This window comes from Sporosarcina sp. NCCP-2331 (genome assembly GCF_023707945.1).
GTDB lineage: Bacteria > Bacillota > Bacilli > Bacillales_A > Planococcaceae > Sporosarcina > Sporosarcina cascadiensis.
The window spans coordinates 1-57,671 of sequence record NZ_BRCD01000011.1 but is presented as its reverse complement, the minus strand read 5'-3'; the positions used below and the strand labels follow the sequence as shown (position 1 = coordinate 57,671).

The following is a 57,671-nucleotide window of genomic DNA, read 5'->3' as shown; positions in this document are numbered from 1 at the left end:
AGACCGACAGGACCTCCCGAGTTGCTGCAACATATCAATGTCTGACGTGCCAAGGTCACCGACTCCGAAGGAGCCTCCACAGTCTTGCCATTGCGACCGTGGAGGTGTAGCTTTCTGCGCAGGTCAACGCATCAGCCTCCTTGACTGGTATTTCGTAGCTCAATCCCTTCAACCAAATGGCTTTCGGCCCGTCATCTAACTGTCTACGCTTAAAGATATCGGTTACCCGATATCCTCCAAGACTCGCTACGAGTGAATGGCTAGTTCTTGCTCGACGGGAATCCCACCCGCTATATGTTGCAACCTAGGCTCGGTCGCTCGACCTGGTACCTCAACTTCCGTATGAATAGAGTTTTAGGTGATTTGTGTGGGGACATGGTACGTTCATTCTAAAAACATTTTGGAATCTGTCTAAATTGCAAATGTACACTCCGATAACCGTCATCCACTGCTTTTGGTTTGTCGTGCATATTAATCCTATCAATAAAATACTCTATCTTCTCGATTGCTTTCAAGATTCCCGCCGTCATCAATAAAGATATCTAAGCTTGAAACATTCATGGTTGTTTAAACATTCACGATTAGTTCTAGCACAGGTACTTTAACTCGGGAAACTTATATATCACAATGAAGCAAGACGAGCAAGCTGTTATGTTTCCAATATGATGTCTCGCACAGAAGAACCCATCGATAAACGAAAACCTGATTCTGTTTCATATTTATCGACCTTGGTTTAATTATTTGGATAGCATTTCCTGTATATAGGAAATAAAATTTATGTTATCATCTCAATGGACCGCGTATTTTCCAAAGGGGAAAATGCCAATGTTATTTATAATCGAAAATCTGGATATTTACGTTTTTGTTATCATTAGTTTCAGAATGATACACTCACCTCGAATTATAAAGAAAGCAATCAAGAAAATTCTCAAAGACTTTTATAACGATTAACAAAATACAATACGCGGCCACTACACCCTCTACCAAGAGGGAAGTAGTGGCTTTTAAATAAGAATATATAATAATTAGTGATAAATACCTGAACGCAAAACTTTCATGATTTTTTAAACATTCAGGTTTGATTCTGGCACAGTTACCTTACTTAATATACTTAATCGAAAATCGATATCTAAACCAATCCAGTACTAAATCGATTAGATCTTGCTTTATCTCCTCAATTGTTGGAGATTTACTTGGTGCTGTTTGTGTCGTTGCACCATGCCTTGCCAACCTTCTTGAACCGGCCATTGTATTCATATAATGTGAATGTCTTTGCATATTAGCTGAAGCAGTTATTAAAGATTCCGAAGGTTTGAATTCGTTTCTTTTTTGATACGTTTTGATATCTGTTTTAATGCTGTCCATAATTTTATAGGCATTAATGAAAAAATATAATAACTGTTCCTCACCAAGTGTAATCCACAATAATATATCTCTCGCAGTAGGATTATCAATACTCTCGTCAATAATGAACTCAGCTAATTTAGGTATGCGGACTGACATTTCACTGCGAATCTTTTGCGTCATAAGCGGATCAAATGGGTCTGTCATTTCTTCTATTAGAATATTCCAATCCTCTTCTATCCACGGCCTTGTATAATGTCCATTTGTAAAATAGAGTACGCTACCATCATTTTCAACCATATTTCCACCGAAAATGATTTTGACAGCACTAGCCATGCGTAGTAATGTTGTAATACGGCCATACGCTCTATACGCCTCATTTTCATCTAACATATTTAAGTGAGGCGAAGAAAAACTAGGATCTATATCGCCACTTTCTTCATCACCGTTCCAGAAATAAAAATGAGGACTTACTTTCCAGTCGATAATCCCAGGATTCGTAAAAACACCGATGGACCATTTGTGACCAAACATCTTAGTCTCTCCTTTCACATACTATAATAAGATTTACAGCCCTAAAGGAATTCTGGACCGCTTGCTGTTAATGAAGTGACCTTTGAGTGATACTTCATCATTGTTTGAAAGTTCACGTTTGTTTCTGGTACAGGTACCTTATTTAATATTTATCAAAATAATAAATGTAGGAGAGCCTCACTTAAAAACATAAGTGAGGCTCCATTTAGTGAACCAATATTTATCGTTATACGTCGTAAAGTTCCCGTGATCTTTGTATTTAAACCCCAAATGAGTACATATATTGTACAATTGCTTTTTAGAACCTAATGAGAGGTACCAGGTCCTGATATAATTCTGAATTGTTCCTAAGTTGTGTGAGGAACTCGTACACTATCTTAAGGATGCAGTGTTAATCAACTTATTTAATAGACGGCGGAATAGCAGCACTTCTTAATAAATAATTCAATGCTGACATGTTCGATAAGTTATTAATAAAATCAAACATCCTGTCATGATCCAAGAAAAAGAACGTATCAACGCCGTAAGAAACCTCACCGTCCTCAAACATGTACAAATAGATAGCAGTAGGTCCCTCCTTCTCTCCGTTAACATTTTCGCCGATAGCCATTAACATAAAAGTAGCTTCCTCCGGGAAAAAATATGTAGCCACTACTTCCTCCCCTTGTAGTTTCGCGTCTTTCAAAAAATCAAAATTTTCCATTATATCCCCCCTCAAAGACTTAATTCGACAGTTTTTTGTTCAATCCTTTAATTCTCTGAAAATAAAGTAACTAACATCACTTTATTGTAACATCTAAAATTATCACATAATCTCCATATGTTTTCCAAATTAACAGTTAAATGTACTTTTATAAGAAACGATTTCAGATACCAAGTCCCGATATGCTTCTGAATTTTTTCTGATTCGTATGAGAAACCTGATACCTTAACTAACTTATTCAATAATCCAATTCGGAATAATTAAACCTAGTATTTTTTGTCGAATTGTCGAATTGTCGAATTTAGTACAATACGGAACATTTTTTTCATATTATCGTTTATAATGAATTGTATCAAATTCTTTTCACGAGGTGCTGATTATATATGGAGGTAAAATTTATAGACCTTTTCGCTGGGATAGGTGGATTTAGACTTGGTCTTGAACAATCGGGATTTAGAAGTGTTTTTTCTTCCGAAATAGATGAAAATTGTAAAGAAACTTATTTTGCTAACTACGGAGAAATGCCAGAAGGAGATATAACAAAAATAGATGCAAAGGATATTGATGATTTTGATATACTTAGTGCTGGATTTCCTTGCCAACCTTTCAGTATTTCTGGTAAGCAATTAGGATTCGAAGATACAAGAGGTACGTTATTTTTTGATATCTTGCGTATAATAAAAACTAAAAAACCTAAAGTGGTATTGCTAGAAAATGTGAAGCATCTAGTACATCATGATAAAGGTAATACCCTAAAAGTTATCCTGATGAGTTTACGCCAATTAGACTATGAGGTTAATTGGAAGGTTTTGAATGCAAGTGATTTTGGAGTTCCACAAAACAGAGAACGTATTATTATTATCGCATCTAGGGGTAAACAATTTGATTTTGATAATCTAAATACCGTTGAAAAACCAATTCTGAGGGACTTTCTTGATACAGAGGGAAACTTTGAATACTTAGACGACACTGAATATAGCCTTCTTATTAACCCTACAGTACAGAGATCAGGCCTTATCTTTGTTGGGTATAGAAATAAAAAAATAAGAGTTGCTGGTGTTAAACCTAATACCGAACATCTTTCTAGGGTTCATAAACAACCCAACCGTATCTATTCTGTTGATGGTGTTCATCCTACTCTTCCTTCACAAGAAACTTCCGGAAGATTCTTCATTCTTGTAGACGGAAGAGTAAGGAAATTAACCATTAATGAGTGCTATAGAATTACTGGCTTTCCAAAATTCTTTAAAAGGATAAATTCACTTGGTGAACAATATAAACAAATCGGAAATTCAGTGTGCGTTCCAATGGTTGCCGAACTTGGTAGAGAAATAAAAAGTCAGTTCTTTAATAATAAAAGGAAGACAGAAATTCAAGAAATACAGTCCAGAGAGGATAAGAAAAGTAATGACGACTCATATTCAAATATTACAATCAACCTATAATGAAGCGCTTGAAGCAGTAGGCAAGGAAGACTTCTCGCTTACTTTTAAACTTTCCGAAGAAGAGATTGATTTATTAGATAAGATAATCAAAAATTCAGAAAGAGCTAAAGGTGTCTTAGCGGTGATTGTTACAAGTTTAACCCATAAAATCATTCATCCTAGCCAAGACGTTAGATACCACCAAGATAACCTTCCTAATGGTTACTCTGGTAGAGGACATGATAAGAGGACGGTTACCCCCTTTATGAAATCCGTTAAATTTCCCGCAATGGCAGAAAGCGGATGGCTTACTCGTTCCCTTGAACAGACCGCTCCTTACTTATTAAATTATGGAGGAAGTATTACACCACTTGAATTAAAGATGGCTTTTTTAAAGATCCTAGATAACATTGAGACTCAAGACAAGGATCCATCTAAGTATCTGCTGTATTTATTTCAGCAGTTAATTATCAAAAGAGATAAACAAACAATTGAACTTGCAAAACCTACTTCATTGACAATCGAGGTAATTATTGATCACCTGCAGAAGCATTTTAATTTTAGATATAGTTCCCGTGGGGCATCCCGCTTACCAGTACTAGCGATTTATTCCGCTTATCAATGCATGATGAAAGAGGTAAAAAGATTTAACGGAAAAACATTAATGCCCTTAGAATCCCATACATCTGCTGATTCCCAATCCGGAAGCGTTGGTGACCTTGAAATTCGTGATGAGAAGGGAAGAGTTTTCGAAGGTGCAGAAATTAAACACGGGCATAAAGTGACCGCACAGATGGTAAGAGATGCTTTTGAAAAGTTTAAAATTCATCCAATCCAGAGATATTATATTCTTTCAACTGTGGGTTATAAAGAGGATGAATATGAAGAAATTCAACAGGAGATAGAAAGAATTCAGTCTTTACACGGTTGCCAAGTAATTGTCAATGGTCTAAACTCCTCTATAAAATACTACCTTCGACTTTTGGATGATACCTTTGAATATGTTAATTATTACGTGGAGAACTTGAAAACGGATGGAGCATTAAAATTTGAGCATAAAGAAAAATGGAATGATATAGTATCGGGTCATTAAAAGAAGTGCGAGCAAATACGCTTGCACTTCCACCTTTTAAATATCCCCCGTAATTGATTTCTTTAACTATTACTCAATTAATCCCTGATACTCCATTAACTTCTCTCGCTTTATCATAGGCATAAATATAAAGCCGCTTAATCCCCCGCTGTATTAAAACATTCATTGAATTTTAAACTATCTGCTCTTTAGCCTTATTCAAATCCTCTATCCTGTCCGCTCCTGTATAAGTACCCTTGTCCATGTCCTTGATCGTATCAATAATGAAACGTTGTTACCAACCTAATTGATAAAATAACTATTATAGTAAAGAATATTATACTATATATATTTGAAATTTTTGGTACATCTAACTTTTGTGTTTTGTCATCACTTTCATCGAAAAATAATTCTGTTAAATAGAATTGTTTTATTTCCAAAAATTCTTTATGATTTTCTTTTATTTCTTTATTAAAAATCAACCATATAATTATCAGTGAAGAAATAAAAATAATTAAAAATAATGAAACCTTTTCGTTAGACGAAAATAATAAAGAGTTCCATACATCTTCACTTCGTATATTCTTTACTTCTTCATATAAAAATAATGCAATTGATGCTCCCCAACCTAAAAACTTTAAATGTAAAGATTGATACGCTTTCTGTCTTTGATTATTCAATCTTAAAAAATCTTCCTTTAACATATTAACATGTTCAAAGTACTTTTCAGTTTCATCATTAATTATTCTATTAAAACAAGATTTTGCACTGTTCAAATCCTTTTCATCCAAATGAAATGTATTTTTAGTTGCTATTAGTTTTCGTATAATATTTAATCTGGTGTGTAAATTCTCTTTACTTTTAGTAATCCATAAATAGATATTTTCTAAATCACAAAAATCATCATCAAAAAATGAAACTTCTTTTTTTATTTCTTTATCTTCAATATTCACTTTAAACATAAAATGATTCTCATCATAATCTGTACTGTTAGAAAGGAACAACAATATATATATATATTGAATAAATGATATTCTTTTACTCATTTCATATTCCATAAAGTGTTTTATTGACATATTTAAATCATCTTTTGATATATTGTTTATATTATTTTCAGATATTACTAATTTAAATATCCTTGCTTCTTGACTATAATCTTCTAACTTGTTGATTTCATTTTCTCTATAAATACAAAGTTTGTCATCGAATTTTTTAATTTTAAATTTATCTAAAATTCTAGAAAAGCTTTTACAATTCTCCATGTATTTTTCTTCTAAAAACAATAAATCCTTTTGATTATATATTACGTCTTCGTCTTCAACCTCTCTATACTTTTCCAAAGTTTTCAAAACCTCTTGTGAAGTACTTTTATCTAATTTAAAAGACGTCATGCTAAACGATCCTTTAATTTTCATTTTTCAATTCCTCTGGTAACTTTTCCATAAAGTCATCATCTACCTTCAGAATTATATTACCATCCTTATATTCTATTCCCTGTTTTCTAATTAATTTTTGGAAGTTATCAGTATATATTTTAGTTTCTGATGAAATGTGAATTGTTTTTTTATAGCCCTCTATTAATGCTTTTTTACTCACTTTAAAATCTGCATCTATTTCTTCAGTATGATATGAAAATACCTCATTCAAGCTTAATTCATCTATCTTATCATCAGCTCTTAGTTTATTTGCAAGCTCATTCTTATCAAAAGAATCTGAACTAAAAAGGTAACTTTCTGTAATTTTTTTAATGTCTAAGTAATTATCTTGATTTTTTATCTTTCCTGAAAATAACTTATCATTTTTTAATAACTCAATTAATTCTACTGTATTATTATATTCATCTTTTATTAAGGATAAATTTAAAAACACTTCTCTCCAATATTTCGAAATAGATTTATTTTTATCAATAATTATTATGTCATTAATATCATTATTAAAAATACAACCTTTATAGTATTCTGTTTCTGTTGAGAATGTTTGTCGCATTTCATAGTCTCTATCCCTATCAATTACCTCTATATTTTCTAATTTTAATAAAATAAGTCGGTCTTGTTCCTTTTTTATAAATAAACTACCAACTTTAATCTGATTATTTCGTGTTCCATCCTGTTTTAATTCAGCTGAATTTAACTTTTCTGCAAATTTTTTTAGGTTAAAAGAATCTATACTTTGGTTATATTCCTTGATAATCGAATCCTTTGCAACACGACAATTAACTTTTAGATGAGAAATGTTTGTACGAGAAAACACTTTGTCAAAAATCTTACCAATATTTTTTATAGCGATTTCATTTAATTCTTCTTCATTTATCTCATCACTAATATTATAAACTTTAATTTCCAAATATACGTCTCTCCCTTTAAAAAAATTAATATCCTAATAACTCTTTACTCGAAAGAAATAAGCAAACAATCTTTAAGGAGAAAAATAACAATTAATTTCCCCCTTGATATTTAGAATATTTATAAAATTATATCCATTTTCGTAACTTCATCGACAATATGTTTACAGATATATACCAGTAGTTTCATTAATTGATAACCCTTGTATTCTAGGCAATTCTTTCAAAATAGAAAATACACTCGTTTGAATGCTCGTCCATTCTCCAAGTTCTAAAATGTGTTTTTTCCTCTACTAATGCTTTGCAATTCTCTGAAGGACAAAATAATTTGCCCTTTAGTTTGCTCTAATAAACTGCTGAAGTGATATCTCTAAGGGTGAATTCTGTTTTAATACCATCGTCAGCAACATAAACAGCGCTTAGTATTCTCAAATCAGTCACTCCCCGCATAATTAATTGCTTTTTCTATCACTCAATCAATTCTTGATACTCCAACAATTTCTCCCGTAACGCTTTATCACTAGCATAGATATAAAGCCCCTTAATCCCTCGCTTCATTAAAACATTCATTGAATTTAAAACGATCTGCTCTTTTGCCTTGTTCAAATCCTCGATGCCGTCCGCTCCAGTATAAGCACCCTTGTCCATGTACTTGCTAGTATCAATAATGATTTCATCCGTCGATGCATCATATTGAACGGACGGACCCAATACGACGCCTACATAGTTCAAATCAAAGCCCTGGACCGTATAAATGGAACCCGCCTCATTGATTGTTTCTGCTTTTTCAGCCCACGTAAATTTAGAACTGGTAGTATTCCATGGCATTTTATATTCACCATTGGATTCCTTTACGTAGTAAATTTTGCCGTCTTTCTTATGCAGGTAATCAAAAGTCGAAACGATGCGGCTTAAGCCAAACTTTTCGTTTTTCTTAATGATTTCTTCGTGCATTTCCTGCAATGTCCCGAACATCTTTAAATCATATCCTTCATCTATCGGAATTGGCGTTAATCTCTTACGTTTGAAATTATTAATCCAATCGATTACCTCATCATTTGCCTGCATACGGAATTGATTGGTTAGTAAATATTCTTCATGGCAGTTGCTTTGCTTTTTAAGCTTTTCCAACATTGCCACTCCCCACAGGCTTTTTAATTTCAAGACTTGATCTTGGTCATAGATAATTACGACCACTTTAGCAAGCTTCAGTAATTCCTCTAACTGATTTTCACCATAAAAATTGTTGTATGTATCTTGTTTCGTCAAAAGCAAATGTGCTTCATCTACAAATATAATGTCTGCTTTCTTATCCTCTTTTTGCAATTTGTTGATCAGTGGAGTTGGTTTCGCAAAATCTTTGGCTTTCAAATGTTTCACACGCTTAGCTATCCCTTTATATGTCTTGAACATTTCTTCATGATTCACGACTAAGTAATTTTCTGTTCCGTAAAATTCAGAGGATTTCTCCGTTGTACGTTCTTGAATAGTATTAAAAATGGAACTTAGCACAACACTTTTACCGACACCCGCTTCACCTTCTACAACTAACAAATTACCGTATTCTGTTGACTTCGACTGCAGTTTTGCGCTGCAGAATTCAAGTACTTTATCTTTTAAATCTATCTGTTCCAGCGTTAACTCCTTATAAGGCGATAATTTAAAAATATCTTTGTTTTCAATTGTATGGAGGTTGTTATTAACCAACTGACGTTCATGTAATTTGCGCCAAAGTTCTTGAAAAATGTACTGGTCATAGTGTGGTTTATTATAGTAGTTATGCGTGAAATTGCTTGCTGTTTTACTTTTGTTTTGAAGAGTATACTTTTCATCACCTAAAAAGTAATTGATTAATTTAGTCTCCAAATGAAATGTGGCAGAGCGATTGAATTCTTCATGTTTAATTAAATTTACTTCATCAACATTTTTTCTGTCTTTCATATGGGTTTTAATTCGAGTCTTAAAATTAACCGTCTCGCCTAAATACGCTTCTCTTTTCCCATTCAAAATATAGATTACCGGATAGTTCAAAAAGTCTTGTCTATTGTCGATTTGATTAATGGCATTTTGTTGAAATGGCCAGGATAAGATTTCTATAGAAGACATTCTTTCACCTGCTTCATAATATATTCTAATTACAATTATAACAATCATTGGAAAATAGTAAAACTATAATCACAGCATTTAAATTAAGTTTAGACAGATTTCGCTTTTTTCGCATGAAACACATAAGTTCATTCGTGCTGGTAGGTTGATCTGGTTCATTTTTTTGTACAGCTTAAATGTTCTTGTATGCATTTACCTGCAATGACTGTGGTCTTTCAGAATAATCTCCGTCTCATAGTCTATCGTCGCGGTGCAACCCGACATATTATTCTTTACTGTTCTTAAGTTCTTTAAGTAATGGTTTGCTCATATTGAACAGTCCTGACTGCTCATTATGAACAGCTGCAGTTGGTCATAATGACAAAGGTACTGATCACCAAAAAGTTGCCGCCCCCCTTCTTCCCCTCTATTCTTCATGCTTTAAGAACATCCACTTGTTTCTCCAGGTGATCTTGCAGGCAAGCAAGCGGGAGAAAGCACTTCTTTTATGCTATATAGAGTGATTTAGCAAAAAAGATACAGGAGAGGTCAAAAGTTTCCGTGGATATACTGTGTATCCTTTACCGGCCCACTGTCTATATAGGGGGAAAGGGAGAGGTTGGCAGCGTCAAAAAAGATACCTGTGCAAAAAAACTTCATGAATGTCTAACCATTCACGTTTGTTTCTCAGACAAGTACACTTTTCAGGTATAAAAAATATTCAATTGAGTAGAATGAGTAACATAAACTTCAGTTTCAGTTACTTGCAGTTTTGTTTTAGTTCGTTTATGCTAGGAGGTAAAGAGGTGATGATCATGTTGACAACATTCGAAAAAAAAGAATTTGTTAAAAGAACACCTGAATTAACACAACGTATTTTTGAAAATGAAGATGATAGTTTATTATTCTTCAAAGTATTAGTCAATTACTTAGAAAAAACTAACTTGAACAACCTTCACTTAAGTAAGTTGGATGAGTCAATCTTGAGCAGCCCCGAGGAAATGAAAAAGTATCTTTCGGAAACATTGGAAATTATGGCAGAGATTGCAGCCGAAGAAACAAATTTCGCCCCAGCTTATACTACCGGGCAAATTGCAAAGTATTTTGGAGTATCGATCACCACTATAAATAATTGGATTAAAGAAGGACGATTCGTGGGCGTTGAAAGAACTGAAAAAAACTCGCAAGCACGAATAAGTGCAAACACCTTATGGAAATCTAGAACAGGTAAAATGTATACTGTCGATAGTATCGTGAAAGAATGGGAAGAAGAACAAGAAGAAAATCTAAATGATTCAGATGAACTTTTATTCTTGGCTGAACAGATGGCACTTTATGAGAGAAAGTACGGGGGGGATTTCAAGAGTACATTGGATTCTAAGGATGACTTATCATCCCAAGAACAAACTGATGCCGCTGCTTGGTCATATTTTATTAGAAAGTTTAATGAGTTAAATGTCAACAGGAATTCCAAAGACTAACTTTAACCTACTTGAAAAGGAATTTGATGAAATCACGGAAATCAGAGACGGCGCTAATGGGCTACCCTCGACACCCGGTGCTGTTCGAAAAACAATTGTATTTTCTGATTTAACGAAAATTTCCTGTCAAGAGATAATAAAAGATGGATTTATTGAGTATTACCACTATGATTTCTATTCCTCTGCTGGTTCGATTATTGTTAAATTTCACTCAGAACCACATGAAGAAAGTAAAGAACATCAAACAAGTACCGAACCGTTCCACTTACACGTCAAAAGAGATGACCAAGACCAAAAAGCATCCATTAGGTTACCTAATGGTAGAATTAGAGAACTGTGGACTATAATAGAAACAATTTTAATAAGTAAACATTTGAAATACGCTCATCTAACCTCCCCTACTGTTCAATCAAAAGGTAGAAAAGAGTGATAAAAGGAAGACAAACCTTCGTTACAAGGTTTTTCTTCTATATTATCCTCACTGAATATATTTCCTAACATCTTCAACAGCTTCATACCGGAAAATGTTAGACAGCAACAGACCTAATGCAATCGAGTCTGCCTGCAAAATCGCTTCTTTAATATCCAGCGGTAATTTTCCGAATCTCTCAGTTAATTGGATAATGGCAACTTTCGCCAGCGCTCTTCTTTACCGAGTTGTTTACCTTTTTCAATTCCTTTTTGCAAGCCTTCTTCTCCCCACTGATCCGCCAACGTCACAGCTAACTCACTTCCTTCTGGAAAATTATTGTTTTCTGCTTCCCATATAATTTCAGCAGTGGCCCATACACTCCTGTGAAAGTGATACCTTGCAAATCCTTTGCATTCTTATACCAGCTAATCAAGTCAGACATCAGCTGAGGCACCAGCACAGCATCCGGCGGCGTATGCGAGGCACCGGAGATAATAACATTTCAATCGCGGTATTTCCCCGCATTTGCTCTATCTATATTATTCAATACAATACCATGTAATTCTTTAATCACTAATTCGGAAAAAGGAGCTTCTTTATGCACTATTTCCTCAGCAATCAAGATTGCTTCTCTATGATTCAGCACTTCCAAATGTTCTCTCATTGATTTTCCTGCTATTGTTATGCCATCTTCCAACACCGCCTTGGTTTCATAGATTGTTAATGTATTTCCCTCAATCGCATTAGAGTGGCAGGTACTTTTTATCAAAATATCCTCTTTAAGTTCACGAATGATTTCTGTAGAAAGCGGCCGTTTCTCATCGACTTTACGTTTCAATGACGTCAGTCTATCCATTTTCTCTTTCCACTGATCTGCCAACGTCATAGCTAACTCACTTCCTTCTGGAAATTGGTTACTATCGGTTTCACGTACCAGATTTCCATACAGATATATTTCTTCATCTTCTAATATCCGATCAATAATCCGTGTGATTTCCTTTACAGATATATCTTCTTGATCATTTTTAGAGTAGATTGTCAAAGGGTAGATCTCTGAGTCGGAAGTGACTAAGTACCATATTACCCGAAATCCGCCACTCTTTCTCTTGCTGGCATTTGGATTGCTCAGTCTGGTTTTATATACAACTCTTCCCTTTAATCCGGGGATTCGGTCTCCATAAAATTTACCTTCTTCTAAATCAGCAAAAAGCGATTCCACTAAATCAATTACAATGGGATGTTTCCTTGCAATCTTTAAAAGATCTCTTTCGAATACTTTGACTTCAAGTACGCTATATTCCATTATTTATCTTCTTTTAAGTCATCCCTAACACGACCGATCATATCTTTATATGAATGCTTGGGTAACTTTCCCTTTCTAATTTGCTCAACTTCATTTAAAGATTCTGTCAGCGTTTTTTTAATATTAGTTTGATTATCTTTAATAATCGCCACTTCTTTTTCCTCCCTGTCATCCATACATACCACACCCTTTCAGATTATGTATATGTGTAAGTAGGGATTACTGAAAAACTTACAATCACACATAAATAAAGGGTTTGACGCCCTTTTTATCGAAATAAGTGCATACTGAAAAAATAAAATTCACAAAAACACCGCACAGGAGGACATGTCATGTATGAACACAACGCCAACCAAATGATCTTGCCACACGAATTCTTTTTGCCGTTCGGAGGACACTTGAACCCTGATAACCGTTGGGTTCGCATGGCTTCTGTCATCCCGTGGACTGACTTGGAGGAAGCCTATCTCGAATCACTCGGCGACCCCAATCAGGGGAGAAAGGCGTATACAGTGCAGCGTGCACTTGGTGCGCTGATTATCAAAGAACGTCTGGGTCTGAGCGATGAAGAAACGGTAGAAGCGATCACAGAAAATCCTTACATGCAATACTTCATCGGGTTGCCCGCTTTTCAGGAAACCCCACCGTTCCATGCTTCTTCACTAACCCATTTCCGGAAGCGTTTCAACGTAAATCTGGTGAATCAACTGAATGAATCCATCACAGCAGCGCATCGGAAATCAGCGAATCCAGATGATTCGGATGATGAGGAGCCGATGGACGAAAACGGAACCTCGTCGATGAAAACGGAGGCTCAGCGCCCTGAAGAAACCGCTCCCGTTTACAAACAAGGGAAACTACTGATCGATGCCACCTGCGCCCCTTCCGATATTGCGTATCCGACGGATATCGGTCTCTTGAATCGGGCGAGAGAAAAACTCGAAAGAATGATTGATACGTTGCATGCGGAACGTCCTCCTGGTTCCAAAAAGCCGCGGACCTATCGTCGAAAAGCCCGGAAGGAATACCTCGCTTTGTCCAAGCAGCGGAAGCCTGGTTACGAAAAGATCCGGACCTGTCTGAAGGGCCAGCTTTCCTATGTCCATCGAGATTTGAAGCAGGTAGAAGATCTTGCGAATGAAGTGGGACTCGACAAGCTGACGCGGGCACAGTACAAAGACCTGCTGGTTATCCAAGAACTGTTCCGTCAGCAAACCATCCTGTTCGAAAGCGGCACCCATTCTATCGAAGACCGGATTGTCAGCATCCCGCAGCCCTATATCCGTCCGATTGTTCGGGGAAAAGCGAAAGCAGCGGTCGAATTCGGCGCAAAACTCTCTGTCAGTTTGGTCGATGGGTATGCGTATCTTGAGACGCTACAATGGGACGCCTACAACGAAGGAATCCTATTGAAAGACGCGATCCTTGCGTACAAGGAACGGTTCGGCCACTATCCGGAAGCGGTTCTGGCGGACACCATCTACAGGACCCGAGAAAACCGGAAGTTCTGTAAAGAACTCGGGATCCGGCTGAGCGGTCCAAAGCTTGGCAGACCGGCCAAGGACCAACATGTCTTGGCAGAACAGAAAAAAGTGGAGAAACAGGACCACGGCGAGCGCAATGCCATTGAAGGGAAATTCGGCGAAGGCAAAGGCGTGTACGGGCTGGGTCTTATTCAAACACGCCTGCAAACCACAAGCGAAATGACGATTGCACTCCAGCTGGTCATCATGAACCTTGAAAAGATCCTCCGGGATACTTTTTTGTCGTTTTTCCTTCATCCAATCCAAAACTTGGAACGATTACTTTCCAAGAAATCTATACTTAGAATGACCTGATGGTGGTTGTTCAGTAATCCCTAAGTATGTTATGAACATCATTTTTTAAACATCAATTCAAATTAGTTTTTATGAAAAAAGGGATACTGCACAAGAGTTTTCCCTTGAACAATATCCCTTAATTTCCTGCTATTACCCTGTAATCTCATATGGAGACGGTGGGAGTCGAACCCACGTCCAAAGGCTCTGCTACTTCAGCGTCTACGCGTGTAGATTGACTACTTGGTTTCGCGCGGACATTCTGCCATCAATCAGGGCGTCCTGTGCGCTATTCCGGGAATCTCTTATGCCATCCTCAGAATGCAGATGTCATCGTAGCTCACTAATAAGTGAACCTTACGCCTCCACATGAGCGATGGAAACGAAAGGTAGATTCAACAGCTTACGCTGCGAATGCTAGGTTGTTGTTTGTTTTGCCAGTTATTATTAACTGTCGTTTCTGACGGAGACGATCCCTCCGACGCGCAGCTCAAGCCCAGACCACCCCTGTCGAATCCGTAACGTCCCCGAAGGAAAGTCCGGAACCCGTGTTCATTCGTCACTTTCGAATGATGGGTCGTACTTGAAACTTCTTATAGTATACAATAAAACCGTCACTGAATCAATCTTGCTGTCTGGATTTGAATGCACGCTGCATATCGCGCTTATGTTCTTTTTCTTTCAGGTCGTGCCGCTTGTCGTATAGTTTCTTCCCTTTTCCGACTCCAATCAGCACTTTTGCGAAGCCGTCTTTGACATACATTTTCAGCGGTATGATCGAATAGCCGTCCTGCTTGATCTGCCCTATCAGATTACTGATCTGTTTTTTATGCAGCAGCAATTTTCGTGAACGGACCGGATCATGGTTATGGATATTTCCCTGCTCATACGGACTGATATGCATATTGGAAATCCATGCTTCGTTATTTCGGATGAGCACAAACGCATCACGCAGCTGTACTTTCCCTTTACGGACGGATTTGATCTCCGTCCCTTTTAAGACTAGACCCGCCTCAATCGTTTCTTCGATTGCGTAATCATGATTCGCTTTCTTATTGATGGCGAGTACTTTGCCGGATCCTTTGGCCATGTTTCATTCCTCCCTATATTATCAATCTCGCAATGGCGTGATTACATCTGAATTCAACATGAGCTGAATTCAGATGAAGACTGGAGCAATGATCCCCAGCCTTATGATTTTTTAGGTTTCTTCTTTGATTTTTTCGCTACGCCTTCATAAAACTTTCTTTTCGGCTTTTCATACTTCTTATTGCGCTTATCGCTGCTCTTGCCTTGTCCGCCGGAACCCTGTTTTCTGCCCTGGCCGCCGCCTTTTCCTTTGGCACCGGACTGAATGACTTTCGCAGTCTCTCTGCGCGATCCGCGGAAGTTCTGTTTCATGCCGACAATTTCGAAATCGACTGCCTGTTCTTCCGGCTTGACCGACACGACGCGCACGGTCACTTCGTCGCCGATACGGAACTGCTTGCCTGTCCGTTCGCCGATCATCATCATCTGGCGGTCATCGAAACGATAATAGTCATCGTTCATATTCTGAACGTGGACCAGACCTTCTACTGTATTCTCGAGCTCGACGAATATTCCGAAGTTCGTCACAGAAGAAACGACACCTTCAAACTCTTCCCCGATTTTATCCATCATAAACTGTGCTTTCTTCAGTGCGTTCGTATCACGCTCTGCATCAACCGCACGTCGTTCGCGTTCAGACGTATGCTGCGCAATCTCCGGCAGGCGTGCCGACCAGTGTGCGACAGTTGGCTGTGACAGATCTTTTTCGAACAGATACGTCCGGATCAGACGGTGGACGATCAAGTCCGGATAGCGTCGGATCGGCGCTGTGAAATGCGTATAGAAATCCGTCGATAAACCGAAGTGTCCCAAGCTTTCGTGATGGTATTTCGCCTGCTGCATCGAACGCAGCAACATCGTTGAAATGACCGACTGCTCGGGCAGACCTTCAATTGATTCCACGATTTCCTGTAAGGCACGCGGATGTACTTGATTTCCTGATCCTTTGACGACGATACCGAAGTTCGTCAGGAACTCAAAGAATCGCTGTAATTTCTCTTCTTTCGGATCTTCGTGAATCCGGTACAGGAACGGGACTTGCAGCCAGTGGAAATGCTCGGCTACCGTTTCATTGGCGATCAGCATGAATTCTTCGATCATTTTCTCAGAAACCGTACGTTCTACAATCACGACATCTGTCGGCCAGCCTTCTTCATCGACCAGAATTTTTGATTCTTTGAAATCAAAATCAATCGCGCCGCGGTCCTGCCGTTTCTGACGGAAGATCGCTGCAAGCTTCGCCATACTGTTCAGCATCGGCACAATCTCTTCGTACTTCTTCGATAATTCTTCATCCTGATGATCTACGATTTCATAGACATCGGTATACGTCATACGATAATTCGAATTAATGACACTCGGATAAATCTCATGTTCCACTACTTTTCCGTTATGATCCACTTTCATTTCGCAAGTCAGTGTCAGGCGGTCTTCTCCCGGGTTCAATGAACAGATTCCGTTTGACAAACGGTGCGGCAACATCGGGATCACGCGGTCCGTTAAATAGACACTCGTACCGCGGTCTGCTGCTTCCGCGTCCATCGGGGAGTTTTCCGTGACGTAGTAGCTGACGTCGGATATATGGACGAATAGACGATAGCTTCCGTCCTCATCCTTTACAAGAGAAATGGCATCATCCAAATCTTTTGCGTCTGCGCCGTCAATGGTAATCGTCAGATCATCTCGCAAATCTCTGCGATTATTAAAATCCTCTTCCTGCACCGTTGTCGGTACACGCATGGCGTGATCGATAACTTCTTGCGGGAAATCGACGGTAATGCCGTGTTTATGGATAATCGACAAAATATCGACGCCGGGATCATTTTTATGTCCCAGAATCTGCGTGATCATGCCTGTTGCGGATTTTGTGTCGCTCGGCCATTCTGTAATTTCGACAATTACTTTCTGACCGTCCACCGCTTCCAATGAATGCCCTTTTTCAATGTAAATATCCATCGGCAGTTTCTTATCGTCGGGCATGACAAAACCGTAGCCGTCATGCTGCGCATACGTACCGACGACAGTTGCTGTCTTGCGGTCCACGACTTTCGTGATGACTCCTTCGCGGCGGTCCCCCTGTGAGTTTCCTGAAACGCGCACAAGCACCGTATCGCCGTTCATCGCGCTGTTGACTTCATGAGGCGGGATGAAGACATCATCACCTGTCACATCTTCCGGCACGACAAAGCCGAAGCCTTTCGCATGTCCGATAAATTTTCCGCGGAGCAAATTCATTTGTTCCGGCAATCCGTATCGGTTGGTTCGTGAACGTACGATTTTCCCGCTTTGCTCCAATTGCACGAGCATTTTCACGAGTTCTTTAAATTCTGCCGCCTGCTCCATCCCGAATTTCTCCTGGATTTCGTGAACGGTGAGCGGCTGGTAGGATTCTTCCTTTACCAAGGACATCACCCGTTCTTGTAACTCTTTTTCAAATGTATCCAAACAATCATCTCCTCCTTTACTTCCTGCTATAAGTATCTTCCCCGTTTTTTACTCCTGCCAATCAAGTGATTCCAGAAATTGCAGTACATTTTCATGCAGCTGCGCTTTTTCGGGGCCGAGCGTGATCACATGGCCTGATTCTTCATACCATTGCAGTTCTTTTTCCGTCGATTCCGCTTCTTCATAAATGATATTGGCCGAATTGGGATCAATCACTTCATCGTGACGGGACTGGACGACCAGCAGCGGCGTATAAATCTGGCTGACTTCTTTACGCACACCTTCCACCATCGCGCGCAAGTCATTCAGCCCGGGCATCGACTTCGTTTTCAACTCGTCCATTTCCTGCTGGATCTGTTCTTCTTCCATGCCCGCAAACTTCTTATAATCACGGGCATATTTCAAAACGCCCTGATACAGCAAGTCTGTCGTTTTCATCGTCATCGGCGCACACATCGTTACGACACCTTTTAACGGAAATTCTGCTGCCAGCTTCAATGAAAACACGCCGCCAAGAGAGAGTCCCGCCACCGCGATCTCCTCATAGCCTGCATCAGTCAGCTGTTTATATGCATCTAAAACGTCTTCCCACCATTGATCCGGATTGGTCTTGATCAGTTCCTCCGGCGGCACACCGTGTCCTCTGTAATGAGGCGCCAATGAAGTATAATCATGTTTTTCAAGAAACCGGCCGAGCATCCGAACATCCGCAGATGTACCGGTGAAGCCGTGCAGCAGAAGTACCGCACGTTTGCCGTGCTCAAAGAAAAACGGTTTAGGCTGTGCAATTCGCATGTCTTTCGATCCTTTCTACGAAAAGCGCCTGACCGTTCAAACGTGGTCAGGCGCTGGCTTGTTATATTTTCATGATCGCAATTGTTAAGACAAAAAATAATACAGACAGAACGATGGTTGTTCTTTGAAGAACCAAGTCCAATCCGCGTGCTTTTTGTTTACCGAAAAGTTGTTCTGCCCCTCCGGAGATGGCTCCTGACAGTCCTGCACTTTTACCGGATTGCAATAATACGACAACGATCAATGCTATAGCTACGACTACAAGCGATGCTGTAAAAACGGCATGCATGTTTTTCCACCTCCAAAATAGCAAGTCACAACAGTTCTATTTTAACAAAGCTATGCCACCGACACAAGTCTTTGTTGCGATTCGTGTCGATGACAGTTATTGAGACCATTATTTATTCAAATTATAGAAGGTTTCTTTGCCCAGATACTGAGCCGTTTCAAACAGCTGATCTTCAATGCGGAGCAGCTGATTATACTTCGCTACACGGTCGGTGCGTGAAGGTGCGCCTGTTTTGATCTGTCCTGCATTCGTCGCAACCGCGATATCTGCGATAGTTACGTCTTCAGACTCGCCTGAACGGTGAGAGATGACAGCTGTATAGCCTGCACGCTTCGCCATTTCAATTGCATCGAACGTTTCTGTCAATGTTCCGATCTGGTTCACTTTGATCAGAATCGAGTTGCCGATTCCTTCTTTGATTCCGCGTGACAGCTTGTCTGTATTCGTAACGAATAAATCGTCCCCTACCAGCTGCACTTTGCTGCCAAGACGTTCTGTCAGCAGCTTATGGCCGTCCCAGTCGTTTTCATCCAGACCGTCTTCAATGGACACGATCGGATATTTTTCACAAAGCTCTTCGTACCAAGCCACCATTTCTTTCGATGTCTTGCGTACGTCTTCGCCTGCCAGATAATAATTGTTCTGCTCTTTATCATAAAACTCAGAAGATGCCACGTCCATTGCCAGCAGTACTTCTTCGCCTGGTTTATAACCTGCTTTTTCGATGGCTTCCAGGATAGTTGTCAGCGCTGCTTCATTGGACTCAAGGTTCGGAGCGAATCCGCCTTCGTCGCCAACTGCTGTGTTCAATCCTTTTTCATGAAGTACAGATTTCAGACTGTGGAAAATTTCCGCACCGATCCGCACTGCATGACGGAAAGATTCCGCGCCGACAGGCATGATCATGAATTCCTGGATATCGACATTATTGTCCGCGTGCTCTCCGCCATTCAGGATATTCATCATCGGCACCGGCAACTGCTTCGCGTTAAAGCCGCCTAAGTACTGATAAAGAGGAATGTCCAGGTAATCTGCCGCCGCATGTGCAACTGCCATGGATACACCAAGGATTGCGTTAGCGCCGAGCTTGCCTTTATTTGAAGTGCCGTCCAGTTCAATCAATGCACGGTCGATGACTACTTGATCAAGCACAGAATACATATCTTCCAGTTCTGAAGAGATTACCTCATTCACATGGTCAACCGCTTTCAGCACGCCTTTGCCATTATAGCGATTTTGATCGCCGTCACGAAGCTCTACCGCTTCATATTCACCAGTGGATGCACCGGATGGTACGATAGCACGCCCGAACGCACCGCTTTCCGTGAATACTTCTACTTCTACTGTTGGATTGCCTCGTGAATCCAAAACTTCTCTAGCTTGAATATGTGTAATGATTGGCATGAAGATCTCTCCTTAGAATAATGGTTTTCCGGTCATTTCTACCGGTTGTGGAATTCCCAGCATTTTCAGCATGGTCGGTGCCAGGTCGGCAAGAATACCGTCCGTGCGCAGCGTCAAATCAGGCTGTGTCACAATGACAGGCACCGGATTTGTCGTGTGCGCTGTCATCGGCTGTCCGCCAATTGTGGTGACTTCATCCGCATTTCCGTGATCTGCCGTAATGATGGCAGACCCGCCTTTGGCAAATAAAGCGTCGATGATCCGGCCGAGACATTCATCCACCGTTTCAATCGCTTTGACAGTCGGTTCGAGCATTCCGCTGTGGCCGACCATATCCGGATTGGCAAAGTTCAGAATGATAGCGTCCTGACGCTCTTCTTCAATCTCTTTGACCAATGCGGACGTCACTTCATAAGCACTCATTTCAGGCTGCAGATCATACGTCGCGACTTTCGGCGAATTAATAAGAATACGGGTCTCCCCTTCAAACTCTTTCTCGCGTCCGCCGCTCATGAAAAATGTCACATGCGGATACTTTTCCGTCTCCGCAATGCGCAGTTGACGTTTGCCGCGGTCTTCGAGCACTTCGCCAATCGTTTTCGTCAGGTTGACGTTGTGGAATACGATATCCCCGACTACGTCATCATTATAATGCGTAAAACCGGCAAAATGAAGGTCCGGCAACTTTTTCACGCCCCTATCGAATCCGTCGAACCCCGGCTGTGTTAACGCACGTGCCAGCTGGATTGCCCGGTCGGGACGGAAGTTGAAGAACACGACTGCATCGCCGTTTTCAATCGTTGCCACCGGTTTGCCGTCTTTCTGCACGACAAACGGCTCCACGAACTCATCATGTACTTCTTCGGTATAAGAGGCACTAACTCCTTCTTCTGCGGAATCTGCCTGTTTGCCGATACCATAGACCATGGCATCGTATGTTTTCTGTACGCGGTCCCATCGTTTATCCCGGTCCATCGCAAAATATCTTCCCGAAACGGTAGCGATTTCCCCGATCCCGATTTTTTTCATTTCTTCCTCTGTCCGCTTCAGATAAGGAAGTGCTGAAGTTGGACCCACATCACGCCCATCAAGGAACGCATGCAGATATACCCGCTGGACTCCTTGTTCCTTCGCCAGTTTCAACAGAGCGAATAAATGCTCATAGTGACTGTGGACGCCGCCGTCGGACAGCAGTCCCATGACATGAAGTGCAGACTCCTTCGTCTTGACATGCTCCATCGTCTCCAGGAGCGCCGCATTTTCGAAAAAGTCGCCTTCCCGAATAGACTTATTGATGCGCGTCAGGCTTTGATAGACAATCCGGCCGGCACCGATGTTCAAGTGACCGACTTCCGAGTTTCCCATCTGTCCTTCTGGAAGACCTACTGCTTCTCCGCAGGCCGTCAGCGTGGCATGCGGAAAGTTTTTCCACAGCAAGTCGAAATTCGGGATATTGGAATGGGCTACAGCATTGCCGTATTTTTCATCCCTCAAACCAAATCCATCCAAGATAATGAGCGCGACAGGCTTATTCGACATGAGTTCCAGCCTCCGCAAGCTTGATGAAAGCCTCCGGATCAAGACTCGCACCGCCGACAAGTGCTCCGTCGATATGCTCTTTGCTCAACAGTTCCTTAATGTTTTCAGGCTTGACGCTGCCGCCGTACTGAATACGAACTGCATTTGCCGTGTCCTTCGAATAGATCGTTTCGATTTTATGACGGATTGCGCCGCACACTTCATTGGCATCATCAGCTGTTGCCGTTTTCCCGGTGCCTATCGCCCAGATCGGCTCGTACGCGATGACTGCCTGCTTTGCAAGGTCAGCCGGCAAATCAGCAAACGCTTTCTCCACTTGTTCTGAAACGACCGAAACCGTTTCCATTGCTTCGCGCTGCTCCAGTGATTCACCCACACAAATCATCGGTACCAGGTGATGATTAAATGCAGCATGGACTTTTTTATTGACCGTTTCATCTGTTTCATTGAAATACTGGCGTCGCTCGGAGTGTCCGATAATGACGTATTGCACGCCAAGATCTTCCAGCATTGCCGGGCTCACTTCACCTGTGAAAGCTCCTTCATCCGTGTCGTGCATCGTTTGCGCGCCCACTTTGACGGCGCTTGTCTCAAAACGCTGCATGAGGTCGCCCAAATAGATGGCAGGCGGACAGATGACGGCTTCTACCTGGTCAGAAACCTTGATCCGATCTTTGATTGTTTCTGCAAAATCCGCAGCTTCTTTAGATGTTTTATACATTTTCCAGTTGCCCGCAATAATTCGTTTTCTCAAAAGAATTCCTCCTATTCTCTATCTTCCAGTACTGCAACCCCAGGGAGCTCTTTGCCCTCCATGAATTCCAATGAAGCGCCGCCGCCCGTGGACACATGATCCATTTTCTCCGCCACTTCGAACTTTTCAACCGCAGCAGCCGAGTCACCGCCGCCAATCACAGTATAAGCATCCGTTTCAGCCATTGCCTCCGCGACCGTCTTCGTGCCGTTTGCGAAAGGTTCCATCTCGAAGACACCCATCGGTCCGTTCCAGATCACAAATTTGGAATTCTTAATGACTTCCTTATAAGTTTCTGCTGTTTCGGGCCCGATATCCAGCCCCATCCAGCCTTCCGGAATGTTTTCAACTGACACTGTTTTCTTCTGTGCATCCGCTGAAAAAGCGTCTGCTACAACAGCATCCGTCGGCAAGTATAACTTCACGTTTTTCTCTTCTGCCTTCTGTATGAAAGACTTCGCCAAATCTACTTTATCTTCCTCTACTAACGAACTGCCAGTTTCATAACCTTGCGCCCGTGTGAATGTGTAAGAAAGTCCGCCGCCGATCAATAAATTATCTACTTTATCCAGCAAGTTATCGATGACGCCAATTTTATCTTTTACTTTCGCTCCGCCAATAATCGCAGTGAAAGGACGTTCCGGATGAGACAATGCTTTGCCTAGGACATCCAGTTCTTTCTCCAGTAAGAAGCCGAGTACACCCGGAATATATTGCGCGATTCCAGCTGTCGATGCGTGAGCACGGTGAGCCGTCCCGAATGCATCATTAACAAACACATCCGCCAGATCCGCAAATTGTTTTGCCAGTTCCGGATCATTTTTTTCTTCGCCGGCATGGAAACGAACGTTTTCGAGAAGAATGACATCGCCGTCTTTCATTTCCGCAATGGCCTGCTCCGCTTCTTCCCCTGTCGAAACATCCAGTTTGCGAACCGATTTGCCAAGCAGCTCAGACAGCTTCTCGCCTGCAGACGTCAAACGCATGTCCTCCTGCACTTCGCCTTTTGGACGCCCCAAGTGACTTGCGAGGATGACTTTCGCTCCTGCTCTCGCCATATACTCAATCGTCGGAACCGCCGCACGAATCCGTGTGTCGTCCGTTACTTTTCCGTCTTCCATCGGTACGTTGAAATCCACACGGCAAAAGACACGCCGGCCGTTCAATTCGATATCTCTGATTGTTTTTTTCATTTTCATGGATCAAGTCCTCCTTTGCATTTCACCTGATTGTTGTCATCCAGCTGCGACGGCTAGCTCCTCGGGTCACTTCAGACTTAAAGGAAAGGCAAAGTGCGCCTTTCTTTTAAGTCCTCCAGTGCCTGTCGGAGCTGGACAGCCATCTCCGCTTTAGAATCATCCAGCTGCGACGGCTAGCTCCTCGGGTCACTTCAGACTTAAAGGAAAGGCAAAGTGCGCCTTTCTTTTAAGTCCTCCAGTGCCTGTCGGAGCAGGACAGCCGTCTCCGCTTTAGAATCATCCAGCTGCAAGCGCCAGCCTCTCGGGTCACTTCGGTCTTAAAGATAAAGGTTAAGAGCCACCTTTATTGTAAGCCCTCCAGTGCCTGTCGAGGCTTAACGGCGCTTTTCGCTTTTTGTGTAATCCAGCTCCAAGCGCCAGCCTCTCGAGTCACTTCAGTCTTAAAGATAAAGGTAAAGGGCCACCTTTATTTTAAGCCTTCCAGTGCCTGTCGAGGCTTAACGGCGCTTTCCGCTTTTTTGTATATAAAAGAGGAACGGGTTTCTCCGTTCCTCTCACCCCTATTCATTATAATCATTCACCATTGGAATGGCTACGATTTATAAAAGATTGGGCTGATTTCCAGCTTACAATCCTTGTTTTTGCATATAACGGGCCAAGTCGATGCAGCGTGCAGAGTAACCTGATTCATTGTCATACCAAGAAATGACTTTCACCATGTTATCTTCCATTACCATAGTGGATAATGCATCTACTGTGGAGGAAGCTGTGTTGCCGTTATAATCGATGGACACCAGTGGCAATTCACTGAAATACAGGAATCCTTTTAATTCATTTTCAGAAGCTTTTTTCAGTGCCTCATTAACTTGCTCGACTGTTACGTTTTTATCCAGTTCCGCTACGAAGTCGACAAGGGATACGTTCGGAGTCGGCACACGCACAGCCATTCCATCCAGTTTGCCTTTCAGTTCAGGAATAACTTTTGTTACAGCAGAAGCCGCACCTGTTGAAGTAGGAATCATGGATTCAGCAGCAGCACGCGCGCGTCTGTAATCGGAGTGCGGCAGATCCAGGATTCGCTGGTCATTCGTATACGAGTGAATTGTTGTCATCATCCCGCGTTTCACACCGAATGTATCGTTCAATACTTTTACAACAGGCGCTAAACAGTTAGTTGTACAAGACGCGTTGGAAACGATATTGTCGTTTGCCGCATCGTAAGTTTCTTCATTGACACCCATTACAAGTGTTGTCATTTCGCCTTGAGCCGGCGCCGACAGGATGACTTTCTTAGCTCCTGCATCGATGTGCTTTTGAAGCTGCTCTTTTGAGCGGAAAACCCCTGTGCTGTCTACTACGATATCCACGCCAAGGTCTCCCCATGGAAGATTGGCCGGATCTTTTTCAGCAAATACTTTGATTTTCTTGCCGTCTACAATAATGGCTGATTCATCTGACTGAACTTCTGCATTCAATACGCCGTGTACGGAATCGTATTTCAATAAGTGTGCCAGCATAGCTGAATCTGTCAAATCATTGATTGCCACCACTTCTACGTCGTTTTGTAATAAAGTTTCACGAAGCACTACCCGCCCAATACGTCCGAACCCGTTAATCGCTAATTTCAATGTCATAATAAATCTCCTCCATTAGTATATTGTTTGCCCATTCAGGCGAATCATAACCATTTTTCACATGAGTGACAGCATTTTATTCGCTGCCCCTTCATCCGTAATTAAAATTGTCTGCGGCGGTGCACTTGCAAGATAGGACAATAAAGCTTCTGCTTTACTTTCTCCGCCTGCAACTGCAAACACTAAAGGCACTTCCTGAAGCTGTTCCATCTGAATCCCGACTGTTCGGATGCGGTGAACGATCTCACCATGCCGATTGAAGTAGAACCCAAAAGCCTCGCCTTCTGCCTGTCGATCAGTCAGGATTTGCTTTTCTTCTTCTCGAGAATTGCGAAGAAGCGCCATTTCTGCTGCATTTCCTACTCCGTGAATCACACATTCCGTCTGACTGTACAGCTCCAGCATCTCTTTCGCTGCCGGCTCATGCTGAAACACTGCATGGGCTTCTTCGCTGAGGGTGTCCGGATAGTAAAACGCTTTGTAAGATGCATCGCAAGTTTCTGCAAAAGAAGCGGCGATCATATTTGCCTGCAAACCAAGTTCTTCACCGACTCCGCCTCTTGCCGCAATAAATAATAAGTCAGACAGTTCTTCATTGTGCATGAATGCCGGAATCGAGGCTACCGTGCTGCCGCCTGTCACAGCCACAATTTTATGGCCGTTAATAAGAGACCTGAATTGTTTTGCCGTGTGCATGCCGAGCAGTTTCTTCGTAAGCTCGGAGCGATCCGAGTTACCTTCTACAATATGAACATCCCGTACAGCCAGCCGTTCGACTAATTGTTCCGCCAGCTGCCGTCTGCCTGATCTTTCTTCAATGGAGTCGTGCAAAATAAACAGAATCTCTGCCCCTTTGCCTGTAATGGAAACTCCTTCTTTTGCGATTTCCACCGTGCCTTGTTCTTTCATAGATTCGAGCATTGTTCTAATTTCGCGTTCAGAGCAGCCCGACATCGTACTTAACGGTCTTCTGCCGACCGGACCTGAAAGCTTGATGAGTTTCAGCAAGTGATACCGTTGTTCAATTAACGATGAAATTTCAGGTACTAATGCAAGCTGGGCATCGATAAATGATAAGCTCAATTACATCACTCTTTTCAGATGGGTTGTTTTTGATCCCTACATTAAAATAACGTCCCACCTAGATTAAAAAAATATTATACGTTGAGTATAACATCTTCTTTTTTAAAAATCAATAATGAAAACGCTTTCAATGTTCAATTATTTCCAAAATATCGATATAGCCAATATTCCCGTATGTAACAACTTCTCCATTTTGCTCAAGTACAGGAATCATCAGCATGTATTTTTCATGTATTTCTTCATCTTCTTCTATATTAATGGTCTGCCATTCGATCGGATAATCCTCTGCCGCAAGCTTCAGCATCAGTTCAGCTTCTTCACACAGGCTGCAGCCGGGTCTTGTGTAAAATTGGAATTTCATTTTAGTTCACCTCTTATGCGGAGTGTTTCTTTATATAGTAACGATAGAACAGTAATCAAGCAAGACGGATTTGGGTGGGTGCGCGCGGGCCAAAATTTGGCGCATCAAAAAAACTGCTGCCGCAAACCGAGTTCGTTTGCAACAGCAGCTTCCATTGATTTTACCAGCTTCGGCCTGCTCCGCCGCCTCCGCCGGATCCTCCTCCGCCGAAGCCGCCAAAACCGCCACCTCCTCCAAAGCCACCGCCTGAACCGCCGCCGAATGAACCCGGGAAGAATATAGGACCGCCGCGGGATCTTCCGCGCGGGCCGCCACCTCTTCCTCCTCCGCCGCCTTTAAGGACGCGGAAAATAATGTAGATGATAATGAGGACTACCAGGAATGGAGGAACGCCGAACTCTTCTTCAGAAGACTGAGGGTAATTGACCGGCAGTTCATCTCCTTGCAGTCCGTATTCTGCAGCGATTTCATTGTAGAAAGCTTTATAGGCTTCCAGGACGGCTGCATCGGGCTGTTTTGGATTGCCTTTTAAGTATGGGATGGCCACTTCGTCTATGATGCGGCCCACCTTGCCGTCAGGGAGTGCGCCTTCGAGGCCATAGCCTGTAGCGAGATAGAACTCTCTATCGATGCCCAATTCTTCATTCTTTTCAGTTGAGACAACCAGCAGCGCGCCGTTGTCCATCTTTGCATCGCCAAGCTTCAGTTCACGAAGTTTCCGGACGGCATATTCCTCCACCGGCTCCCCTTCGAGAGAATAAACAGTCCGTACGGCAAATTCCGCTTTTGTCGCGTTATAAAGCCGAACTCCATAGTCTTTTATTTCCGCCTCCTGCTGCGGAGATAAAATGTCTGCATCATCCACTACTACTTCTGTAATAGCATGGGCCGGTACCGCAGTGCCGATCAGGGCAAACAGCAGCGCTGCAGTGAATAGGCGGAAATGTCTCATCACTTCTTGTCATCTCCAAAATCAACTGTTGGCGGTTCTTGTGCCCCTTCTGTCGCTTTAAAGTATTCTTTCTCATCAAATCCAAAAACGGATGCGATAATTTTACCCGGGAAACCTTTTACTTTCCGATTGAATACAGATACTACATCATTATAATCTTTACGTGCGACTGCAATTCGATTTTCCGTCCCCGCCAATTCATCCATTAATTGCTGGAAGTTTTGATTGGCCTTCAGATCAGGATAGTTCTCGACAACGACCAATAATCTGCTCAGCGCACCCGCTAGTTCGGAATCAGCCGCTGCTTGTTCTTCCGGTCCTTTAGCACCTGCCATCTTGCTCCGTGCATCGGCGATATTCTCCAGAACTTCTTTTTCATGCGAAGCATAGCCTTTTACCGTGCTGACCAGATTCGGGATTAAATCCACTCTTCGCTGCAATTGCGTTTCAATCTGTGCGTAAGACTGATCTACGTCTTCTTCCAAATTCACTAATTTATTATAGCTCGGTACAATCATAACAGCTGCTATAACAACTAAGATAATGACGATAAGTAACGGTCCTGTGATTTTTTTCATCCACAACTGCTCCTTTCTTTATGTAATTAGTATTTACTTACCCTTCTTCTTTATCCCGTAAAACTTCAGATGAAATAAAAATGCCTGATTAAAATTTAGGCCCTTCACCAAAACATTTTCTTGACAGTCTATTTCATGGATTTGACTGTGATTGCGCAGTATAGAATGGTAAGTGGGTAGAAGACCGTTCCCCTGCGTTCCAGGCGGACGCGTTCTGGAGGGCCCGCGGTGAGCCAACTTGGTCGCTGCGCTCCCGCAAGTTGTCTCACCTGTCGTGCTGATCCTCCCAGAGTCGCCGCCTTCCACTCCGGTACACTGGCTGGTGTTTTAATATTTTTTGTGCGAGAAGGCAGTATGAGCATAATATCTGAGACTATTACGATAGGTAAGGCGTTTCATGCAATACTTAGCATTCTGCAAAGATTTAGATTCTTGTGATCAAGATGTTTACAAAGTCGAGACACGAAACCACGCCAACTTAACTCACACTCTGGCAAAAGGCAACACTAAATACATTTTACGGAAAAAGCGTAGGCGCAACTGCGGGGTCGGCCGTGGCTGTGAGACTGCTGGCATGCTCTTTGCCAGTAGGCTCATAGCGTAAGGCAATCCCCCAGCGCCGAAGTGGGTTTTAACTGCAGCATGATTTTCTCAATACAGACATGACAAGTTTTCAAGAATCGATTTTGTTGCAAACCCAAAATTTATTCCCCCGTCAAATTGGGTGTTCATCCATTTACTTGGTTCATTCCTCACATATAATAGCCACTATATGATAGAAGTTTTCTATAAATACTGTGCAGTAATAGCTATTTGAAAATTTAGCTTTACAGAGTATTTTGAGTAAGCTATACTATTCAAAGTTGCACTAAGGAAACATTGTAGTTCAAACCATGCACAAGAGTTGCACTAAGGAAACTATTGATTTATAGTGTTTTAATAAATAAAAAATGAGGAATACTAATTGAATAAATGATTCAGCAGGTTATTATTTATCTAAAAGTTGCACAAGGGAAACATATTGAAGGAGGGAACAGAATGATTGATCCGATAACAGTTGAGAATATCAGTGTGTCATATGACGGAAATGAAGTAGTGAAAGACGTATCCTTTTCTTTCGGAGCCTCCACTATAATCGGGGTGCTCGGTCCGAACGGTGCCGGCAAATCAACATTAATGAAAGCAATGCTTGGATTGATCCATAAAGACCATGGATCCGTCAGATTCGGCAAGAAATCTGTCGATGAAATGCGCAAACAGATTGCATACGTTCCACAGCGATCAAATATCGATTGGAATTTCCCGATTGTCGTAAAGGATACTGTGCTTCTGGGCACCTATCCAAAAGTCGGAATTCTGCGCCGCCCTAAAAAAGCGGATAAAGAGCTGGCAATGGAATGTCTGAAGCAAGTAGGCATGGAGGAATTCGCCAACCGCCAGATCGGTGAATTATCCGGCGGCCAGCAGCAGCGAGTGTTCCTCGCGCGTGCACTTGCTCAAAAAGCAGATTATTTCTTCTTGGATGAACCCTTTGTCGGAATTGATGTATCCAGTGAAGAAGTCATCATCGGGATTTTGCGTGAACTGAAAGAAGCAGGAAAAATCGTTTTCGTCGTGCACCATGACTTGTCAAAAGTAAAAAGTTATTTTGATGATCTGATTTTGATGAATAAAGAGCTGATTGATGCGGGACCTGTCAACAAAGTATTCCAGTCAGGCAATATGTCGAAAGCCTATAACCGTGAATTCATGCTCGATGGTTTGGAGGTTTCCAGTTAATGGGATTTATTCAGGATTTAATGACATACGGTTTTCTGCAGAAAGCGTTTATCACGTCCATCATGGTGGGAATCATCTGTGGCGTCATCGGCAGCTTTATCGTTCTTCGCGGCATGGCGCTGATGGGAGATGCGATTTCCCATGCTATTCTGCCCGGTGTAGCGATTTCTTATATGCTCGGCATCAACTATTTCTACGGAGCGGTCCTGACGGGTGTCTTAACGGCATTCGGTATCGGCGCCATTTCCCAAAACAGCCGGATTAAAAATGATTCGTCCATCGGGATTGTATTCTCCGCGTTCTTCGCACTGGGTATTATCCTCATTACCCGGGCAAAAAGTGCGACAGACCTCACACAGATTTTATTCGGCAACGTACTGTCGGTCCGTACTTCCGATATGTGGCTAACGTTGATCATCGGCGCTATTGTCATTTTAGTGGTCGCGCTGTTCTTTAAAGAACTGCTCGTATCAAGTTTTGACGAAACGATGGCTGCCGCCTACGGATTAAAAACGCGCTTGATTCACTACAGCATCATGTTCTTATTGACATTGGTGACAGTCGCTTCCCTGCAGACGGTAGGCGTTATCTTAGTTGTATCATTATTAATCACACCGGCTTCGACTGCCTATCTGTTAACCAATAAACTCTCCGTTATGGTTTTCCTTGCTGCCTTTTTCGGCGCAATTTCATCCATCATCGGATTATATTTCAGTTTTTTGTACAACATGCCTTCAGGACCTGTCATCGCATTGGCGACAACCGCACTTTTTGTACTGGCATTTTTATTCTCCCCTAAACAAGGGATTGTGGTCAGCAAGTTCCGGTCTGTGTCTAAACGGAAAGACGTGATGACGAATAATTAAACATAGAAACAACCGTTGAGACGGAAAATATAATAACCTATAAAAGGAGCAGGATGAATTACATGAAAAACTTATTAAAATGGCTGGGCTTGTCCTTGCTCGCTGTGTTTATGCTGGCAGCATGCGGCAGCGACGATGACAAGAACAGCGCGGCAAACACAAATGACAGTAAAGAGGACGGCGGCAAGCTGAAGGTTGTTACATCATTTACCATTATTGCAGACATGGCCCGCGAAATCGGCGGAGAGGACATTGAAGTGTATAATCTGGTGCCGACTGGAACGGATCCTCACGAATATGAGCCTCTTCCAAATGATATTAAAGCTGCGACGGATGCAGACGTTTTATTTTATAATGGTTTGAATCTTGAAGGTGGCAAAAAGGGATGGTTCTTTAAAATGATGGACTCTGTCGGCCAGAAAGAGGAAAATATCTTCAGTTTGACTGAGAATGTGGAGCCGAAGTATATCGGCGGAGAAGATGGCCGCGATGAAGAAATCAATCCGCACGCGTTCATTGACCCGGCTGTCGGGGTGAAGATGGCAGAAACAGTGCGCGATGTATTGGTTGAAAAGCACCCTGCTAATAGCGAAGACATCAAAAAACGCGGTGATGAGTATGTTCAGCGTCTGCAGGATTTGGATAATGAATTCGCAGAGCGCATCTCTACAATTCCTGAAGAAAACCGGGTACTCGTTACAAGTGAACGCGCATTCCAATACCTGAACGATCATTATGGCCTTAAGGAAGCGTTCATTTGGGAGATCGATACAGAAGAGAACGGTTCTCCTAAGCAGATCAAAGAATTGGTCCACTATATTCAAGAACACAATGTGCCTGTTTTATTCGTAGAGTCCAATGTGGATACACGCCCGATGGAAACGGTATCTGAAGAAACAGGTGTTCCAATTGCAGAAAAGCCGATCTATTCTGATGAAATCGGGAATCCCGGCGATGAAATCGACACGTATGTTAAGTATTTAAACTATAATATGAATTTGATTCACGATGAACTCAGCAAAGAACGGTAAGCTCCGGTCAACCAACTATATTGTATAGAAGGAAGCCGCTTTTATGAGCGGTTTCCTTTTTTTGTATGATTAATTTTAACAATAGAACATCTTTTGCTTTATTCAGGACAGTTTACGGATAAGTTCCGTACGGTTCATCAATTTATCAGCTGTATTGCCCCGCTTTATAAATATTTCTTAAGAATATCGCAGGAAGAACTAACCATTTCTCAAAGATTCTAAGGTCTTTTTAATTATTATCAATCGTTCCATTTGCAATTTCACTCGAGATGGGTTATTCTAAGAGAGTATTATCTTTGTTCTTTTTGCAGATCGAGAAAATATTTTGTTTTTCGTCTAAGGTATTTGAGCAAGCATAGTAACATCATGTGTGGCAATCCACACTAGGAGGCAAAAATTATGGAACAAGGTACAGTTAAGTGGTTTAATGCAGAAAAAGGTTTTGGTTTTATCGAGCGTGAAGCTGGAGAGGACGTATTCGTTCACTTCTCAGCAATCCAAAGCGACGGTTTCAAATCTTTAGACGAAGGTCAAAGCGTAACATTTGAAATTGAACAAGGACAACGTGGCCTACAAGCTACTAACGTTCAAAAAGCTTAATCTCTGCTTGAAAAAACCCTACATTGCGTAGGGTTTTTTATTTCCTTAAAATTGGATACATATAGAAAAAAGGGTCTAGATTCAATTATGAATCCTGACCCTTTTTATATGTTTCCACACGAGTAAATTATTCATATGAATAAACGAGATCTGCGCCAAATTCTGTTCTTGACAACCTTTCACATTCGTATTGCGGAAATCCTGCTGCAGTTTTGCAGTGTGAGGATTTCGTTACTCGGCTTTGCAGGAGTCTTGAATGGAGTTTGAGTTTGCAGTTTAATCCCGCTTCGCCGCTGGGGGATTGCCTTACGCTATGGGCCAGCTGGCGAAGAACACGCCTCATTGTCTTAATTTCTGCAAAGACCGCAGAAATACGGCAAAGCGAATCCTACGCTGTTCGCTTTGCAACAGCCTCCCCGCAGTTGCGCCTTAGCTGGTATTGGAGAAAGTATGTCATACTGCTCTTTTACAGAGTGCGGATTTAGTTGGTATGGTTTTCGTTTCTCGACTTTGTAAATGCATTGAACACAAGAATCTAAGCCTTTGCAGAATGATAGGTAGTGCATGAATGCCTTACTTATAATAAAAGTCTCAAATAGTATGCTCATACTGCCAATCACATGAAAAGTATTGAAAAACCAGCCAGTGTACCGAAGTGGAAGGCGGCGACTCTGGGAGGATCAGCCCGACAGGTGAGACGACTTGCGAGAGCCGTCACGAAGAACGGCTTTTGCGAGTAAAAGCGAAGCGTTAGGAGCACATCTTTGCACTTCAAGTCGGCTCACCGCGGGCCCGCAAGACACGCGTCCGCCTGGAACGCAGGGAAACGGTATCCTTCCCACTCATCCTACATTGCGCAATAACAGTCAAATTTCAAACTGCTTATGAAATAGACTGTCAAGCACACAGTTTGGTGGAGACCCAATAAACGACTCGTTTTTATCTGTTATTCATGAAGCGTCCCAGGAAGTCCTGCAGCCGTTCACTTTCAGGATTCAGCAGGATTTCTGAAGGCGGCCCTTCTTCTTCAATGACCCCTTCATTCAGGAAGACTACGCGGTCTGCAATATCGAGCGCAAAATCCATCTCGTGCGTGACAAGAATCATCGCCATCTCCCCTTCTTTAGCAAGATCACGGATAACTTCAAGCACTTCACCGACGAGCTCCGGATCCAGTGCTGACGTCACTTCGTCAAACAGCATGACCTGCGGACGCATCATCAGCGCTCTCGCCATTGCCACGCGTTGCTTCTGGCCGCCGGAAAGCTGCGCGGGGTACAATTCAATCTTATCACCGAGGCCTACCTTTTCCAGCATCTCAACAGCAGTCGCTTTCACTTCGGCTTTATTTTCATTCTTCACGAGTACGGGAGCCAGCATACAGTTCTCCAATATCGTCATATGCGGAAATAAGTTAAAGTGCTGAAACACCATACCGATATCTCCTCGGATGGAACGCAGATGTTTTTCATCCGCTGTGACCCACTCCTCCTTTTTCTGCATCTGCCAAAGATTTTGCCCATTCACTTCTATAATTCCAGCTGTCGGCTCTTCCAGTGTCATCAGCATACGGATAATTGTTGTCTTACCGGAACCGCTCGGACCGATCAGAGCGACTTTCTCGGAAGGCCTAATATCCAAGTCGATGCCTTTTAGCACCTCTGTTTCTCCAAACGATTTGCGGACGTCTTTATATTGCACTATCGGTTCCACCATCTCAACCTCTCTTTCATTCCACTCTGTTGCTTTTTATTATGCCAGCGTCTTTTTATCGAAGCTGCGGTTATATTTCTTTTCTAATTTATTGATTAGCAGTGCAGACGGGTAGCTCAGCAGCAGGAAGAACAGCGCGACGACTGTCAGCGGCTCCACGAACTTATAATACTGCGCTCCGTAATCATTGGCGATATGAAGCATCGCCACGACACCGATTGTAGAAGCCAGCGGGACTTCTTTGAACATGATGATCAAGTAATTGCCCAGCATTGGAATAGTCGGCGGAATCGCCTGAGGCAAAATAATTTTCGTCCACTTTTGACGCGTCGACAGATTCAGCGCTGTCGAAGCTTCCCACTGTCCTTTATCCACCGATTCAATTCCTGAACGGTATACTTCAGACATATAAGTGCTGAAATGGATTCCGAGCCCTAAAATAGCAGCTACAAAAGGATTGAGAGATACGCCTATTACCGGCATCATCGGCCATGCGTAATAAATGAAAAACAATTGGACAAGCGGCGGAGTCGAACGGATAAATTCAGCGATCCAGCCGAACAGCCACGTCACCGGCCGCCATGGCAATCTGCTGATAAACACCCAGAAGAATCCAAATACAGCAGCGAATACATAACACGCCAGCGTCAAACCGACGGTAATCCACAAACCTTTAAATATCAGTGGAATTACTGAAAAAAACACATCCCAGCTCCAAGTCATCAGCTAGCAACCCCTTTCTTCGCTACACTCTCCATCTTTCTTGTGAAGGCAATCAACGGCAGCGCAATCACAAAGTACATTACGAGGAGAAGTACATAAACCATCGGGGATTCCGCTATGTGCGTGCTTCGGTAAATATTTCCGTAATACAGCAGATCAGTCAATCCTATGAGTGATACTAATGAAGTTGCTTTCAAAATCTGTATTAAATAATTACCGTATTCCGGTAGCATCATGCGCAGAGCCTGCGGCAAAATAATATGGCGCATACGCTGGAACTTCGATAAATTCAGTGCGATAGATGCTTCTGTCTGTCCTGCAGACACCGCCTGAATCGATCCTCTGACGATTTCGGACATATAGGCTCCGTAGTTCAATGAGATCGCGAGGACTGCTACCCATACATCACTTCCAAGATGAATATTGAATAATCCTGGAAGTGCGTAGGAAAACCAGAATAATTGTACAATCAGCGAGGTGCCGCGGAATATCTCTACGTAAAAACCAGTGAATCCACGCAGCAGGGGGTTCGAATTAACACGCGAAAGCCCTGCAACCAGTGCAATGATGCTCGCGCAGATAATCGACAGGAACAATACCTGCAGCGTAATACCCAGCCCTTGTACGACCGCAGAAAATATATCGGGTAAGGAATTCACAAAAACCACTCCATTATTTATTGATCGTTAGTTAAAAACCAATTGCCGTCCGGTCTGCATCTGCCAGACTGACGGCCGATTTAACGAAAGAAAAAAGGTCATGCCGCTGTTGGGCATGACCCGGCTGTTCTCTTAGTAGTTATCTCCGTTACAAACACTTTCCGTCGTAATCTCGTTTTCCACCAAGTTATTTTCTTCGGTAAAGCCGAACGGTTCAATCAATGCAGCGATTTCGCCGCTTTCTTTCAACTTCTTCAATTCTTCGTTGTATGCTTCGCGCAGTTCGTCGTCACCATTCAAGAAAGCTGCCGCACCGTAGCTTGGCACTCCTTCGATATCCGGCTGTTCAAAATCTGTGACGAACTCCAATTTTTCATTGTTTGCAGATTCCAATGCCATCTTAATCGTCATCTCAGTGCCTGTCGTAACAGCTGCACGGCCTGATTCAACTGCCGAGAATGAAGCCGGGATATCCGGAACCATCATAATCTGGCTCTCCGCAACTCCTTCACGGATCATGAAGTCTTTTTCTGTCGCTCCGCTCATGACTGCTACTTTAATAGACGGATCAGCAGCGATATCCTTGTAACTCTTCAGATTCATCGGGTTGCCTTTTTCAACAATCAGGCCCTCACCATACTTAATTTCCGGCTCACCGAATGAAACGTTTGAGCAGCGGTCCGGTGAAATAGCCATACCTGCTGTAATCACATCAAACTTGCCGGCGCCTAACCCCGGGATCAATTGACCGAATTCGGAGAGCTTGCCGTCCACTTCGTCAACGCCCAGGTTTTCAAAGACCGCTTTGGCAATAGCAACCGCAGCACCTTGCAATTCGCCATTTTCTTCATACGCATACGGTTTCTCATTGGCAAAGCCGACTCTGACAACGCCCTTATCTTTTAGTTCATCCAACTTGCTGCCGCTTCCACTGCTGCCGGAATCTGAATCTCCGCTACCGCATGCTGCGAGCAAAAGAAGCATCATCACCGCCATAATACCTATCGCCGATTTCTTCATAATTCTCCTCCTTGATATTTTCATAAAACTTTCGTTTTACTTATTTGATAGATTACCATAACTAAAATTCGAGTTCAAACCAATTTTCATAATTTCTTAAAGTGTAAAATAATTACTGTTCTCGCTAACTATTGGTATGACAGCGTTTGCACGAGTCTTTTTCGACAATAATTTATTTAATTTTTATTTTTTACTAGGTGAAAAGACAGGCCTTTCTCTGTTTCATGAGTAATCTCCTGGGTATTTCCCTTTTTATATTTCCAGCCTTTCTTTCTATTCAAGTTGAGCTCTTATTAAATTAATCAAGAAAAATGAATTTAATTCATTCGGACGTTTTTTCTGCTGACTGCCTCTGGACAGATAAAAAAAGACTGAACAAATCGCATATGCGATCTGTTCAGTCTTCTTACTAATTAGTAGTGCCCTCGGCGGGAGTCGAACCCACATTTTAAGCTTCGGAGGCTTACGTGCTATCCATTGCACCACGAGGACTTGATATGATTTTCACATTTTTTACACGCTTCAAAAACAACTTGCAGAAAAAAGATATCCCTCTTTGAGACATCTTCCATTATATCGTGGAATAGAATGAAAAGCAATAGCTATTTATAAGGCGAATGATTTGACCTTTGTTGACCAACTTATGTAAAATACAATTATAGTTGAAATACCAACTGATTTCAACAGAACGATTATTACGAAACATTAAAAGGAGGAAGTACCATTGAATCTAATTCCTACAGTTATTGAACAAACAAACCGCGGTGAGCGGGCGTATGACATCTATTCCCGCTTGCTGAAAGACCGGATTATCATGCTCGGAAGCGGAATCGATGACAATGTCTCAAATTCGATCGTAGCGCAGCTCTTATTCCTGGAAGCTGAAGATCCGGAAAAAGATATCTCCATTTACATTAACAGCCCGGGCGGAAGCATTACAGCAGGTATGGCAATCTACGATACAATGCAGTTTATCAAACCCGATATCCAGACAATCTGCATCGGTATGGCAGCATCCATGGGCGCATTCTTGCTGACAGCAGGAGCTCCAGGCAAGCGTTATGCATTGCCGAATGCCGAAGTGATGATTCACCAGCCACTCGGCGGCGCACAAGGTCAGGCGACTGAAATAGAAATCGCTGCAAAGCGCATCTTGCACTTGCGTGAGAAGCTGAATCAAATCTTAGCTGACCGCACTGGACAGCCGATTGATGTCATCGCGAAAGATACAGACCGTGATAATTTCATGACAGCGGAACGCGCGAAAGAATACGGCTTGATCGATCACATCGTTCAGCGCAGCGATATGAAGAAATAAGCAAAATGAGTAAACGAAAACCGATTCTTCCAAAAGGAGAATCGGTTTTTTTTATTGCTGTTCAGTTTCTACAAGTTGTGCCAGATTTTCAAGAGCCAAATCTTCATCGATGCCGTCTGCCTGCAAAGTGATTTCCGTACCTTTTGCAATCGCCAGGCTCATGATCCCCATAATACTTTTGGCGTTTACCTGACGAACTTCTTTTTTCAAGTAAATATCAGCAGAGTATTTATTCGCTTCTTGCACAAATAATGCTGCCTGTCTTGCCTGTAAACCAGGTTTTATTCCTACCTTCACTGTTTTTTCTACCATATTGTATGCTCCTTTTCTTTCTTTTTCAGAATATAATACATTTGATCAGTTTCCGCGCAGCCGCTCGGCTATCTCTTCAATCTTTCGCAAGCGGTGGTTAACGCCTGATTTACTGACAGATGCACCGGACACCAGTTCACCCAGCTCTTTCAATGTGACGTCTTGATGCGCCACACGCAGCTGTGCAATTTCCTGCAGCCTCTCCGGCAGTTGTTCCAGTCCGATCGTCTGTTCAATCAGCTTAATATTTTCCACCTGACGCTGTGCCGCGCCAATTGTCTTGTTCAGATTAGCTGTCTCGCAATTCACAAGCCGGTTTACACTGTTCCGCATATCTCTCATAATACGAACGTCTTCAAATTTCATAAGCGAGACATGCGCCCCGATGAGTCCAAGAAAATCAGATATTTTCTCAGCCTCTTTCAAATAAGCGATAAATCCTTTTTTGCGTTCGATGGACTTCGCATTTAATTGGAACCGGTTCATCAGTTCCACAAGTGACTCACTATGCTTTTGATAGCTTGAAAACACTTCTAAGTGATACGAAGAGGTTTCTGGATTATTGACCGAACCTCCCGCCAAGAAAGCACCGCGTAAATACGCTCTCGCACAGCAGTCCATTTCAATTAGCACCGGATCAATCGTATCAACCATCTGGAAATCATGGGTTATAATGGAGAGCGCTTCCAGCAAGTCTTTTGCGCCGTCCCGTATCCGGCAAATATACACGTTATTTTTCTTCAAACGCATTTTCTTCCGTACCAGCAATTCTACTTTATAAGGATACAGCTTTTTCAGATTGGAATAAAGCCTTCTCGCAATCGCCGCGTTTTCAGTCTGCACATCCAGACTCAGTTGTTTATTGGAAAAAGACATCACGCCATTCATTCGAATAAAAGCAGCGATCTCCGCTTTAATACAGCAGTCATCCGCTTCAATTTGCGTCAGCTCTTTTTTTGTTTTAGATGCAAAAGACATGATATTCCCCCTTTTCGGCGATCTTCATATCTATCCGTCTTCTACGTTCTCTCTATATATCGCATGAGCACATCCGCCACGTCCGCTGATTTATGCATAATCACACCGTTGAACACCGTCGCGATTTCCTGCACAAAAACTTCGGGAACGAGCATTTGCAGTCTGTCCAGATCATTTTCCACCAGCCAGGGTTCTTCATCGGCAGGTATCCCGTACGCACGTCTGAAGGCATCTGCGTTATTGACGAGCACTGCATCCAGGAAAGGCACTCCCGCGTGGTCATACAGCGCCTGAACATGCTCAGAGGCCGTATACCGAAATGTCTCGCCTCTTTGCGTCGTCAAGTTGCCGATATACACTTTTTTCGCCTGGCTCGCAAGTACGGCTTCCCGTATATCCTGCACCAGAATCGTCGGCAAGATACTTGTATATAAACTGCCTGGACCAAATATGATCAAATCTGCTTTTTTGATCGTCTCAGCCGTCTCCGGCAGCGGCTTCACATCTTGAGGTGAAATGAAGACATTGCGAATTTTCCGCCCGTAGAGAGGAATTTTCGATTCACCTGTAATAATTGAACCATCTTCTAGCTCTGCATGCAAGGTAATCCGTTGATTTGCTGCAGGCAATACTTTCCCTTTTATGTTCAGGACCAGCCCCATTTGCTCCACCGCACGCGCAAAATCGCCTGTAATGTTCGTTAATGCGGTCAGCATGAGGTTCCCGAGCGAGTGACCTTTCAAATCGTCGGAACCTTCGAAACGGTACTGGAACATCTTCTCAATCAACGGTTCGACATCTGAAAGCGCTGCCATAACCTGTCGGATGTCCCCTGGAGGCGGGATGTCGTATTGGTCAAATAAACGTCCCGAACTGCCTCCGTCATCTGCTACTGTGACAATAGCCGTCAAATCAATGGGATAGCGCTTCAATCCGCGTAAAATGGTTGAAAGGCCTGTTCCCCCTCCGAATACTACGACTCTTTTTATAGTAGTAGATGGCATAGCCGTGTCAGCCCTTTCTTTTTTCGACATCCCGGTGAGAAATTTGCGTTGGATAGTCCCCTTTGAACTCTTTTCCAAAGTATTCCGCAAGAGTCACCGAGCGATGCTGGCCCCCTGTGCAGCCGAATGCGATGACTGCCTGACCTTTGCCTTCTTGCTTATATTGCGGGATCAGGAACTTGAACAGGTCGGTTAATTTCTCAATCAACAATTTTGTGTCATTCCACTTCAGCACGTAATCAGACACTTCTGGGTTCAAACCTGTCATTGGACGCAGCTCCTCTAAATAAAAAGGATTCGGCAGGAAACGAACATCGAAAACGACGTCTGCATCAATCGGCATACCGTGTTTGAAACCAAAAGAAACAAAGTTCAGCGTAAACGTCGGTTCTCCTTCAGCAGAGAACTCCCGCATGATTTTCTCGCGCAATTGTTTCGGCTTTAATTTAGACGTATCGTAAATTGAACGTGACAGGCCTTTCAGCTCCGTCAGCAGTATCCGCTCTCTGCGGATTCCTTCGAGCAGCACGCCGCCTTCAGAAAGCGGATGGGACCGGCGTGTTTCCTTGTAACGCTTCACCAAGGTCTCATCATCGGCATCCAGAAACAGCAGACTGGCTTTAACGCCGTCTTTTTTAAAAAGTTCCTCAAGCGCTGCAACCAATGAATCAAACAGGCTTCCGCCGCGTGTATCCATTACGGCTGCAATCCGTCTCATCTGATTATCCGACTTCATCATTAAATCCAGGAATGTCACGAATAATTCAGGTGGCAAATTATCGATGCAATAAAAACCCATATCCTCAAAACACTGCATCGCAACTGTTTTACCGGCACCTGACATGCCACTGATAATCACTACTTCGTATTCATTTGACCCGTGTGCTTGATCCATTTTTATTCATTCACCTTCCGTCGATTGTTGAAGCGACTCCTGCAGTAAGCGGAATTGCTCTGTATAGTAAAACGTTCCATATTGCATTCCTGCCCCATGGACTGCGAACAAGAGATTGGAACGATCCCCCTCTGCCATCGGTAATGTATGCAGACTCTCCACCGGATGCCACTCCAGCTCGCCTTCAGCTGTTGTTTCCAAAATGTCTCCCGAATAATCACGGGCTATAAATGTAAACAGCAGCCATTCATTCAGCAGTTGCTTTCCGTCATCGTCCATGGTCATCATTGTATAAATACCCTTCAAATGCGGCTGAATCGGCCTGGCGCCTGTTTCTTCAGTAAATTCCCTTACAGCAGCCTCGTAAATCGATTCCCCTTCGTCGATTTTCCCGCCCGGCGCTACATACCAGCCGCGTCTCGGCTTCTTGAGTAAAAGGACTTGTTCGTCTTTTACTACGAGTAAATTAGCAATTTTTTGCATATGTAGTCCCCACTTTTCACGTATGTATTCCTAGTATACAATGCTTTATAGAAAAACGACAAAAAAAGGAGGCTATTCACGGAAGTTTGTTACCGCAAATAGCCACAAAGTTGCTATATTTTAAAAGGGGGTCTTGACTTATACAAGTATACCCTTCCTACATTGCAAACCTATTACGTACAGATTACGAATAGATTAAGTTTTCAGGCTTTGGCTCCTACCTCATCCATCAGCTCTTCAATATATTTCTGAGCCGCCTGCGCAGCAACACTTCCGTCGCCTGTTGCTGTAACGACTTGACGCAGTAACTTTTCACGCACGTCGCCTGCAGCGTAAATTCCCGGAATCTTTGTTTCCATAATGTCGTTTGTTTCGATATAACCGTTCTCGTCCAAAATACCGAGTTCTTTAAAAGGCGCCGTTAATGGATCCAGTCCGATATAAATAAACATACCTTCCGTTTCCATTTCGCGTTCTGAGCCGTCTTCAGTTGATACAAGTGTAACAGAACCGACCTTGCCGTCCTTTTCGTTCACTTGCTTGACAGTCGTGTTCCAAATGAAATCAATCTTTTCATTCGCAAATGCACGCTCCTGCACAATCTTCTGTGCGCGCAGCTCATCACGGCGGTGAATGATCGTCACTTTATTCGCAAAACGCGTCAAGTACGTACCTTCTTCAACCGCTGAATCTCCACCGCCGATTACGACGATATCTTTACCGCGGAAAAACGCTCCGTCACAAACTGCACAATAACTGACACCGCGGCCGGTCAATTCTGCTTCGCCCGGAATTCCCATTTTACGGTATTCAGCACCTGTCGTTAAAATAACCGCACGTGCTTTAAAGCTATTTTCTCCTACATGAATTGTTTTGAACTCGCGTCCGTCTTCGATCTTCGTGACGTCTCCGTATGCATATTCCGCACCGAAACGTTTTGCATGGTCGAACATTTTCGTAGACAGATCAGGCCCAAGAATACTTTCGAATCCAGGATAGTTCTCAATCTCTTCTGTATTCGCCATCTGGCCACCGGGAACTCCCCGCTCCAACATTAATGTAGACATGTTTCCGCGTGCTGTATAAACAGCCGCCGTCATACCCGCCGGTCCTGCACCCACAATTATTACGTCATAAATTTTATCCGTTGACATCTGATTGTCCTCCTCAAATATAGAAAGTCTATATATAAAATCCTAGTGGAATTTTCGAATGAATTCAACTTAAATGCAACATCCATATTAACTGCATTGTCAAAGTTACCTAGTACCGTTGATTTCCGTTCCAGGCGGACGCGTTCTGGAGGGCCCGCGGTGAGCCAACTTGGTCGCTTCGCTCCCCTAAGTTGTCTCACCTGTCGGGCTGATCCTCCCAGAGTCGCCGCCTTGCACTCCAATCAACTGAGCAGGTTGGACATAGCATACCTTTCATGTAAAAAGTGTAATCCAACTTATACAGTTTGCCGTCAATCCGCAGAGTAAGGCAAAAACTGAATCAATTGCTGCACATACTTTGTCAGAGTGGCAACAGACACCCCGTATTTCTCCGCCAGGGATTTCTTAGTCACTTGATCATAGCGGGAAGACTGGAACATATAATCTACTGCTGCAGCTATAGCTTTAGGATTTGCAAACGCATATTTATCCGTGAGGGCGTTCTCACACAGCGTGAACCACATCTGAAATAAATGTGTCCCCTGCAAATCAAGCGGCGTGTACTGTTCATAAAGCAGCTCACAAATTTCCAGCGCCCGGCTGAACGATTTTTCGAAATCATTTTCCGCAATGAATTCATAATCCAGACTATGCGCTAAAAATAACTGCTCTGATGAACTGAGATCTTCCACGTTTATATATCCCGGATGTGACAGGATTTCCTGCAGATGCGAAGACTTGCCAAGTAAATACAAGCCGAACATCCGCTCACTGCTGTACGGATTTGATATCTTTTCAATCAAAAAAGGAACATCCTCTTCATACGCATCAGGATTCAGCTGGTCCTCTATTGATTTCCAAGGCTCGAACCCTTCTTTTGAAGGATCCATTTGAAGCAATTTATCGTAAGCCTGCTCCGCCACTTGTCGATGCCCCGTAAAATAAGCGGCATTCGAAAGCCAGAAATAATAACCTACATCGCCCTGGAAGCCGCGTTTCTGAAGACTGCGCAACCAATGATACGCTTCTTCATACCGGCCTGTCAGCGCAAACGTCGCACCTAGCTTGTATCGGTGCTCCACCTGATATGGTTTGATCTTCGCGAGCAGATCCATCATGCTTGTCAACCGCTCTTCGTCCCGTCCATAATAAAAAAACACAGCTAAATTACACAGCGCATGAATATTTCCTTTTTCTTCTTGAAGCACGTCATAGAGTATTTTTTCTGCACGGGCTTCTTCACCAATATAGAAATAAGCCAGCGCCAAGTTATTATGGACCGCCCAGTTTTTCGGGTAATCAGCGAGCAGATTTTCGAGCACTTCAATCGCCTGCTCAAAATTGCCTTCTTCCATTATTTTACGGGCCTTTTCCTGAATGAAAAGTACCTCGGCGTCCGGCAGCTCACCGTCTTCGAGATAGGTCTCTTCCTGATCTGCAAATTCAATGATTTCGTGTGATTCTTCCATGAACAGTCCGCCGGGAGAAAGCCCGATATATTTCAATGCATATTGTTTCGCTTCGCGCAGCAAGCCGAGGTGGGCATGAACTTCCGCCAGATAGAAAGTTGTTTCTTCATTATCCGGATCTAATTCATCCGCCTTCTTCAATAATTCGTAGGCATCTTCAAAACGACCGACTTCCATGATGAATACGCCATATTCCATATGCGTAAGCGCATCATCAGGATTCAGCTCCAAAGCACGTTTATAATACTTTTCTGCGTCTGAAAATTGCTCGCGCTGCATCGCCTGCATCGCGCGCTTGCGATAAAAATCACCGTCAGGCAAAAATGAAACAATCTTATTCTTGTTAAACCTTCGTTTTTTTTCCAATCGAACTCCTCCGAAAAAGTAAGAGGAACGCATATAACGTCCCTCTTTGCAATCTACCCTCTATTATAGCACATCTAACCTGCCCGTCATTCATTTGTCACTGCGTGCAGCCCGTGCTTTCATCTCTTCTGCTGTATAAATGATCCGCACTGGATTCCCGCCTGCAAAACAGCCGGCAGGAATATCCATATTAACCAGTGAAGCGGCGGAAACAATTGCGCCGTCCCCTATTTTCACACCGGGCAAAATCGTGGTATTCGCGCCAATTAACACTTCGTTGCCGATCTCCACATCGCCAATGCGGTATTCATCGATTAAATACTCGTGGGCAAGAATCGTGGTGTTGAAACCGATGATCGAATTATTTCCGACCGTAATACGCTCAGGAAACATGACATCCGGCACCACCATTAAAGCAAACGCTGTCTGTCTGCCCACCTTCATCCGTAAAAATAGTCGGTACAGTATATTCTTCCATGAAACAAACGGAGTATACCGTGCGATCTGGATCACAATGAAGTTCTTCGCTACTTTGAAAATCGAAACAGTCCGGTAAATATGCCAAAGTGAATTTGCTTCGCCTTTAGAAGCGTAGCGCTCCGTGCGTCTCACGGCCGCTCTCCATCGATCAGTGTAAACAAATCAGTCATGTGATGCAGCATATAATCCGGTTTAAACGTCTGCAAATATTCTTCTCCTTTAAGCGCCCAGGCAACAGCTGCCGTGCGGACTCCTGCGTTTTGACCGCCTAAGATGTCGTGGAAGTTATCTCCAATCATCAGCGCTTCTTCAGGCGAACGATTCAGTCGTTCTAATGCCAATAAAAGCGGCTCAGGATTCGGTTTTTCATTGGTCACGTCATCCAGACCGATCACCGTTTCAAAATAGGATTCGATTCCGATCAGACGCAGCCCTCTTTCCACCATGTCACGCTTTTTCGTAGAAACGACCGCCATTTTCAAACCTTTTGCATGCAGCTTGTGCAGTGTATCCGAAACGCCGTCAAATTCTGTTACATAAGCGTCATGATTGGCAAGATTCCATGCCCGATATTCCTGGATCAACTGGTCTGTCATCGCAGGTTCAATGGATGAAAAAGTATCTCTCAGCGACGGCCCGATAAAAGCCAATATGTCTTCACGCTGAAAACGCCCGGGAAAATGTTCTTCCAGCACATGACGGAAAGTAGCAATAATCAATTCATTTGTATCGCCAAGCGTTCCGTCAAAATCAAATAATAACGTGGTAATCGGTTTAATAGTCAATGACAGACTCCTCCTTCGCTTTCGGCTGCTTCCAAAACACACCGACCGTTATAGTCAGCAGAATCGCGGTCACAAGCCGTATCAGAAACAATGGCCAGATCGGTATACCAAGCGGCAGAAATAATAAAGTATCTTCAATTACAGCGTGGCAGGCCATCAGAAAAATGAATGCTAACGTAATATCCCGTTTGGAAACGCCGTCTTCGCGGACAGCCTGTATCATCACACCCGCTCCGTAAGCCAGGCCGATCAGCAAGCCCGCAACAAGTGTCATCGAGGTATTCGGCTTCACGCCGATTAACTTAGTGAAAGGAGCTAGTCCTTTTGAAAAATGTTCTAAATAATTGCGGTCTTTAACAAATTGAACAAGCAGCATCAACGGGATGACAATCAGCGCAAGCTGCAGAACGCCGAACGCTGCTTTCTCGATTCCGAGCAGCAGGATTTGCCAGACTCCCTGTGGAACCGCTTCAGCCTGTGGCGTCAAGCCGTACTGGGCGATTTCTGAGCCGCCTGTCCAAAACAGATTCAGCAAGATGCCCGCCGTTGCCGCCAATCCCAGCCGTACTGCCAGGACCAGCCACAGCTTGACGCCCACCTTAAGCGCCACAGCTGTCTCAATGAACAAATTATGCGCAAAACTGATCATCAGCGCAATAATGAAAACTTCTTTTACCGTTAATTCCAGAGAGATGATCCCTGCAATTCCGGCATACAAATTCAATGTATTTCCCAGCACAATCGGCACAGCGGCTTCTCCGCGCAGTCCGAAGATATGCATCAGCGGCGCAACCAGTTCGACAAGCCAGGGTAAAATCGGCGTGAACTGTAAAATCGTTATGAGCAGTGTAATGGGAAAGATGATCTTTCCCAGCGACCAGGTCGTGTGAAGACCCGATTTCAGTCCATTGCTGAGTGTACTGGATAATGCGATTTTATTTTCGTTTTTCTTCATAATTCTCGTTCACTTTCATAATAAATCTGCGATACAGCAAAATCGCAATTCCGATAACGACTCCGGCAACAGAGACCAGCTGCGCCGCACGCAGAGCTCCTATTACATACAGACTGTCCGTCCGCATGCCTTCAATAAAGAACCGGCCGATCGAATACCAGATAACATAAAACAAAAAGATTTCCCCGCGTTTGACAGTAATGACTCTGCGCAGAACCAAGATCAATATCAACCCGGCTACATTCCACATCGACTCATAGAGAAACGTCGGATGATACGTCACGCCGTCAATTGTCATTTGATTCATGATCCAGTCAGGAATAATCGTATTCTCTTTAAATGCCTCGGTAACCGGACCGCCGTGCGCTTCCTGATTCATGAAATTTCCCCAGCGTCCGATAATTTGGCCTATCAGCAGACCGGGTGCTGTAATGTCCGCAACTTTCCAGAATGACACACCGCGTTTTCTGGTAAATATGACCGCTGTGATGACAGCACCTATCAGCGCCCCGTGTATCGCGATTCCGCCATTCCAAATCTGGATGATCTGTTCCGGATGCTCGCTGTAATAGTCCCATGTGAAGATGACATAGTAAATTCGGGCGCTGATGATCGAAATTGGGATGGCCCAAATCAGCATATCCGTCAGAAAGTCCGGATGCATGCCTTTTTTCAGCATCTCCCGCTGTACTATAAAAAATCCTAATATGATTCCCATTGCGATTAGAATGCCGTACCAGCGCACTTCTAACGCATGTTCCGAACTGCCGATTCTAATTGCAACCGGATTGATCGCAAGTAACAATAAATTCACTTAGTCGAGCCCCTCTTCTTTCAAAATTTCCGCATTATCCGCGATTGCCTGATCCAGCCGTTTCGTAAATTCCTCGGCTGCATTAAAACCAAGACGTTTCATTCGGTAATCCATCGCTGCCACCTCTATGATGACCGCAATATTTCGCCCCGGACGCACAGGAACCGATAACTTTGTAATTTGCGAATCCAGTATGACTACCTTTTCTTCATCGATACCTAAACGGTCGTAATGTTTATCTTCATCCCAAATTTCCAGATCTACAGCCAGCAGCACCCGTTTATCGTCTTTTACAGCGCTTGCACCGAACAGTGTCATCAAATCAATAATCCCGACTCCTCGGATTTCGAGCATATGTTTTAATATTTTCGGCGCTGTCCCGATCAGGATATTTTCCGCCACTTGACGAATTTCCACGGAGTCATCGGCAATGAGACGGTGACCTTTCTTAATGAGCTCAAGCGCAGTTTCACTCTTCCCTACGCCGCTCCCGCCTGTGATCAGTACACCTACTCCGTAAACGTCTACCAATACACCGTGGACAGTCGTCATGGGAGCCAGCTGGCCTACTAAGTAATTCGTCAGCATACCGGAAAACTGCGTCGTTTTGTAATCCGTCCGCAAGACAGGGATGTTTTTTTCATCTGCCAGCTGACTCAGTTCTCTCGGCCCCTCTTCACCGTGCGCGATAATAAAAGCAGGCGTATTATTGGAACAAAGGCGTTCCAGCCGCTTTCTTCTGGTAATGGCAGGTAATGTTTCCAGAAATGACATTTCTTTTCGCCCGATCAATTGGACGCGTTCTGATGGATAATAATCAAAGTATCCGGCCATCTCCAGACCAGGCCTCGAGATATCGCTCATCAGGATATGCCGGTGAATCCCTTGATGTCCTGCGATCAACTCAAGCCCGAATCGATTCATAATATCTTCTACTGTTAGTTCCCCCATAAAGTTCCCCGCTTTCCAGCTGTTTTATTTCATTTGAAATGGAATTTTCACGTACTTGTCAGCCAAGCTTGCCATTCAGATTGATCAGATGTACAACTGACTGCTTTCCCAATCCTCATTTTAACATGTAGGAAAAGAAAAGAAATGGATTTCTCCTTGTCTGCTTTATGCAGGTGTCCACTTTTTCAGAAAACTGACTATATACAGGATAAAGGAGAGTGGTTGAAAATGACACTGATTGTTCTTGATGCCGGACACGGACCTGAAACACCAGGGAAACGGTCGCCTGACGGTAAGCTTCGCGAGTTCCAATTTAATTTGGCAGTTGCGGAGATGGTGGGTGTCCGCCTGACCAGAGAAGGCCTGAACGTTCGCTATGTACATGAAAACTCACGGGACGTGCTGCTGTCTGAACGCACGGCAGCAGCCAACCGAATGAAAGCGGACGCTTATGTATCGATTCACGCAAATGCCCATACGAGTGGCTGGAGCGAAGCACAGGGAATAGAAACGTATATCTATCCGGCTGCCAGTAAAAGTTCCGCAATTTTAGCAAACTTGGTTCAGCAGTCGCTCATTGCGGCTTGCAAACGGCCTGACCGCGGGGTGAAGAAAGCGAATTTCGCTGTGCTGCGGGATACGCAGATGCCTGCGATTCTTGCAGAATGCGGCTTCATGTCACATAAAACAGAGGCTGTGCTGCTTCAGAATAAAGTCTACCAGCTGCAATGTGCACGGGCACTGGCTTTCGGAATTTTAAACTGGGCTTACCAAAAGTAAAAATACCTGCACTGCCGCATTTTCAGCGGAGTGCAGGTATTTTTTATGTGTTTAGAATGGCTCCTTGCGAATGGAGTTTCACTAGTGAATGCGCAATATAGGGTAAGTGGAGAGAAAACGTTTCCCTGCGTTCCAGGCGGACGCGTTCCGGAGGGCCCGCGGTAAGCCAACTTGGAATGCAAAGATGTGCTCCTAACGCTTCGCTTTTACTCGCAAAAGCCGTTCTTCGTGACGGCTCTCGCTTCGCTCCCGCAAGTTGTCTTACCTGTCGGGCTGATCCTCCCGGAGTGGTTTTAGCCGCGGGCTTCACACGAAGTGAGTCATGCAACCGTTGCCGCAGGACGCGGCGTACTTAGGTTGCCTGGAACGAAGGTACACTGGCTGGTGTTTCAATACTTTTTATGTGAGCAGGCAGTATGAGCAGGGCATTTGAGACTTTAATAGGTGAAGTATTTCATACAATACTTATTATTCTGCAAAAACAAAGGCAATCCCCCAGAGCCGAAGCGGTTTTATGCTGCAGACTCAGTAATTCGTTCAAAACTCAACCGAATTGTAGTGGACTAAAACAGAACCTGTTTTGGATTCGCCTGAAATCTGTAAAGGAGCTTTTGTTTCATCCTCACCGGCTTTAGTGAAGCGGATTGTGCGGTGTAGGAATTGTTCCTGTTCTTCCACACGCGATACATCTTTCAGCTGCAGATCAAGCTTACCCATATTAGAGATGATCTCGCCTTTCAGACCGACTGTCGATGGGAAATACAGCTCAACTGCTCCGCTGATGGACTTGGCGTCCAGCCGCTTCGCATTCAATGCAGTCGTTGTCAGGCTGACATTGCCGTTCAGCGATTTCGCATCTGCATCGATCAGTTCACCGTCGGCATAGACACGTCCGTTCAGCGTCTCCGCTTCCAGCTTATTGCCCCGTACTTTCAATAAACGGATCATTCCGTTTGCGGTTTCCAGTTCCGCTTCATCAAACGCAATATGAGCACATTCAATTTTGCCATTCGCGGTTTTGATGCGAAGTTCATTGAAATCGATGCCTTCCACTGAGCAGCCACCGTTCAACAGACGCACGGACAGCTTTTTATATGGCTGCGCTTTAGGAATATAGAGCTTTACATTCACCTGAACCATTTTCATATCACTGCCGATACGCAATTTATTGCCGTCTTTGACGAACAGCAGTTTTTCTAGAAATTGGTTTCGTGCTTCTGTTTCAGAATCATGATTGAAATGTTTAACAGAGAATTCTGCGGTGATTTGATCATCTTCAGATGGATGAATCTCCACTTTCCCGTGGTCAATATGGATAATTACTTGTTCTATATCTTCTGCCGTCTTGGTTTCAGTATGTGTAAAGCTGACCGATTTGCTGAACGGTGCTTCGAAATCAAAGGTCTTTACGCGCTGTACAGCCGTATCCATGAATTGCATAAAACGGTCTCCTGCTGTCATGAATTCTTTGCGGATATCTTCGAAAAAGTCGTCTGCAGATGATTCGTCAGTTGTTTGGTCCGGATCTTTTGATTGATTGAAGGACTTTTTCTTCTGCGGCTCTTCAAACCAAGGCTGATCTTGTTCCATTTGGTGACCGGTCTTTGAGTCAGTGGACGTTTTTTCGTGCTGATCTGAAGTATCCGATTGTTTCCCAAGGGCTTCCAATAATCTCAATGCTTCGTCTGCTGTGATTTTACCTTCTTCAAGCAAAGTAAGTATTCGTCTGCGTTCGTTTTGCATCGTAAGACTCCTCCTCATTATGGGCGTACTTTTCTTTTCCTAACTATTTATACGGCTGTGCGCTGTAAAAGTTTCATCTATATAGGTTAAATTAATAAATAAGCATTCCATAAATTACCTAGCACCGTTGATTTCCGTTCCAGGCGGACGCTTTCTGGAGGGCCCGCGGTGAGCCAACTTGGTCGCTTCGCTCCCCTAAGTTGTCATCACCTGTCGGGCTGATCCTCCCAGAGTCGCCGCCTTGCACTCCAATCAACTGAGTAGATAGAACATAGCTTCCTTATGATGTAAAAAGTTTAATACAACTTATATAGAAATAAGATTGCACTGTACGTGTGCTTGACAGTCTATTTCATAAGCACTTTTAGATTTGTCTGTAATTGCGCAGGATAGGGAAAGTGAGAAGAGACCGTTTCCCTACGTTTCAGGCGGACGCTTTCGGGAGGGCCCTCGGTGAGCCAAGCGAACAGCGAAGGGTTCGCTTTGCCGTATTTCTGCGCTCTTTGCGGAAATTAAGGCAAACTGTGCTCATAACGCTACGCTTTTATTCGCAAAAGCCTTTCTTCGTAAAGGCTTTCGCTCCCGCAAGTTGTCTCATCCTATCGGGCTGATCCTCCCCGAGTGTTTTTAGCCGCGGGCTCACACGAAGTGAGTCATGCAACCGTTGCCGCAGGACGCGGCGTACTTAGGTTGCCTGGAACGAAGGTACACTGGCTGGTGTTTCAAAAATTTTTATGTGAGTTGCAGTATGAGCATACTATTTGAGATTATTACGATAGGTGAGGTATTTCATGCATTACTTAACCTTTATTAAATGCTCAGAACTTTGGAATCAATGCATTTGCAAGGTCGAGCAGCGAAACCACGCCAACTAAATTCACACTTAGTAAAAAAGCAGCATGAATTACATTCCCAGCACCAGCGAAGGCGCAACTGCGGGGTCAGCCGTGGCAATGAGACTGCTGGCACGCTCTTCGCCAGTAGGCTCATTGCGTAAGGCAATCCCCCAGCGCCGAAGCGGGTTCAAACTGCAAACACATACCTTATTCAAACCTCCTGCAACGTCGAGCAACGAAATCTACACATATTAAATCCACGATATTCACCAAAATTATTTCTTCCCTGTTTTTGCAATCAGCTCTTTCATACGATTACGGTCACGTTCAAGAATGGTTTTCAGGTACTTGCCTGTGTAGGATTCAGGAACTTCTGCCACTTCTTCCGGTGTTCCTGTTGCGACGATTTGCCCGCCTTTGTCTCCGCCTTCCGGGCCGATATCGATAATATAGTCAACAGTTTTGATGACGTCGAGATTATGCTCGATGACGAGAACGGTGTTACCTCCGTCTACCAGACGCTGAAGAACCTCCAGCAATTTCGCGATGTCGTGCACATGCAGGCCGGTTGTCGGTTCATCTAAAATATAGAATGACTTGCCGGTTGAACGTTTATGAAGTTCTGAAGCCAGTTTCACACGCTGCGCTTCACCGCCTGATAATGTCGTAGCCGGCTGGCCCAATTGGACGTAGCCGAGGCCAACGTCAACTATCGTCTGCAATTTACGGTGAATTTTGGGAATGTTTTCAAAGAACACGACCGCATCTTGCACAGTCATGGCCAGTACATCCGCGATGTTTTTGCCTTTGTACATCACTTCCAGTGTTTCACGGTTATAACGTTTGCCGTGACAAACTTCACAAGGTACATAGACGTCAGGCAGGAAATGCATTTCAATCTTAATGATCCCGTCACCGCGGCAGGCCTCACAACGTCCGCCTTTGACATTAAAGCTGAACCGGCCTTTTTTATAGCCGCGCACTTTCGCTTCATTGGTCATGGCGAAGACATCACGGATATCATCAAACACACCTGTATAAGTAGCCGGATTGGAACGCGGCGTGCGCCCGATCGGAGACTGATCAATGTCGATGACTTTTTCAAGCTGCTCCACACCGCTGATCTCATCAAATTTACCCGGCTTCTGTTTTGAACGGTTCAGCTTTTGTGCCAGGGACTTATGCAAAATTTCATTGACCAATGTACTTTTCCCTGATCCTGAAACACCCGTCACCGCAATAAACTGGCCAAGCGGGAAAGCGACGTCCAGGCTTTTCAGATTGTTTTCTGAGGCTCCTTTAATGACAATGCTTCTGTCCTCCCGCTGTCTGCGTTCCGTCGGCAGTGGAATGAATTTTTCCCCGCTCAAATATTTACCCGTCAATGACTTTTTATTTTTCATTACTTTGGCCGGTGTGCCGGCAGCAACGATCTCACCGCCTGCCACGCCGGCTCCCGGGCCAATATCGATCAGGTAATCCGCGGCCATCATCGTATCTTCATCATGCTCTACGACAATCAGCGTATTACCGATGTCCCGCATGCTCTGCAGCGTTGCGATCAGCCGGTCATTATCCCGCTGATGCAGTCCGATGGAAGGCTCGTCCAAAATATAAAGTACACCTGTCAGACGGGACCCGATTTGCGTTGCCAGACGGATTCTTTGCGCTTCACCGCCCGATAATGTACCTGCTGAACGGGACAGGTTCAGATAATCAAGTCCCACATTAATCAGGAAGCCGAGACGTTCCTGTATTTCTTTTAAAATCATGTCTGCAATCTGGGCATCCTTCTCAGACAGCTCCAGCCCGTCAAAAAACTTCACAGTTTCTACGATGGAACGCTCGGTAATCTGTCCGATATGCCGGCCGTTGACGAGAACCGCCAGCGACTCGGGTTTCAAGCGATAGCCAAGACATGCAGGACAGGGGTTCTCTGTCATATACTTGCCCATTTGTTCGCGGATATAATCAGAAGACGTTTCATGATAGCGGCGTTCTACATTACGCAAGACGCCTTCAAAATAAATATTGCTGTCACGTGTGCTGCCGAACTCATTGGTATAGCGGAAATGAATCTTTTCTTTCGTTGATCCCTTCAGCAGTTTCTCTATATCTGAATCTGCCAGTTCGCCCGCCGGAACATTCATGTCAATATGGTAATGCTTTGCCACCGTCTTAAGCAGCTCCGGATAGTATTGCGAACTTGTCGGCTCCCAAGGCGCGATGGCGTGCTCCTTTAAAGTCAGATCTTTATTCGGTATCACCAGATCAGGATCTACTTCCAATTTCATTCCGAGACCGTCACACTCCGGACAGGCACCGAATGGACTGTTGAATGAAAACATTCTCGGTTCAAGTTCGCCGATGGAGAATCCGCAAATCGGGCAGGCGTGATGTTCACTGAAGAACAGTTCTTCCTCTCCAATAACATCTACGATCACATTGCCGTCCGCTAGACGCAGTGCTGATTCCAACGAGTCACTGAGACGGGTCTCTACGCCCTCTTTCATGACAATTCGGTCGATGACAATTTCGATCGTATGCTTTTTATTTTTATTCAAATCAATATTATCGTCGAGGTCCATTGTTTCCCCATTGACACGGACCCGGACGTAGCCTTGTTTCTTAATATCTTCTATTAACTTTGCGTGGGTGCCTTTTCGTTCCGAAATAATGGGAGCCAGCACTTGAATGCGGGTCCGTTCCGGCAGTTCTATAATTCTGTCCACCATTTGTTCAACCGTCTGCGTGGAAATTTCTGTTCCGTGCAGCGGGCAAACCGGCTTCCCTACTCTGGCGTACAGTAAACGCAAGTAGTCATAGATTTCCGTGACGGTGCCTACCGTTGAACGCGGATTTTTACTCGTCGTCTTCTGATCAATTGAAATAGCCGGTGACAGCCCTTCAATGGAATCCACATCCGGTTTATCCATCTGTCCGAGGAACTGCCGCGCATAGGAAGATAATGATTCTACATACCTTCGCTGTCCTTCCGCATAGATCGTATCAAACGCAAGTGAGGACTTGCCCGAGCCTGACAAACCGGTAATGACAACCAGCTGATCTCTCGGAATTTTGACGGTAATATCTTTCAGGTTGTGGGCTCTCGCTCCCTGTATCACAAGTTCTTTATTTTTCATCCAGATTCTACCTTTCTGCCTTCAGTTCTATCAGCGTGTCGCGCAGCTCAGCAGCTCTTTCGAAGTCCAGCGCTTTCGCCGCATCTTTCATTTCTTTTTCTACTTTGACGATCAGCAGGCCTTTCTCGTCTTTCGACAATTTCTTTCCTTCCGTAATACGCTGCAAATAGGATTCCGTTTCTTCCGCCACCTGAGTCGCGCGGATTGCCTCACGAATCGGTTTTATAATTGTTTTCGGAGTCACTCCATGTTCCAGGTTATACGCCATCTGAATTTCACGGCGGCGTTCGGTTTCACTGATTGCTTTTGCCATGGAATCGGTCATTCTGTCCGCATACATGATGACACGTCCCTCAGAGTTCCGCGCTGAACGCCCGATCGTCTGGATCAGTGCGCGCTCTGAACGCAGGAAGCCTTCTTTATCCGCATCCAAAATAGCCACCAATGAAACTTCCGGTATATCGATTCCTTCCCGCAGCAAGTTGATGCCGATCAGGACATCGTACGTTCCGATTCGCAGATCACGAATAATTTCTGTACGTTCCAGTGTCTTGACCTCCGAATGAAGATACTGGACTTTGATTCCGATATCTTTCAGGTAATCCGTCAGATCTTCCGACATCTTCTTCGTCAGCGTCGTGATGAGCACCCGTTCATTACGCTCGATACGCAACTGAATTTCATCCAATAAATCGTCAATCTGCCCTTCGATCGGTCTCACTTCGATCACTGGATCCAAAAGACCTGTCGGACGAATGATCTGTTCCACCATTTTATCTGTATGTTCAATCTCATAAGGACCCGGCGTTGCAGATATATACATCGCCTGGCTAATATGTTTCTCAAATTCCTCAAACATCAGCGGGCGGTTGTCAAGCGCAGAAGGCAGGCGGAAACCATGTTCCACAAGTACTTTCTTGCGGGCCTGGTCACCATTATACATTCCGCGGATCTGAGGAAGGGAAACGTGGCTTTCATCCACCACGATCAAGAAATCATCAGGGAAATAATCGAGCAGCGTGTAAGGTGTTGCGCCTGCTTCACGCAGTGTCAAATGCCTGGAATAGTTTTCGATTCCTGAACAGAAACCCATTTCCCGCATCATTTCTAAATCATAGTTCGTACGCTGTTCCAGTCGCTGAGCTTCGAGCAGCTTATCATTTTCACGGAGATATTTCAGCTGTTCCGCCAGCTCTATTTCAATATTATCAATTGCCTTCAATAATTTTTCTTCCCGTGTAACGAAGTGGGAACCCGGGAAGATTGCGACATGTTCCCGGTCGCCTATCACTTCACCTGTCAGGGCATCGACTTCACGAATCCGCTCAATTTCGTCCCCGAAGAATTCCAGACGGATACAGCGCTCATCGCGTGCCACCGGAAATACTTCCACGACATCGCCTCTGACGCGGAACGTTCCCCGTGTAAAGTTGATATCATTCCGTTCATACTGGATATCCACCAGTTTGCGCAGCAGTTCATTCCGGGGAATTTCCATACCGGTTCTGATTGAGTAAACCATCTCATTGTATTCTTCCGGCGATCCCAATCCGTAAATACAGGAAACAGAGGCCACAATCAGCACATCATTACGCTCGAACAAGGAACTGGTTGCGGAGTGGCGCAGCTTATCGATTTCATCATTGATGGAAGAATCTTTCTCAATATAAGTATCCGTCTGCGGCACATAGGCTTCCGGCTGATAAAAATCATAGAAACTGACAAAGTACTCTACTGCATTATCTGGAAAGAACTCTTTAAATTCGCTATATAATTGACCGGCCAATGTTTTATTATGGGCAATGACCAGTGTAGGTTTATTTATTTCAGTCAGGACATTCGAAACGGTGAACGTTTTGCCTGTTCCTGTGGCACCTAATAAAGTTTGATGCTTTTTTCCTTCTTTCAGGCCGCCGACAAGACTTGCGATCGCGGATGGCTGATCTCCCTGCGGTGTATAAGGCGCCTGTAATTGAAAAGTTTCATTCACACAATTCCACTCCTATTCCTAAATAGATCGTCCTTCTATTTTACCACAGGATGCAGTTTTTCAAAAGAATTAACGAACGTACGTTTTAAACGGACTATGTTATGTATAGTACTTTACCCTTTCAGAAGTTAAAGAAACTCCAGCCATGCGCACATATAAAAAAGACACTAAACAGAATATCTGCAT

At 43.6% G+C, this 57,671-nt stretch carries 51 protein-coding genes, 1 tRNA gene and 1 other RNA gene; 11 read left to right on the top strand and 42 right to left on the bottom strand.

Going from position 1 to position 57,671, the window contains the following annotated elements; all coding sequences use genetic code 11:
- Nucleotides 1-1,098 precede the first annotated feature (1,098 nt).
- Both NCCP2331_RS08375 and NCCP2331_RS08370 read right to left on the bottom strand, forming a co-directional pair.
- Nucleotides 1,099-1,878: a hypothetical protein gene (locus NCCP2331_RS08375; RefSeq protein WP_251669953.1), complete on the bottom strand. Its 780-nt coding sequence runs from the start codon at nucleotides 1,876-1,878 to the stop codon at nucleotides 1,099-1,101.
- Between the two features lie 400 nt (nucleotides 1,879-2,278).
- On the bottom strand, nucleotides 2,279-2,581 hold the full coding sequence (locus NCCP2331_RS08370; protein WP_251669951.1) for a hypothetical protein: 303 nt from the start codon (nucleotides 2,579-2,581) through the stop codon (nucleotides 2,279-2,281).
- A 383-nt stretch (nucleotides 2,582-2,964) separates the two neighbouring features.
- Between NCCP2331_RS08370 and NCCP2331_RS08365 the strand changes: the two genes are divergently transcribed.
- On the top strand, nucleotides 2,965-4,026 hold the full coding sequence (locus tag NCCP2331_RS08365; RefSeq protein WP_251669950.1) for a DNA cytosine methyltransferase: 1,062 nt from the start codon (nucleotides 2,965-2,967) through the stop codon (nucleotides 4,024-4,026).
- Entirely contained in the window at nucleotides 3,989-5,098 is a 1,110-nt protein-coding gene (locus tag NCCP2331_RS08360) for a hypothetical protein (RefSeq protein WP_251669948.1), read from the top strand. The genes NCCP2331_RS08365 and NCCP2331_RS08360 overlap by 38 nt, the downstream gene beginning before the upstream one ends.
- A gap of 257 nt (nucleotides 5,099-5,355) precedes the next feature.
- Here NCCP2331_RS08360 and NCCP2331_RS08355 read toward each other — a convergent pair whose 3' ends face one another.
- From NCCP2331_RS08355 to NCCP2331_RS08345, 3 genes are all read right to left on the bottom strand, one after another.
- Nucleotides 5,356-6,492 (bottom strand): hypothetical protein, encoded by a 1,137-nt coding sequence (locus NCCP2331_RS08355; RefSeq protein WP_251669946.1) that lies wholly within the window; start codon nucleotides 6,490-6,492, stop codon nucleotides 5,356-5,358.
- Nucleotides 6,482-7,420, bottom strand: coding sequence for a hypothetical protein (locus tag NCCP2331_RS08350; RefSeq protein ID WP_251669944.1), 939 nt, complete (start codon nucleotides 7,418-7,420; stop codon nucleotides 6,482-6,484). Before NCCP2331_RS08350 ends, NCCP2331_RS08355 begins: the two co-directional genes overlap by 11 nt.
- 466 nt (nucleotides 7,421-7,886) lie before the next feature.
- A complete protein-coding gene (locus NCCP2331_RS08345) occupies nucleotides 7,887-9,524 on the bottom strand; it encodes a DUF2075 domain-containing protein (protein ID WP_251669943.1) in 1,638 nt (545 codons plus the stop codon).
- Between the two features lie 785 nt (nucleotides 9,525-10,309).
- On the opposite strand from NCCP2331_RS08345, the gene NCCP2331_RS08340 reads away from it, so the two are divergent.
- Together NCCP2331_RS08340 and NCCP2331_RS08335 are read left to right on the top strand one after the other, a co-directional pair.
- Nucleotides 10,310-10,984 (top strand): MerR family transcriptional regulator, encoded by a 675-nt coding sequence (locus tag NCCP2331_RS08340; RefSeq protein WP_251669941.1) that lies wholly within the window; start codon nucleotides 10,310-10,312, stop codon nucleotides 10,982-10,984.
- Entirely contained in the window at nucleotides 10,959-11,414 is a 456-nt protein-coding gene (locus tag NCCP2331_RS08335; RefSeq protein WP_251669940.1) for a toxin-antitoxin system TumE family protein, read from the top strand. The genes NCCP2331_RS08340 and NCCP2331_RS08335 overlap by 26 nt, the downstream gene beginning before the upstream one ends.
- A gap of 484 nt (nucleotides 11,415-11,898) precedes the next feature.
- On the opposite strand, the gene NCCP2331_RS08330 is transcribed toward NCCP2331_RS08335, so the two are convergent.
- Both NCCP2331_RS08330 and NCCP2331_RS08325 read right to left on the bottom strand, forming a co-directional pair.
- The gene (locus tag NCCP2331_RS08330; protein WP_251669938.1) at nucleotides 11,899-12,699 is read right to left on the bottom strand and encodes a hypothetical protein; all 801 of its coding nucleotides are present in this window, start codon (nucleotides 12,697-12,699) and stop codon (nucleotides 11,899-11,901) included.
- Nucleotides 12,699-12,875: a hypothetical protein gene (locus tag NCCP2331_RS08325; RefSeq protein ID WP_251669936.1), complete on the bottom strand. Its 177-nt coding sequence runs from the start codon at nucleotides 12,873-12,875 to the stop codon at nucleotides 12,699-12,701. Before NCCP2331_RS08325 ends, NCCP2331_RS08330 begins: the two co-directional genes overlap by 1 nt.
- 156 nt (nucleotides 12,876-13,031) lie before the next feature.
- Here NCCP2331_RS08325 and NCCP2331_RS08320 point away from each other — a divergent pair, with 156 nt between their 5' ends.
- A complete protein-coding gene (locus NCCP2331_RS08320; RefSeq protein WP_251669934.1) occupies nucleotides 13,032-14,537 on the top strand; it encodes an IS5 family transposase in 1,506 nt (501 codons plus the stop codon).
- Between the two features lie 147 nt (nucleotides 14,538-14,684).
- Here NCCP2331_RS08320 and ssrA read toward each other — a convergent pair.
- From ssrA to NCCP2331_RS08250, 14 genes are all read right to left on the bottom strand, one after another.
- Nucleotides 14,685-15,045, bottom strand: a transfer-messenger RNA (tmRNA) gene (ssrA, locus tag NCCP2331_RS08315).
- A 93-nt stretch (nucleotides 15,046-15,138) separates the two neighbouring features.
- Nucleotides 15,139-15,606 carry an SsrA-binding protein SmpB gene (smpB, locus tag NCCP2331_RS08310; protein WP_153721058.1) on the bottom strand — a complete coding sequence of 156 codons (468 nt, stop codon included), beginning with the start codon at nucleotides 15,604-15,606 and terminating at the stop codon, nucleotides 15,139-15,141.
- 101 nt (nucleotides 15,607-15,707) lie between these two features.
- Nucleotides 15,708-18,014, bottom strand: coding sequence for a ribonuclease R (rnr, locus tag NCCP2331_RS08305; protein ID WP_251670022.1), 2,307 nt, complete (start codon nucleotides 18,012-18,014; stop codon nucleotides 15,708-15,710).
- A gap of 84 nt (nucleotides 18,015-18,098) precedes the next feature.
- Nucleotides 18,099-18,845, bottom strand: a complete 747-nt coding sequence (locus NCCP2331_RS08300) for an alpha/beta hydrolase (protein WP_251669932.1) — start codon at nucleotides 18,843-18,845, stop codon at nucleotides 18,099-18,101.
- A gap of 61 nt (nucleotides 18,846-18,906) precedes the next feature.
- Nucleotides 18,907-19,134 (bottom strand): preprotein translocase subunit SecG, encoded by a 228-nt coding sequence (gene secG, locus NCCP2331_RS08295; protein ID WP_153721055.1) that lies wholly within the window; start codon nucleotides 19,132-19,134, stop codon nucleotides 18,907-18,909.
- Between the two features lie 108 nt (nucleotides 19,135-19,242).
- Nucleotides 19,243-20,538: a phosphopyruvate hydratase gene (gene eno, locus NCCP2331_RS08290; protein ID WP_251669930.1), complete on the bottom strand. Its 1,296-nt coding sequence runs from the start codon at nucleotides 20,536-20,538 to the stop codon at nucleotides 19,243-19,245.
- 12 nt (nucleotides 20,539-20,550) lie between these two features.
- Nucleotides 20,551-22,077, bottom strand: a complete 1,527-nt coding sequence (gpmI, locus tag NCCP2331_RS08285) for a 2,3-bisphosphoglycerate-independent phosphoglycerate mutase (RefSeq protein ID WP_251669928.1) — start codon at nucleotides 22,075-22,077, stop codon at nucleotides 20,551-20,553.
- On the bottom strand, nucleotides 22,067-22,831 hold the full coding sequence (tpiA, locus tag NCCP2331_RS08280; RefSeq protein ID WP_251669927.1) for a triose-phosphate isomerase: 765 nt from the start codon (nucleotides 22,829-22,831) through the stop codon (nucleotides 22,067-22,069). Before tpiA ends, gpmI begins: the two co-directional genes overlap by 11 nt.
- A gap of 11 nt (nucleotides 22,832-22,842) precedes the next feature.
- Nucleotides 22,843-24,030 (bottom strand): phosphoglycerate kinase, encoded by a 1,188-nt coding sequence (locus NCCP2331_RS08275; protein WP_153721051.1) that lies wholly within the window; start codon nucleotides 24,028-24,030, stop codon nucleotides 22,843-22,845.
- Nucleotides 24,031-24,656: 626 nt separating this feature from the next.
- Nucleotides 24,657-25,664: a type I glyceraldehyde-3-phosphate dehydrogenase gene (gene gap / locus NCCP2331_RS08270; protein ID WP_153721050.1), complete on the bottom strand. Its 1,008-nt coding sequence runs from the start codon at nucleotides 25,662-25,664 to the stop codon at nucleotides 24,657-24,659.
- 57 nt (nucleotides 25,665-25,721) lie between these two features.
- Complete coding sequence (locus NCCP2331_RS08265) at nucleotides 25,722-26,747, bottom strand: sugar-binding transcriptional regulator (protein ID WP_251669925.1); 1,026 nt, start codon at nucleotides 26,745-26,747, stop codon at nucleotides 25,722-25,724.
- 127 nt (nucleotides 26,748-26,874) lie between these two features.
- Nucleotides 26,875-27,108: a glutaredoxin family protein gene (locus NCCP2331_RS08260; RefSeq protein WP_251669923.1), complete on the bottom strand. Its 234-nt coding sequence runs from the start codon at nucleotides 27,106-27,108 to the stop codon at nucleotides 26,875-26,877.
- Nucleotides 27,109-27,268: 160 nt separating this feature from the next.
- Nucleotides 27,269-28,060, bottom strand: a complete 792-nt coding sequence (locus NCCP2331_RS08255; protein WP_251670021.1) for a TPM domain-containing protein — start codon at nucleotides 28,058-28,060, stop codon at nucleotides 27,269-27,271.
- Nucleotides 28,060-28,638, bottom strand: a complete 579-nt coding sequence (locus tag NCCP2331_RS08250) for a LemA family protein (protein WP_251669921.1) — start codon at nucleotides 28,636-28,638, stop codon at nucleotides 28,060-28,062. The genes NCCP2331_RS08255 and NCCP2331_RS08250 overlap by 1 nt, the downstream gene beginning before the upstream one ends.
- A 1,038-nt stretch (nucleotides 28,639-29,676) precedes the next feature.
- Here NCCP2331_RS08250 and NCCP2331_RS08245 point away from each other — a divergent pair.
- The 4 genes from NCCP2331_RS08245 to NCCP2331_RS08230 all read left to right on the top strand — a co-directional run bounded on the left by NCCP2331_RS08245 (nucleotide 29,677) and on the right by NCCP2331_RS08230 (nucleotide 32,914).
- The gene (locus NCCP2331_RS08245) at nucleotides 29,677-30,417 is read left to right on the top strand and encodes a metal ABC transporter ATP-binding protein (RefSeq protein ID WP_251669919.1); all 741 of its coding nucleotides are present in this window, start codon (nucleotides 29,677-29,679) and stop codon (nucleotides 30,415-30,417) included.
- Nucleotides 30,417-31,283 (top strand): metal ABC transporter permease, encoded by an 867-nt coding sequence (locus NCCP2331_RS08240; protein ID WP_153721044.1) that lies wholly within the window; start codon nucleotides 30,417-30,419, stop codon nucleotides 31,281-31,283. Before NCCP2331_RS08245 ends, NCCP2331_RS08240 begins: the two co-directional genes overlap by 1 nt.
- 62 nt (nucleotides 31,284-31,345) lie before the next feature.
- Entirely contained in the window at nucleotides 31,346-32,314 is a 969-nt protein-coding gene (locus NCCP2331_RS08235) for a metal ABC transporter solute-binding protein, Zn/Mn family (RefSeq protein WP_194841053.1), read from the top strand.
- A gap of 399 nt (nucleotides 32,315-32,713) precedes the next feature.
- Nucleotides 32,714-32,914, top strand: a complete 201-nt coding sequence (locus NCCP2331_RS08230) for a cold-shock protein (RefSeq protein WP_153721042.1) — start codon at nucleotides 32,714-32,716, stop codon at nucleotides 32,912-32,914.
- A 939-nt stretch (nucleotides 32,915-33,853) separates the two neighbouring features.
- Here the strand turns inward: NCCP2331_RS08230 and ehuA are convergent.
- The 5 genes from ehuA to NCCP2331_RS08205 all read right to left on the bottom strand — a co-directional run bounded on the left by ehuA (nucleotide 33,854) and on the right by NCCP2331_RS08205 (nucleotide 37,521).
- The gene (ehuA, locus tag NCCP2331_RS08225) at nucleotides 33,854-34,630 is read right to left on the bottom strand and encodes an ectoine/hydroxyectoine ABC transporter ATP-binding protein EhuA (protein ID WP_285835514.1); all 777 of its coding nucleotides are present in this window, start codon (nucleotides 34,628-34,630) and stop codon (nucleotides 33,854-33,856) included.
- Nucleotides 34,631-34,666: 36 nt separating this feature from the next.
- Entirely contained in the window at nucleotides 34,667-35,350 is a 684-nt protein-coding gene (gene ehuD, locus NCCP2331_RS08220; protein ID WP_251669917.1) for an ectoine/hydroxyectoine ABC transporter permease subunit EhuD, read from the bottom strand.
- Nucleotides 35,350-36,009, bottom strand: a complete 660-nt coding sequence (gene ehuC / locus NCCP2331_RS08215) for an ectoine/hydroxyectoine ABC transporter permease subunit EhuC (protein ID WP_153721039.1) — start codon at nucleotides 36,007-36,009, stop codon at nucleotides 35,350-35,352. Before ehuC ends, ehuD begins: the two co-directional genes overlap by 1 nt.
- 132 nt (nucleotides 36,010-36,141) lie before the next feature.
- Entirely contained in the window at nucleotides 36,142-37,029 is an 888-nt protein-coding gene (ehuB, locus tag NCCP2331_RS08210) for an ectoine/hydroxyectoine ABC transporter substrate-binding protein EhuB (RefSeq protein WP_153721038.1), read from the bottom strand.
- 420 nt (nucleotides 37,030-37,449) lie between these two features.
- A tRNA-Arg gene (locus NCCP2331_RS08205) sits at nucleotides 37,450-37,521 on the bottom strand.
- A 232-nt stretch (nucleotides 37,522-37,753) separates the two neighbouring features.
- On the opposite strand from NCCP2331_RS08205, the gene clpP reads away from it, so the two are divergent.
- A complete protein-coding gene (gene clpP, locus NCCP2331_RS08200) occupies nucleotides 37,754-38,347 on the top strand; it encodes an ATP-dependent Clp endopeptidase proteolytic subunit ClpP (protein ID WP_153721037.1) in 594 nt (197 codons plus the stop codon).
- 51 nt (nucleotides 38,348-38,398) lie between these two features.
- Here clpP and NCCP2331_RS08195 read toward each other — a convergent pair whose 3' ends face one another.
- The 12 genes from NCCP2331_RS08195 to hprK form a co-directional block, all read right to left on the bottom strand.
- Complete coding sequence (locus tag NCCP2331_RS08195) at nucleotides 38,399-38,659, bottom strand: HPr family phosphocarrier protein (protein ID WP_153721036.1); 261 nt, start codon at nucleotides 38,657-38,659, stop codon at nucleotides 38,399-38,401.
- A gap of 45 nt (nucleotides 38,660-38,704) precedes the next feature.
- A complete protein-coding gene (whiA, locus tag NCCP2331_RS08190; RefSeq protein WP_153721035.1) occupies nucleotides 38,705-39,637 on the bottom strand; it encodes a DNA-binding protein WhiA in 933 nt (310 codons plus the stop codon).
- A 41-nt stretch (nucleotides 39,638-39,678) separates the two neighbouring features.
- Nucleotides 39,679-40,641 carry a gluconeogenesis factor YvcK family protein gene (locus NCCP2331_RS08185; RefSeq protein WP_251669915.1) on the bottom strand — a complete coding sequence of 321 codons (963 nt, stop codon included), beginning with the start codon at nucleotides 40,639-40,641 and terminating at the stop codon, nucleotides 39,679-39,681.
- Nucleotides 40,642-40,648: 7 nt separating this feature from the next.
- Entirely contained in the window at nucleotides 40,649-41,536 is an 888-nt protein-coding gene (gene rapZ / locus NCCP2331_RS08180) for an RNase adapter RapZ (protein ID WP_251669912.1), read from the bottom strand.
- Between the two features lie 6 nt (nucleotides 41,537-41,542).
- On the bottom strand, nucleotides 41,543-42,019 hold the full coding sequence (locus tag NCCP2331_RS08175; RefSeq protein WP_153721032.1) for an 8-oxo-dGTP diphosphatase: 477 nt from the start codon (nucleotides 42,017-42,019) through the stop codon (nucleotides 41,543-41,545).
- Between the two features lie 203 nt (nucleotides 42,020-42,222).
- Nucleotides 42,223-43,173: a thioredoxin-disulfide reductase gene (gene trxB, locus NCCP2331_RS08170; protein WP_153721031.1), complete on the bottom strand. Its 951-nt coding sequence runs from the start codon at nucleotides 43,171-43,173 to the stop codon at nucleotides 42,223-42,225.
- A 311-nt stretch (nucleotides 43,174-43,484) separates the two neighbouring features.
- Nucleotides 43,485-45,008: a tetratricopeptide repeat protein gene (locus tag NCCP2331_RS08165; RefSeq protein WP_251669910.1), complete on the bottom strand. Its 1,524-nt coding sequence runs from the start codon at nucleotides 45,006-45,008 to the stop codon at nucleotides 43,485-43,487.
- A gap of 90 nt (nucleotides 45,009-45,098) precedes the next feature.
- A complete protein-coding gene (locus tag NCCP2331_RS08160) occupies nucleotides 45,099-45,620 on the bottom strand; it encodes an acyltransferase (protein ID WP_153721029.1) in 522 nt (173 codons plus the stop codon).
- A complete protein-coding gene (gene ppaX, locus NCCP2331_RS08155; protein WP_251669909.1) occupies nucleotides 45,617-46,273 on the bottom strand; it encodes a pyrophosphatase PpaX in 657 nt (218 codons plus the stop codon). The genes NCCP2331_RS08160 and ppaX overlap by 4 nt, the downstream gene beginning before the upstream one ends.
- Nucleotides 46,263-47,228 carry a nucleoside recognition domain-containing protein gene (locus NCCP2331_RS08150; RefSeq protein ID WP_251669907.1) on the bottom strand — a complete coding sequence of 322 codons (966 nt, stop codon included), beginning with the start codon at nucleotides 47,226-47,228 and terminating at the stop codon, nucleotides 46,263-46,265. The genes ppaX and NCCP2331_RS08150 overlap by 11 nt, the downstream gene beginning before the upstream one ends.
- Complete coding sequence (gene lgt / locus NCCP2331_RS08145; protein ID WP_251669905.1) at nucleotides 47,209-48,042, bottom strand: prolipoprotein diacylglyceryl transferase; 834 nt, start codon at nucleotides 48,040-48,042, stop codon at nucleotides 47,209-47,211. Before lgt ends, NCCP2331_RS08150 begins: the two co-directional genes overlap by 20 nt.
- A complete protein-coding gene (gene hprK / locus NCCP2331_RS08140; protein ID WP_251669904.1) occupies nucleotides 48,043-48,993 on the bottom strand; it encodes an HPr(Ser) kinase/phosphatase in 951 nt (316 codons plus the stop codon). It lies immediately after the preceding gene.
- A 228-nt stretch (nucleotides 48,994-49,221) separates the two neighbouring features.
- On the opposite strand from hprK, the gene NCCP2331_RS08135 reads away from it, so the two are divergent.
- On the top strand, nucleotides 49,222-49,773 hold the full coding sequence (locus tag NCCP2331_RS08135; RefSeq protein WP_251669902.1) for an N-acetylmuramoyl-L-alanine amidase family protein: 552 nt from the start codon (nucleotides 49,222-49,224) through the stop codon (nucleotides 49,771-49,773).
- A 537-nt stretch (nucleotides 49,774-50,310) separates the two neighbouring features.
- Here the strand turns inward: NCCP2331_RS08135 and NCCP2331_RS08130 are convergent.
- The 4 genes from NCCP2331_RS08130 to uvrB form a co-directional block, all read right to left on the bottom strand.
- Complete coding sequence (locus NCCP2331_RS08130; RefSeq protein WP_251669900.1) at nucleotides 50,311-51,516, bottom strand: DUF4097 family beta strand repeat-containing protein; 1,206 nt, start codon at nucleotides 51,514-51,516, stop codon at nucleotides 50,311-50,313.
- A gap of 904 nt (nucleotides 51,517-52,420) precedes the next feature.
- Nucleotides 52,421-52,567 carry a hypothetical protein gene (locus NCCP2331_RS08125; RefSeq protein ID WP_251669898.1) on the bottom strand — a complete coding sequence of 49 codons (147 nt, stop codon included), beginning with the start codon at nucleotides 52,565-52,567 and terminating at the stop codon, nucleotides 52,421-52,423.
- Nucleotides 52,568-52,627: 60 nt separating this feature from the next.
- Nucleotides 52,628-55,495: an excinuclease ABC subunit UvrA gene (gene uvrA, locus NCCP2331_RS08120; RefSeq protein WP_251669896.1), complete on the bottom strand. Its 2,868-nt coding sequence runs from the start codon at nucleotides 55,493-55,495 to the stop codon at nucleotides 52,628-52,630.
- A 7-nt stretch (nucleotides 55,496-55,502) separates the two neighbouring features.
- Nucleotides 55,503-57,485 (bottom strand): excinuclease ABC subunit UvrB, encoded by a 1,983-nt coding sequence (gene uvrB, locus NCCP2331_RS08115; protein WP_153721021.1) that lies wholly within the window; start codon nucleotides 57,483-57,485, stop codon nucleotides 55,503-55,505.
- Nucleotides 57,486-57,671 lie beyond the last annotated feature (186 nt).

Coding starts and splice junctions, on each gene's coding strand:
- NCCP2331_RS08375 (WP_251669953.1), bottom strand. CDS start 1,878: ATGTTTGGTCACAAATGGTCCATCGGTGTTTTTACGAATCCTGGGATT.
- NCCP2331_RS08370 (WP_251669951.1), bottom strand. CDS start 2,581: ATGGAAAATTTTGATTTTTTGAAAGACGCGAAACTACAAGGGGAGGAA.
- NCCP2331_RS08365 (WP_251669950.1), top strand. CDS start 2,965: ATGGAGGTAAAATTTATAGACCTTTTCGCTGGGATAGGTGGATTTAGA.
- NCCP2331_RS08360 (WP_251669948.1), top strand. CDS start 3,989: ATGACGACTCATATTCAAATATTACAATCAACCTATAATGAAGCGCTT.
- NCCP2331_RS08355 (WP_251669946.1), bottom strand. CDS start 6,492: ATGAAAATTAAAGGATCGTTTAGCATGACGTCTTTTAAATTAGATAAA.
- NCCP2331_RS08345 (WP_251669943.1), bottom strand. CDS start 9,524: ATGTCTTCTATAGAAATCTTATCCTGGCCATTTCAACAAAATGCCATT.
- NCCP2331_RS08335 (WP_251669940.1), top strand. CDS start 10,959: ATGTCAACAGGAATTCCAAAGACTAACTTTAACCTACTTGAAAAGGAA.
- NCCP2331_RS08330 (WP_251669938.1), bottom strand. CDS start 12,699: ATGGAATATAGCGTACTTGAAGTCAAAGTATTCGAAAGAGATCTTTTA.
- NCCP2331_RS08325 (WP_251669936.1), bottom strand. CDS start 12,875: ATGGATGACAGGGAGGAAAAAGAAGTGGCGATTATTAAAGATAATCAA.
- NCCP2331_RS08320 (WP_251669934.1), top strand. CDS start 13,032: ATGTATGAACACAACGCCAACCAAATGATCTTGCCACACGAATTCTTT.
- smpB (WP_153721058.1), bottom strand. CDS start 15,606: ATGGCCAAAGGATCCGGCAAAGTACTCGCCATCAATAAGAAAGCGAAT.
- rnr (WP_251670022.1), bottom strand. CDS start 18,014: ATGTCCTTGGTAAAGGAAGAATCCTACCAGCCGCTCACCGTTCACGAA.
- NCCP2331_RS08300 (WP_251669932.1), bottom strand. CDS start 18,845: ATGCGAATTGCACAGCCTAAACCGTTTTTCTTTGAGCACGGCAAACGT.
- secG (WP_153721055.1), bottom strand. CDS start 19,134: ATGCATGCCGTTTTTACAGCATCGCTTGTAGTCGTAGCTATAGCATTG.
- eno (WP_251669930.1), bottom strand. CDS start 20,538: ATGCCAATCATTACACATATTCAAGCTAGAGAAGTTTTGGATTCACGA.
- gpmI (WP_251669928.1), bottom strand. CDS start 22,077: ATGTCGAATAAGCCTGTCGCGCTCATTATCTTGGATGGATTTGGTTTG.
- NCCP2331_RS08275 (WP_153721051.1), bottom strand. CDS start 24,030: ATGAAAATGAAAAAAACAATCAGAGATATCGAATTGAACGGCCGGCGT.
- gap (WP_153721050.1), bottom strand. CDS start 25,664: ATGACATTGAAATTAGCGATTAACGGGTTCGGACGTATTGGGCGGGTA.
- NCCP2331_RS08260 (WP_251669923.1), bottom strand. CDS start 27,108: ATGAAATTCCAATTTTACACAAGACCCGGCTGCAGCCTGTGTGAAGAA.
- NCCP2331_RS08255 (WP_251670021.1), bottom strand. CDS start 28,060: ATGAGACATTTCCGCCTATTCACTGCAGCGCTGCTGTTTGCCCTGATC.
- NCCP2331_RS08250 (WP_251669921.1), bottom strand. CDS start 28,638: ATGAAAAAAATCACAGGACCGTTACTTATCGTCATTATCTTAGTTGTT.
- NCCP2331_RS08245 (WP_251669919.1), top strand. CDS start 29,677: ATGATTGATCCGATAACAGTTGAGAATATCAGTGTGTCATATGACGGA.
- NCCP2331_RS08240 (WP_153721044.1), top strand. CDS start 30,417: ATGGGATTTATTCAGGATTTAATGACATACGGTTTTCTGCAGAAAGCG.
- NCCP2331_RS08235 (WP_194841053.1), top strand. CDS start 31,346: ATGAAAAACTTATTAAAATGGCTGGGCTTGTCCTTGCTCGCTGTGTTT.
- NCCP2331_RS08230 (WP_153721042.1), top strand. CDS start 32,714: ATGGAACAAGGTACAGTTAAGTGGTTTAATGCAGAAAAAGGTTTTGGT.
- ehuA (WP_285835514.1), bottom strand. CDS start 34,630: ATGGTGGAACCGATAGTGCAATATAAAGACGTCCGCAAATCGTTTGGA.
- ehuD (WP_251669917.1), bottom strand. CDS start 35,350: ATGACTTGGAGCTGGGATGTGTTTTTTTCAGTAATTCCACTGATATTT.
- ehuB (WP_153721038.1), bottom strand. CDS start 37,029: ATGAAGAAATCGGCGATAGGTATTATGGCGGTGATGATGCTTCTTTTG.
- NCCP2331_RS08195 (WP_153721036.1), bottom strand. CDS start 38,659: ATGGTAGAAAAAACAGTGAAGGTAGGAATAAAACCTGGTTTACAGGCA.
- whiA (WP_153721035.1), bottom strand. CDS start 39,637: ATGTCTTTTGCATCTAAAACAAAAAAAGAGCTGACGCAAATTGAAGCG.
- NCCP2331_RS08185 (WP_251669915.1), bottom strand. CDS start 40,641: ATGCCATCTACTACTATAAAAAGAGTCGTAGTATTCGGAGGGGGAACA.
- rapZ (WP_251669912.1), bottom strand. CDS start 41,536: ATGGATCAAGCACACGGGTCAAATGAATACGAAGTAGTGATTATCAGT.
- NCCP2331_RS08175 (WP_153721032.1), bottom strand. CDS start 42,019: ATGCAAAAAATTGCTAATTTACTCGTAGTAAAAGACGAACAAGTCCTT.
- trxB (WP_153721031.1), bottom strand. CDS start 43,173: ATGTCAACGGATAAAATTTATGACGTAATAATTGTGGGTGCAGGACCG.
- NCCP2331_RS08150 (WP_251669907.1), bottom strand. CDS start 47,228: ATGAAGAAAAACGAAAATAAAATCGCATTATCCAGTACACTCAGCAAT.
- hprK (WP_251669904.1), bottom strand. CDS start 48,993: ATGGGGGAACTAACAGTAGAAGATATTATGAATCGATTCGGGCTTGAG.
- NCCP2331_RS08135 (WP_251669902.1), top strand. CDS start 49,222: ATGACACTGATTGTTCTTGATGCCGGACACGGACCTGAAACACCAGGG.
- NCCP2331_RS08130 (WP_251669900.1), bottom strand. CDS start 51,516: ATGCAAAACGAACGCAGACGAATACTTACTTTGCTTGAAGAAGGTAAA.
- uvrA (WP_251669896.1), bottom strand. CDS start 55,495: ATGAAAAATAAAGAACTTGTGATACAGGGAGCGAGAGCCCACAACCTG.